We start from the raw sequence: 42,810 nt of genomic DNA, 5'->3' as shown, positions 1-42,810 counted from the left end.
TCACGGAGTCGAGTTGCACCTCGGGGCGAAGATCGAATCGCTCGCGGGCAGCGCGCGTGTCGAGGAAGTACGCCTCGCCGACAGCGGGGCAATTGCTGCAGACCTCGTTGTCGTGGGCGTCGGAGTCACCCCGAGGGTCGAACTCGCCGTGGCCGCCGGGCTCGATGTCGACAACGGCATCGTCACGGATCCAAGCCTGCATACGAGCGCTGAGGGGGTGTTCGCCGCCGGGGACGTCGCCAACGTGTGGCACCCCGTCTTCGATCGGCGCATCCGTCTGGAGCACTGGTCGTCCGCCCTCAACCAGGGGCCTGCCGTAGCCCGCAACATGCTCGGCAAGACCGTTTCCTACGAGAAGATCCCCTACTTCTTCTCCGACCAGTACGACGTCGGAATGGAGTACACGGGTTACGCGACCGAGTGGGATGATGTCGTCTTCCGAGGCGATCCCGGAACCCGCGAGTTCATCGCCTTCTGGGTCAGCGACGGTCGCGTCGTCGCGGGCATGAACGTCAACGTCTGGGACGTCTCGGACCAAATTGGCAGGCTTGTCGCGTCGCGAGCGCCCGTGGACACCGCCCGCCTCGCAGACTCCGATGTCGAGCTCAGCTCGCTGATTGCGGCCGAGACTACTTAGAGCTCACGGACTTACCCCAGCTCCGCGAGCAGATCCTGGCTGTAGGCGACCCGGCCCGTGAGGGTGCGCGGCTGGCGGCTGCACAGAGCGAGCGCCGCCTCGGCCATGACCTCCGGTTGCTCGACGATCTGGGTCGGGTCGTCCGGCCTCACGAGGTGGTGAAAGACGGTCCCGGGAGTGGGGACCACCCTGCTCGGCGAAAGCGAGTTCACCGCGATGTTGGCTTCGTAAGCCTCAGCGGCGAGCCCGGTCGTCAAACGCTCGAGCGCCGCCTTGCACATGCCGTAGACGGCGCCTCCGGCGCGCCAACCCTCCGGTGGCGGAATCGACGGGTGGCGCGATGCACCTGAGGAGATGTTGAGGATCCAGCCCTCGCCCGCCGCCGTCATGCCTGGGAGCACCAGCTGGGCGAGATCCATTGGAGCGCACACCTGAACCTCGAGCATGAGCTGCCGGCGCTTCGGTGTGAATTCCGCGACGGGCATGAACCAGGTGACGGCCGCGTTGTTGACAAGAATGTCGATGCGGCCGAGCGCCGCCTGTGTCTCCAGGATCAGGCGTTCGCGTTCTTCGGGGCGAGCGAGGTCGGCGGCGATGGCCGTGACTCTGCCGCCGGCGGAAGCGATCTTCTCGACGGTCTCCTGGAGGCTGCCCTCCATCGGATTGCCCCCCGGCTCGACGGTCCGAGCCGTCACGGCGACCGAAGCGCCTTCCGCGGCGAAACGCTCCGCGATGGCGACCCCGATGCCGCGGCTCGCCCCGGTGATGAGCGCGACCTTGCCATCCAATGCGTTCATGACGGGTCCTCCTTTTCAGGTCCAGATAGCCAGGGCGTCGAGGACTTCGATCTCGTCGCCGTCGACGCGTAGCGGATTGATCTCCAGGGTGTCCAACGACGGCCCGAGCCCTTCGGCGACGCGCGCGACCTCGGCGATGACAGAGGAGAGTCTGGGGATGTCGGCCGGTTTCGTGCCCCTGGCGCCGTGAAGGAGGCGGCTGCCCTTGAGCTCGTCGAGCATCTCGGCGACGTCGGCCTCGCCGACCGGGAGCAGCCGCATCGTCACATCGCCGAGGACCTCGACCCATATGCCTCCTAGCCCTACCGACACCAACTTGCCCCATCCGGGGTCCGTCACCACGCCGACGAGCAGCTCGACCCCACCATTTCTCATCGGTCCGACGAGCACCCCTTCCAGATCGTCGACCGCCGCTGCGAGCTCGAGGTAGGTGGCTGCCGCATCGGCCGGGTCGACGCCGAGCCGGACGCCGCCCACGTCGGATTTGTGGGTCACCCGGCCGGAGGCGATCTTCATCGCGACGGGCTGGCCGTACGAGCTCGCGATCTCGGCCGCTTCGTCGGGAGAGGTGACGAGGCGGGCCGGCGCCACGGGAATGTCGTTGGCCTCAAGCAGGGCGCGGACTCGGTGCTCGGGCCACACCCCGGAGGCACCTGCGGGAGGCGCGACCCGGCGCGCCGTGGGGCGCGGGCCGGCGCCGGGCCCGGCCCGGCGGGCGCGCCGCTCCTGCCAGCGCGCTCCATGGCCGATCGCCCTGGTCCCGAGCTCGATGCCGTTGAGGAGGTACATGCCGCGCTTGGCGAACATGTCCTGCGCATACGCGGGGAGGTCAGAGACGACCGACGTCTGAAGGAGCACCGGCACGGGTATCTGCTTGCGGGCCTGCTCGAGGGCGTCCAGCCTGTCCTCGATCGGCTTCAGGTCCTTGGGTGCCACCCTCGGGAAGCTCGTGGAGTAGAGGATCATGTCGTAGTTGCCCTCGACCTCGCGGGCGACGATACGCAGTGCTTCGAGCGACAACCTGGGGTCCACCACGACGTATCCCGTCACGTCCAGAGGGTTGCGTGGATTGGAGAACGGAGGAAGGAACTCCGTGAGCGCCTCCAGGGTCGGCGGCGGGAATTCCGGCAGCTCGAGCTCTTCGCTCGCGGCGCGGTCGGCAAGCAGGTCGCACGCGCCGCCCGACGGTGTGACCGCCGCGATCCGGCGGCCTTTCAGGTCTGGGTGGTAACCGAGATAGCCCGCGGTGGCGAGCATCTCCTCGAGCGAGTCCACCCGGATCACGCCCAGTTGGCGAAACGCAGCATCGATGATCCGATCGTCGCCGGCGAGCGCCCCGGTGTGCGCGAGGGCCGTGCGCGCTCCCTGCTCCGAACGACCGACCTTCAAGGCCACGATCGGCTTTCCCGCCTCCAACGCGCGGTCCGCGACGTGACGGAACTCGTCGGGGTGCCTTACCGACTCGAGAAAGGCTGCGATCACCCTCGTGCTCCCGTCGTCGACGAGGTAGCCCATGATGTCGGTGGCCGACACGAGCGCTTCGTTGCCGGTGGAGACCATGAGGCTCAGGCCTACCCCCCGGGCCTGTGCCCCGCCGAGCACCGCCGCTGCGAGGCCACCCGACTGCAGGACGATCCCGACCGGTCCCTTGGTGAGCGGAGGTGCGATCGGAAGGCCGTAAGGAGCCACACCGCCGGCCACGTTGATGAACCCGTTGCCGTTGGGCCCGAGCACAGTCAACCCGCGATCACGAGCGAGTTGCTCCAGCTGCTGGGTGAGCGCTGCACCCTCGGGTCCGGCTTCCGCGAAGCCGGCGGTCAGGATGACCAGGTTGGTCGTCCCGGCGTCGGCGGCCTCCTCCACCACATCCATGACGGACGAGGTCGGCACCATCACGTAGGCGAGGTCGACCCGTTCCCCGATGGCCGAGAGCGACTTGCACGCCGGCTGCCCGTGGACGGTCTTGTGGCGGGGATGCACCACAAAGACCGTCACACCCGGCGAATAACGACGCAGGTTGGCGTGGGTGTACACCGACCACTGCGAGTTGTCGGTTGCGCCGACAAGGGCGACGGATCTCGGGTTGAACAGAGCGCTGAGATCTTGCGGGGAGCTCACCGGGATTGGCGGACGTACTCCGCGGCACCGGCTATGAACCCGGCGAGATCGCTGTTCTTGGTGGCGACGATGTCGGAGAAGTACTCCGGCGTGTACACCTGGCGCTCATCGCGTTCGATAGCCCCGACGATCGCTGCCACCGCCTCGGAGACGGGGATCGGGTCGATACCGGGAATGAGGGGGTCGTTGTCGGGCAGGCTGAACAACTCGGTGTCGACCACGCCGGGGTAGACGATGAGAACTTTCACGCCCGTGTCCCACAGGTCGATCGCCATCGCCTCGGAGAACACCGACAGCGCCGCCTTCGACGCGTCGTACGCGGTTTCGCCCGGGGAACTGAGGGTGGCGGCAACCGACGACACGTTGACGACGAGACCGTGCTTCTGTTCGATCATCGATGGCAGCAGGCCGAGAGTGAGCCGGACGGGTGAGAAGTAGTTGATGTTCATCACCTGCTCGACCGTCGCCGGATCGAGCCTGGTGACATGCCGGCGCTTGGGGATGCCTGCGTTGTTGACGAGGATGTCGACCCCGCCGAGGTCACCGGCGACGGTACCCACGAGATTTTCGACGGCCGCAGGGTCAGCGAGATCGCACACCCACATGCGGGAGTGCGGTGAGTGCGCCAGACAGCGCTCGAGGGTCGTTTTGAGCCGGTCCTCCCTGCGGGCGCACAGGCCGACGACCGCGCCCCGCCGGGCGAGCTCCTCTGCCAGCGCCGCCCCGATACCCGAGGAGGCGCCCGTGATCAGGACCCGTTGGCCGTCGAAGTCGAAACCCGCTGATAGCACGGACCGAGCCTAGGAGAGTTGCTGGATGTAGATCCCACACTTGCCCGAGAGCCTGCCCGGACGAGACGCTTCGTCAGGAAGCCAACCGGGTGACCTCGATGCGCCCTTCGCGGTGCTGAGCAGCGCTCGATGGTGAGAGGTGGGAGCTGGTCGCGATGAACAGGTCGCGGCCGTCGTTGCCGCCGAGGGCACAGGCGATCGACATACGGTCACCCGTCGCGACCCGGTCGGTGACCTCGCCGCCTTCGAGCACCCGGAGGCACTCACGAGTCGTGGGCGAGGCGACCCACACGGCGCCGTCGGGCTCGAGGCAGATGCCATCCGGAGACACGCCCTCCGGCAGGGCTGCCCACACCCGCCGTTCCGAGAGCGATCCGTCCTCGCGGAGGGTGAACGCGCTCAGGCGCCCGCCGAACGATTCGGCTACGACAAGCGTGTCGCCGCTGATGACCATGCCGTTGGGGAAAAGAAGGTCGGCGGCGGCGATCCGGTGGCTGCCGTCTGGTTCGACGGAGATCACAATGCTCGGCTGCAGCTCCCCGCGCCCATGAAGGTCGAACCCGAAGCAGCCGATGTAGGCGCGGCCGTGACCGTCGACGGTCATGTCGTTGATCGGATAGGGCGTGTAGGCGGAGAGATCCGCGAGCGCACTGGCGTTGCCGGAGGGATCGATGCGGAGGAGGCGGCGATCATTCATAGAGACGACGAGGAGATCCCCGTCCGGTGTCCAACCGAGCCCCGACGGCGACCCCTCGACGCGGGCGACGACACGGTCATTCCCGCCTCCGGCCGGTGACCAGGCGTGAACCTCGCCGGCGTGCATGTCGGAGAACCAGAGCTGACCGTCCCGCCAGCGGAGACCCTCGGCAAAGGCCAAGCCGTCTATGACGGTTTGCAGGCCCACCTGCTACAGGATTCTGAGGGGTAGAGCGCGGGGTCCGCGCACCTGCCCGGCCGACCACTTCACGCCGGCGGGATCCGACAGCTCGAAGTCGGGATAGCGCGCCAACCATTCCTCGAGCGCTACGCGCAGTTCCATGCGCGCGAGGTTCGAGCCCAGGCAGCGGTGGATCCCCAATCCGAACGCGGCGTGACGGTTGTGTTCACGATCGAGACGGACGACGTCGGGATCCTCGAAGGCGGCGGGGTCTCTGTTGGCTGAAGGGAACGGGAGCAACAACCAGTCTCCCTCTTTCAACTGCTGCCCGTGGAAGTCGCAATCCTGCGCAACCAGTCTTGCCATCGTGACCGGCGCGTAGACGCGCAGGAACTCCTCTATAGCGGTGCCCATCAGGTCCGGCTCCGACACCAGCCGCTTGCGGTCCGGGGGGTTCTGGGCGAGATGCCACAGCGAGGCGCCGATCGCGGACCACGTCGTGTCGATGCCCGCGACCATGAGGAGAACCATCGTGCCGCGCACGTGCTCGCGCGCCAGCTTGTTGCCGTCGATCTCAGCTTGCAGCAGGAAAGACGTGAGGTCGTCGCGCGGGTGCGCCAGGTGATCGTCGATCTGTGCGTCCATGTACGCGTCGATCTCACCCCGCTCGAGGGTGGTCTGGCGATCCTCAGGCGACTGGTCGACGTCCTCGAGGACCTGCTGTATGAACTTGCGGAAGATGTCGGCGTCCTCCTGGGGGAAACCCAGCATGCCGACGATGACGCGGACGGGGATGTGGCGGGTGTACTCGAGCGCGGCGTCGAACTCCTTCAAGCCGGCGGTCCTGTCGAGGAGGTCCCGGCAGAGGTCGCGGGTGAACGGTTCCAGCGCTGCTACCGGCTTGGGCCCGAACGCCGGAAGAAGCATGCGCCGGGCGATGCTGTGAAATGGCGGGTCCGACGTGATCGGCGGGGCGATCCCGATCGGGGCGGGAAGGTCCTCGGGACCGGGACGGATCTCGCTGACCACCACTGAGCGCGAGGTGAAGTGCTCGGTGTCGTAGGCGACCTCGGAGACGTACTCGTGGGTGGTCGGAAGCCACACCCCGCCGTAGCGGTCGCTGTGCGCGACCGGGCAGCTACCTCGGAGCTCCTGCCATATGGGGTACGGGTCGGCGACCCAGGTGGAGTCGGTGTGGTCGAAGTCCCGGGTCCAATCGGTCACGGGCGCGTGGCGGCTGGTCACGGCTGCACCTCCTCCAGGTTCACGGCGTATTCGGGGCAGTTGGCCACCGCCTTGTGCGCTTTGTCCAGCAGCTCGGGTGGGACGACTCCGTCGCCTCGAGCCGATGCCATACCGAGGTCGTCCACGTCGAACAACTCGGGTGCCAGGCTGTAGCACCGGTTGTGGCCCTGGCACTTCTCGGGGTCCACTGACACCCTGTACTTGGGTTCTGCAGTCACTTCGTTTGCTCCCCCTGGCTGCGCCGAATCTGTGTTTACGTCACTAGCTTACTGAGGGGGCGATGCAATTCTCTTTACGCGCGGAATGTGTTCGGGAACGATGGTGCCGTGGCATCGACCGTCCGCCGGATACTCCCAGTTGAAGCCGAGACGTACAGAAAGGTCCGTTTGTCCGCGCTTGCCGACTCCCCCGCCGCGTTCGGTTCCACCCACGCCAATGAGTCGCTGCTCACGGACCTCGAATGGGAAGAGCGCGCCCGGCGCAGTTCGGCTGGAACCGAACGCGCCATGTTCTTTGCCCTCGACGGCGACTCCGTCGTGGGACTCGCCGGCGGCTACAGACCCGAGCCCGACACGCAGACCGTCGAGCTGGTCTCGATGTGGACGGACCCGGCTGTGCGCCGGAAGGGCGTCGGCCGCCAGATGGTGAACGCTGTGATCGATTGGGCCAGAGAAGGGGGCGCGGCGAGAGTCGATCTGTGGGTGACACGAGCCAACGCTCCGGCGGAGAACCTGTACCGTGCGATGGGCTTCGCGGAGACGGGCGACTTCCAGCCGCTTCCTTCTGATCCGTGCAAGGACGAGGTGAAGATGCGGCTGGAGCTCCAACCCGCGGAGGTGGGGCGGCGCCAAAGAGGTTAGGCCGCCTCCACGCCTTTCAGTTCCAGTAGCGCGTCGCCGTCGGGAAGGTTGACCCAGGCGGCCAGCTGCACCTACGAGCTCGCGCTGGCCAGGTAGTCGAGGTCTCCCGGGCCGCGCACGACCCGCACGTCGCGGGCAGACATGCGCTCCCCGCACGACGAGCAGGTCATCACCGCCTGGGAGACCTTGCCGCACCCCTTGTGGACGACCCGCACCGGAGGACCGTCCGGGGCGGCGTGCTTGTCCCCCCACTGGCGCATGGCCGTCAGAACCGGCCATAGGTCACGGCCCTTGGTCGTCAACTTGTAGTCGTAGCGAGGCGGGCGCCGGCTGTAGGCGACCTTGTCGAGGATCCCTTCCTCGACCAGGCGGGTCAGCCGCTGGTTGAGCACGTTGCGCGAGATCCCGAGCCGCTCCTGGAAGGCGTCGAAGCGAGTCACACCTAGGAACGCGTCGCGCACGATCAGCATCGACCACCACTCCCCGACGACCTCCAGGCACTGGGCGACAGAGCAGTGCATGCCGGCGAAGCTCTTCCGTTCCATAGGGCTCAGGATACTCAGTTGCGTGATAGAACGCACGGTCCTATGGTGGATCGCGTGACAGGACTTACTTTGGCCCTCCCCCGTGTGGAGGTGGCGCCCACCCGCCGCAATCTCGTGTTCGCGGTGACGGCCCTGGGGGCGTTCATGGCCTCACTGGACCTGTCCATCGTCAACGTCGCCTTCCCCGCTCTCGCCCGCAGCTTCCCGAGCGCCTCGCGCGCCGACCTGGCGTGGGTGATCACCGCCTACGCCATCGTCTACGCGGCGCTGCTCGTCACCGCCGGCCGCACCGCCGACCGCCTGGGGCGCCGGCGCGTCTTCTTCATCGGCCTCGGGGTGTTCACGGTCGGCTCCGCCCTGTGTGGCCTCGCACCGTCGTTGCCGCTTCTCATCGCAGGCCGCATCGGCCAGGGTGTCGGCGCCGCCCTGTTGCTGCCGGCTTCACTGGGGTTGCTGCTCGAGGTCTTCAGCGCCGAGGCCCGATCCCAGGCGGTGGCCCTGTGGGCCGGTGTTGGGGCTCTGGCGGTCGCGACAGGTCCCTCGCTCGGGGCGGCCCTGATTAGCGCCGGCGGATGGCGCTGGGCGTTCTTCGTGAACATCCCCGTCGGGGTGATCGCCTCGGCACTCGGCCGGCGCGTGCTGCCCGACGACCACGCCGCCGACCACCGGCCCTCCCCCGACTACCCCGGCGTGGTGATGGTCACTGCTTCGCTCGCGGGGATCGTGTTCGCCATATCCGAGGGATCTGGCTGGGGCTGGGCCGACCCACGGGTTCTGGGCGCCGGCATCGGGGGGGTCGCCATCGGCGGCCTCTTCCTGGCCCGGTGCGCCAGGCATCCCGAGCCGGTGCTCGACCTGGAGTTGTTCCGGCACCGGTCGTTCAGCGTCGCCAACGCCGCCACGGCGGTCTACGCCATGGGGTTCTTCGCCATGCTGCTCGGGAACATCCTGTTTCTCACCGGCGTGTGGCACTACTCGATCCTGCGCGCCGGTCTGGCGGTCACCCCCGGCCCCCTGGTGGTGGCCGCGGTGTCGGGACCCGCCGGCAAGCTCGCTACCAGGTACGGGTTCCGGCGGGTACTGATACCGGGCTTCGCGGTGTTCGCGGCCGGTCTTGCCTGGTACGCGACGCAGGTCGGGGTTCACCCGTCCTACTTGGCCCGCTGGCTGCCGGCGACGCTCGTGACCGGGCTCGGCATCGGGCTCACCTTCCCTGTTCTCGGAGCCGCGGCAGTAGCCAGCCTGCACGCCACCCGCTTCGCCGTCGGAAGCGCGGTGAACCAGACGTCGCGCCAGGTAGGCGGGGCGCTCGGAGTGGCGATCCTGGTCGCCGTCCTGGGTTCCGCCGCTACCCCGGTGGGGGAGCTCCACCACTTTCGCCACCTGTGGACGTTCTCGGCGGTGATGGCGTTGCTCGCGGGGACGTTATCCGGCCTTCTCCGCTCACCCGCTGAGACGGACTCGTGAACGAACACACCACAGGCAGGGGCGGCGCACTGCTCCTGCCGCTGTAGGCCAGCTGTAGCGGCCCTTGTCGCTCTCTGCTGCGGTGCGATCCTTCACGCCCCCCAATTACCCGCCTCACCGCTGGGCTAGCGCAGCTCGACCCCCGGACCACGAAGACCGGCCGCATCGCCGGGCACAGCGTCGCCGACCTCCCACCATCCCGCCGCGACCAGCCGCGCGGCCACAGGCTCGGGCACGGCAGCGAGCAGCCCGCCCGAAGTCTGCGGGTCGATCGCGAGCGCCTCGAGTTCGGGTGCGGCGCTGCTCGTGAAGTGGCCCGCCAGGTAGGTGCGATTTCGGGCATCACCTCCCGTGCGGGTGCCGCGCCGAGCAGCCTCGATGGCGCCGGGGTAGAGCGGCATGCTGGTGGAATGCAGCCGGATAATCATCCCGCTGCGCTCGGCCATCTCCCAGGAGTGGCCGGCGAGGCCGAACCCGGTCACGTCGGTGACCGCGTGCACCTCGCCGACCTCATGGAGTGTGTCCGCAGCTGCCGAGTTGAGAGTGCACATCGTCTCGATCGCGGCCGACCTGTCATCGGGGCTGCCACCGGCGAGGACGATCCCCGATCCGACAGGTTTCGACAGCACGAGACGATCACCCGGCTCGACACCGGACTTGGTCCACACACGCGACGGATCAACAAGACCCTGCACCGCGAGACCGAAGATCGGCTCGGCGGCGCTGATGGTGTGGCCGCCGGCGACGGTGCCGCCCGCTTCGGCCACCTTCGCCGCGGCCGCCTCGAGGATCGCCGCTATCGCCTCATCGGGGAAGCCCTCGGGGAACGCCGCGACGTTGAGGGCCAGCACGACGCGGCCTCCCATTGCGAAGATGTCGCTGCACGCGTTGGCGGCCGCGATGGCTCCGAAGTCGGATGGGTCGTCGACGAGCGGCGGGAAGAAGTCAGTCGTAGACACGAGCGCGAGATCAGGCGAGAGGCGGTAGACAGCCGCGTCGTCGAAAGGCGCCAGCCCGACGAGAAGGTCCTCGCCCGCGACGGGGTCGAGCCCCCGCAGCAGATCCGATAGAGGCGCGCCGCCCCACTTGGCCGCGCACCCGCCGCACTTGGTCCACTCGGTGAGCTTCACCGTGCTCGATGTCACAGACCCATCCTCGGTCCCGCGACACGGGTGTCCCCCTTACGACGCGTGATGCCGTTGGCATCCAGGTGCGCGAGCAACGGCAGCGCGTACTTGCGCGACGTACCGAGCACCTGGCGGGCGTCCGAGACCGTAAAGCCGTCGGGCTTCGCACGCAGCAGCGCGCGCAGCAGGTCGACAGCGGCCTCCACTGCGGAGGACGCGAACCAGATCTCACCCGCTTGAGTCGCCAGCCCGGTCGCCTCTAGCTCGCGCAGGGAGCGCCTGTCCTCGACGGGGAGGTCCGGCGGAGACATGCTGTCTTTCTCCAAGAGATTGAGGACCGCTGACGCGCGCTCGCTGATTCCACGAGGCACCAGCGAATCGAGGTATGCCTTGGGCCCCGAAACCGTGACGCCGTCGATGCCGCTGTGCAGCAGTGCCAGCTCGGTCTCCCCGAGTTGTGCCAGGTCGACCCCGCCGGCGCCGGCGTGTTCGCAAAGCTCGCTGATACGTGCAGCCGCCCTGGCCTCGGCCGCCGGCGCCACGACCCAGGCCCCGACGGTTGGTGTGGCGGGGCGGCCGGTCAGGCGCTCCAGGTGATCAGCACGCACCCACCCACGCTCCTCCACGACGCGCTCCACCGAAAGGGAGGGATCCGCCTTCGACGCCGGAAGAACGGGGTCGACGTCGAGTACCACGCCGCCGCCGATCGTTTGGCCGCGGCCGAGCTCGCGCAAGACGAAGCGGTCGCCGGGGACAGCGGTGACCCGGTGACCTGCCAGGAGCCACATCCTCGCGGGTGCGTCTTCCCCTGGAGCGATCTGGTCACGCGAGCCGATCAGCCTCAGGCGAACCGGCAACGCCGCGGTGCCGAGGTGGACAGCGAACGCGCCGCGGTTGGTGACCGGCTGCGGCGACGCGTCGAGAACGCTGAGCGAGACGTCGACGGCCGCGGTGACGTGCCACTGGTCCGGGCGCACGAGAGCTTGCCCTCGACGGATCTCCTTGGCCTCCACGCCGGTGAGGTTGACCGCGACACGCCGGCCCGGACCTGCGTGATCGCAGGGTTGGTTGTGACTCTGCAGCCCTCTCGCGCGAACCCTGCGCGCACCCGGCTCGATCACGAGTTCGTCACCGGCGGACAGCGAGCCTCCCAGCAGCGTGCCGGTCACCACCGTCCCTGCGCCGCGGATCGAGAACGAACGATCGACCCACAGACGTGGCCTCGATCCGTCGACCGCCGGCGGAAGCGACGAGACGAGGCGGTCGAGTGCCTGGCGGAGGTCGTCAATCCCGCGGCCCGCGGGCGCGTCGACAGCGACGACGGGCGCGTCCTGCAGGAACGTGCCTTGCACGTGCTCGGTGATCTCCTCAGCGGCGAGCGTGGTCAGGTCCTCGTCGAGGGATGCGACCTTGGTCATCGCTATCACCCCGGCGCGCATCCCGAGCAGTTCCAGTATCCGCAGGTGCTCTTCCGACTGGGCGCGCCATCCCTCGTTGGCGTCGACGACGAACATGCACGCGTCGACCGAGCCGACACCGGACAGCATGTTGGCTACGAAGCGGCCGTGGCCAGGAACGTCGACGAAGCTGATCTGCTCCCCCGACGGCAGGGTGGTGTTGGCGAAGCCGAGGTCGATGGTGAGGCCGCGCCGTTTCTCCTCGGCCCAGCGATCGGGGTCGGTGCCGGTGAGCGCGCGTACGAGAGTCGACTTGCCATGGTCGACATGACCGGCGGTCGCGATGACCGTCATCCGGCAACCGCCTTGGCAAGTGCCTTGGCGAGGGCCGGATCTTGTTCCGGCAGCACGGTGCGAAGGTCACAGAAGGTGCGGCCCGCTTCGACCCTGGCGATCACCGGTGGGTCCGTCAAACGGAGGCGTCCGGTGATGTCGCCGTCGACGGCAATGCCGGCGGAGGGGATGGTGCGGCCGGGGAGTGTGCCGCCGCCCATAACCGACGCGCAGTCGACGACCTCGCCGTGAGATAACGCTTCGGCCCGCCGGCGGAGATCCTCGACGGGGGCCGTCGCCATGCGCCACAGCGGAAGCGTTGCGCCGGCGTCGCGCCGGAGGTAGCTGAGCGCGACGTCCTGTAGCGACCGAAGAACCAGATGGCCCGGCCGCAGGGCACGTGCGAGAGGGTGCGTCTTGCACGCTTGTACGAGCGGCGCCTTGCCGGCGATGATCCCCGCCTGCGGACCGCCGAACAGCTTGTCCCCGCTGAAGGTGACCAGATCCGCGCCGGCGGCGATCGACTGGCGGACAGCGGGTTCGCCCCGGAGCCACGGCGGCGGGCCGGCGGGCAGCCACTGGCAGCCCTCGTCGATGAGGCCGGAGCCGGCGTCGAAGATGAGAGGTAGGCCGTGCTCGTGCGCGAGGCCGGCGAGCCCGGGGAGGCCGGCGGACTCGGTGAAGCCGACTATGCGGTAGTTGGAGGTGTGAACCTTGAGGATGGCCGCGGTGTCGGACCCGATCGCCTCGCGGTAGTCGTTGAGTCTCGTGCGGTTGGTGGTGCCGACCTCCCTGAGGCGTGCGCCGGACGTCGCGAGGACTTCGGGGATGCGGAACCCGCCGCCGATCTCTATCAGCTCGCCCCGGCTGACTATTACCTCGTGCCCGGGGGGAACGGTGGCGAGGGCGAGGAGGAGGGCGGCGGCGCCGTTGTTGACCACGGTCGCGGCCTCGGCGCCCGAAAGCCTGGCGAGCAGCGACGAAGCATGCGACGAGCGGTCGCCGCGGCGTCCCGTGCCCAGGTCGAGCTCGAGGTTGGCGTAGTGGACGTCGTGGCCGACGGAGAGCGGCGCGCGGCCGAGGTTGGTATGGACGATGACGCCGGTGGCGTTGATGACGGGCTGGAGGAGCCGCTGCCTCGAGGATCGGGCAATGGCGGCTGCCTCTTCCCAGGGGTCGTCCGGAGAGAGAGCGACGGCGTCGCGGGCGGCCGCGACCAGCAGCGGATCGGGCAGGTCACCGAAGCCTGATTCGGCGAGATGGCGGGCGAGCCGGTCGACCGACGGAGGCCGGTTCATGGGGAGTGGCGGAGGTGGACGGGAATCGAACCCGCCGCTGTGGGTTCTCCACAGCCAACCGCTTTGAAGGCGGCGGAGCCCACCAGGCGCTCGAACACCTCCCCGTACACGGGGTGAATACTTGCCCTTTTCTACGCGGAATCAAAATGAGGCAGGCCGGCGACCATGCGCCGAGCGCTGTGACCCGGGCGCCGGCGACGAGCGCCGGCGCCGGCGACGGCGCGCTCGCCGACCCACGACCGCGACGGCAGGGGCCCCGTTTTCCCGCCGGCGGCAGGCCGGCGACGGGCCCCAAACCCCTACTGGGTAGCCTAAGTGGTCTGAGGGGATACTTAGGCTACCCAGTCCCTGGCGGCCGCGGCCGGTAATCAGGTCTCGCGCCCTGTCCACCGCGGCGATCGCCGGGCCGCCAGACTCGAGACTCACGAGATCTCAGAAGACACACGAGACTCGAGCCGCCGGCGCTGCGGGACGACGGTGTAGCGGGGGTCCTCGGCCGACTCGAGACCGGCCTCGAAGATGGCGAAGCGGCTCAGCGCGGACCCGACGAGCAGGCCGGCGCCGGCGACAGCCGAGGCGATCCGGCTGCGCTTGCCCAACACGGCGCCGGCGGCGATCCCGATGCCAGTGGCGATCTGCGCCGCCCGCTCGTAGCGGTGCGCCTTCTCGCTCGCCGTGAACGCTTCCTTGGCCAAGCCCATGCTGCGCTTCATCACGTCGAGCAGACCGAGTTCCGCCGCGCCGGCGACGACTCCGAGCATCCGGGCCGGCCCGGCTTCGGGCATCGGCGCCGCCAGCATCCCCATGCCCGCCGCCGCGCTCAGCGCGGAGGCGGCGAACACGAAGGGCATCTCGCGATGCCCGTCGTGCCATGCCGGCACGGCGGTGTCGGAGACGAGCGCTGCGGTGTAGGTCGCGACGACCGGGCCGATGAGCGCTGCGCCGGCGGTGCCAACCGCCCCGATCGCCGGCAGGAGACCGGTCACCGCGCTGAAGCTGGCGCCCGCGGAGAACGGCGCGTAACCCGCCAGCAACCACGACCCGACGCTCATCGGCGACGTCGGTTTGAACACCCGCAGCATGTTGAAGAACCGGGCCGGGCGCCCCAGGTCGTGCACCAGGGCGACGCCGGAGAGCGCGACCGCGGCGGTGCTCGTCACCTTCAACCCCCGGGCGAGCGCCGGCCGGCCCGTCGCCGCCGCGCCCGCCGCCATCACCGAACTGGCGCCCGCGAGGCCGCCGAGGAAGAGATAGCCGGCGATGTCCGGCGCTTCCCACACCGGCTTGTTGATGATCGGCTTGCCGTAATACGAGCGGAACGTCGCGTCCCCGACAACCGGCTGCTCGCCGTCGCCGCGGCCAAGACCGCGCGACCGCGGCCTCTTCCCCCCGGATCCCTGGACCTCGCTGACCGCTTCGCGGCCCGGGCGGACGTCCTGCATCCCCTCCTTGGTGACGGCCCCGCTCATCGCCTGGCTCCTGCGAACGCCAGGGCTACCGCGGAGACCAAGGCGCCGGCGGCGACAGCCACCCGCCTGTACATCGCCGGCAGGTCGCGTGTGGTGACGACCGGGTCGGGTGGCAGCCCGTACACCTCGGGATCGTCCAGCAACAAGAAGAAGGCACCGTCGCCGCCGACCCCGTCGTCGGGGTCCTCGCCGTAGAGCCGGGCATCGGTCACGCCGGCGTTGTGCAGCTGGGTCACCCGCTGCTGCGCACGCTCGCGCAACTCGTCGAGAGGGCCGAACTGGATCGAGTCGGTCGGGCAGGCCTTGGCGCACGCGGGTTCGGCGCCCACGCTGAGACGGTCGTAGCAGAGCGTGCATTTCCATGCCCGCCCGTCGCCGTGGCGCTGGTCGATCACGCCGTAGGGGCACGCCGGGATGCAGTAGCCGCAGCCGTTGCAGATGTCTTCCTGCACCACGACGGTCCCGAACTCGGTCCGGAACAACGAGCCCGTCGGGCACACGTCGAGGCAGGCTGCGTGGGTGCAGTGCTTGCACACATCGGAGGACATGAGCCACCGCACCCCGGCACCGTCCGCACCACCGGCGCCCGGCCCGTCACCGGCGAGCAGCCTCTGCTCTATGAACGCCACGTGCCGCCAGGTGTCGGCACCGAGACCCTCGCTGTTGTCATATGACATGCCCGTAAAGTTGAGGCCGTCCTCGGGGACGTGGTTCCACTCCTTGCACGCGACCTCGCACGCCTTGCACCCGATGCACACCGAGGTGTCGGTGAAGAAGCCCATGCGCGGCGGCGCGTCCGCGTAGCCGCTGCACTGAGCCGGGTCGCCCCTCTCGAGAAGCCCGATGTCAATGGCCACCAGTGACCTCCGTCCCTGTGTTCTCGTCGATACCGGCCCTGCGGATGTACTCGTCCACGAGCGCTACCCGGCCGGGACCGCGCGGCCGGCGACCGGGGCGGATGTCCCCGCTGAACGCCTTCACCTCCTGGATGTGCACGTTGGGGTCGAGCGAGATGGAGGCCAGCTCGTTGGCGGCGTCGCCGGTGGAGTAGCCGTTGGGCCCCCAGTGGTACGGCAGGCCGATCTGGTGGATGACCTTCCCGTTGACCCGCAGCGGCGGGATCCGATCGGTGACCATCACCCGGGCCTCGATCACGTTGCGGGCTGTGACGATGGTCGCCCACCCGTTGTGCTCCAGGCCGCGCTCGGCCGCCAGCGCGGGTGAGACCTCACAGAACATCTCGGGCTGGAGCTCCGACAGGTACGGCACCCAACGGCTCATCCCGCCGGCGGTGTGGTGCTCGGTCAGGCGGTACGTGGTGATCGCGTAAGGGAACAACTGCCACCCCGGCGCCGAAGGGTTCGGGTGGTAACGGTTGTGCTTGTGGTTGAAGACCTGGCGCACCGGGTTGCGCTGCTGCGAGTACAGCAGGTTCGGCACCGGCGAGTCCTGCGGCTCGTAGTGGGTCGGCAACGGACCGTCGGTCAGGCCGGCCGGGACGTACAACCACGCTTTGCCGTCTGCCTGCATCACGAACGCATCGGTACCGGACAGGGCTTCCGCTGCGCGCGCGTCGGGCGGTGGGCGGTGCCACGGCGACTTCGACTTCGAGAAGTCGGGGATGTCGTGGCCGGACCACTGGGCCTTCTCCTCGTCCCACCACACCAGGGCCTTGCGTTCGCTCCACGGCTTGCCGTCGGGGTCGGCCGAGGCACGGTTGTAGAGGATGCGGCGGTTGGCGGGCCACGCCCAACCCCACTCGTTGGCGATCCAGTTCTGCTCCTTGCCGGGCTTGCGCCGCGCGGCCTGGTTGATCCCGTCGGCGTAGACGCCGCAGTAGATCCAGCAACCGCAGGCGGTGGAGCCATCCTCGTTGAGATGCTCGTAGGAGGCGAGGGGCTGGCCGTCGGCGTCCCAGCCGTTGATCTCGGCAAGCACCGCCTCGGCGGACGGCTCGGCGATGGACCCTTCGATCGGGTAGTCCCAGGTGAGGTCGAGTATGGGACGGTTCAGGTCGTCCGCATCCTCACCGCTCGCAGCGATCTTCTCACGGATGATCCGCCCGAGGTGGTACGCGAACCACAGGTCGCTGCGCGCCGAGCCGTACGGCTCGATGGCCGCGTGGTGCCACTGCAGCATCCGCTGAGTGTTGGTGAAGCTGCCGTTCTTCTCGGTGTGAGCCGCGGCCGGGAAGAAGAAGACCTCGGTCATGATCTCCTCGGTCTTCAGTTCGCCGGACTCGATCTCGGGTCCGTCCTTCCACCACGTCGCCGACTCGATCAGGGAGAAGTCGCGCACGACCAGCCAGTCGAGGTTGGCCATGCCGAGCCGCTGCATCTTCGCGTTGGCGGACCCGACGGCCGGGTTCTCACCCCAGATGAAGTAGCCCTTGCACGTCCCGTCGATCTGGGCCATGACCGTCTCGTACGTGCTGTGGCTGCCGGTGAGACGGGGAAGGTATGCGAAACAGAAATCGTTGCCGGGTGTGGCCGCGCTGCCCCAGTACGCCTTGAGCAGGCTGACCATGTACGACTTCATGTCGCCCCAGTAGCCCTTGTCCGTCGACGCACCCTCCAGGAATGTCTCGAGGTCCTCGTCGTGGTGGGCGTGTGGCATCGGGATGTAACCCGGCAGCAGGTTGTACAGCGTCGGGATGTCGGTCGACCCCTGGATGCTGGCGTGGCCGCGCAGCGCCATGATCCCCCCGCCGGGACGCCCGATGTTGCCGAGCAGCAACTGGAGGATCGCCGCCGTGCGGATGTACTGGACGCCGACGGTGTGCTGGGTCCAGCCGACGGCGTAGCAGAACGCCCCCGTGCGGTCGGGGCCGGCGTCGTCGGCCAGTGTGCGGCACACCTCGAGGAAGGTGGCCTGCGGCACGCCGCAGATCTGCTCCACCATCTCCGGCGTGTAGCGCGAGTAGTGGCGCTTCAGGATCTGGAACACGCAGCGGGGATGCTGCAATGTCTCGTCGCGCTCTCCCCCCTCGGCGACGCGCACACCGCCCGAGCCGTGCGACTCGCCCCTGCCGGCCTGGTAAGAGGTGGCCTGACGGGATTTGCCGCCGCCGTCCTGGCCTTGGCCGCCGTCCTGGCCGCCGCCCTCAGCTCGGTCCTGGTACTCCTGCTCGCGCTGACCCGAGGCCGCCTGCACCTCGGTGCCCTCGTACATCCAGGTGTGGAAGTCGTAGCTTCGCTCTTCCTCGTTGAGACCCGAGAAGATGCCATCCAGGTCCTCTGTGTCGCGGAAGTCCTCGTTGATGATCGTCGGCGCGTTGGTGTACGCGACCACGTAGTCGCGGAAGTACTTGTCGTGTTGCAGTACGTAGTTGATGATCCCGCCGAGGAAAGCGATGTCGGTCCCTGCGCGCAGCGGCACGTGGAGGTCAACGACGGCGCTGGTACGCGTGAAACGCGGGTCGACGTGAATGACCTTCGCTCCGCGCGCCTTTGCCTCCATCACCCACTGGAAGCCGACCGGGTGGCACTCGGCCATGTTGGACCCCTCGATGACGATCCAGTCGGCGTTCTGGAGGTCCTGCTGGAAGGTTGTGGCTCCTCCCCTACCAAACGATGTCCCCAAACTGGGGACGGTGGAGGAGTGTCAAACTCTGGCTTGGTTCTCTACCTGTATGACGCCTAACGCTGTGTAGAGCTTCTTCATCAGGTAGTTCTCTTCGTTGTCGAGGGTGGCGCCGCCGAGGCTGGCGATGCCCAGCGTCCGGCGCACGTCGCGGCCCTCCTCGTCGCGCCACTGCCAGGTGCGCTTGCGGGTCTCGATCACCCGATCGGCGACCATGTCCATCGCCTTGTCGAGGTCGAGGACTTCCCAGTCGTGCGCACCGGGCCGGCGGTGGAGTACCTCGAAGCGGCGCGAGGACCCGGTGGTCAGCTGGAGGCTGGCCGAGCCCTTCGGGCAGAGCCGGCCGCGGCTCACCGGCGAGTCGGGGTCGCCCTCGATCTGCACCACCTTGTTGTCCTTGACGAACACGTTCTGCCCGCAGCCGACTGCACAGTAGGGGCAGACGGACTTGGCGATCTTGTCGGCCTCGGCGATGCGGGGGCTGAGGTGCAAGGAGGTCGACGACTTGACGGCGTGACCGCGGCCGAGCCGGTCGCCGCCGAGTGCCTGGCGGAGCACGGGCCAGTTGTTGAACTTCACTTGTCCTCCTCGGTTTCGCTACTTGCGCGCCCTACCCGCTCTGCGGGCCGACTGCCGAATGCGCCACGCGCGCGATCGCGCGGTACGACCGAAGCCGCTGCCGCCTTGACAGCCCCACCGGGCTTCTTCGGCGCGTGCGGGTGCGGCCGGGTTGGGGCGTGCTTCTCGGCTCGCAGGATCTTGTTGCCGAGCTCCCGCCGGTCGTCGTCGGACATGACCTCGGGCAAAGACAGCAGCACTCTGTCTTCGAACGCAACATGCTTTCGCAGCCGCGTCTCGAGCTCCTCGGCCAGCTTGTCGAACTGCTCGCCGGAAGAGTCGGCCCGCCCGAGTGCGACCAGGCTCTCCTTCCCTTCCTGCTCCTGCTCCATCGCGTGCTCGACGAGCTCGTCGCCGCCCTTGCTCGCGCCGGGTATGGCCTTGAGTTGCTCCATCAGCGCGGTGACCTTGTCGTGCTGGCGGGTGAGGACGAAGCGGACATCCGTGTCCTGGGGATCCACGGGTTCGCCGGGCTCGGCGTCCCTGGTGCGGGCCGCTTCGGTTATCTGGGGGTCGGCGGCCACCCGCCGACGGATCCAGTCATGCACCTCCGGTTTCCGCGTGGGGTCGGCCGCCTCCGGCCGCTTGTGGACGAGGTGCTGGGTGCTGCCCTTGAGAGCGCCGGGGCGCTGCAGATGCTCGTCGGGGGGGAAGGTGTCGCCGCCGTCCGCTGGGAGGCCGGTCGCTATGAGGCCGGTCGCTTTGAGGTAGGCCTGGCCGGCGGGAATGTGGAGGCGGGACGCCGCTGATTCGTAGTCGCAGTCGTCACCGATCGACTGGAGCACCTCGGTCCTGGTTGGCATCCCGCCGGTTAGCTACCCAGAATCTCGCTCACCTATCAGCTGGATGACCTGACTCGCGATCGCAGCGGGGTCCCGGCCGCCGGTCTCCACCACGGCGTCAGCGACGCTTCTGTATAGCGAGGCACGCTCGGCGTCCATCTCCGCCAGGACGTCGCGAGGGCGGTCTTTCAAGAGTGGGCGGTGATCACCCGGGTGGACCCTGCCCGCGAGCACTGCAGGATCCGCGTGCAGCCAGACAACCAACACGTCCGGCTTGCCGAGCGCGTCCCGCACGGCCGGGTCGAGGATCACGCCGGCGGCGGCGCCGACCACAATCCGGTGATCGCCGCCGCCCAGGCTGTCGAGCACCACCTGCGACTCGAGCTTGCGGTACGCCGCCTCGCCCCCTGCCTCCCAGAGTTCCCTCACTGTCCTGCCCGTGCGCGCGCAGATCGCCTCGTCCGTGTCCACGAAAGGCCGGCCCGCACGCTCGGCGACCAGCCGTCCAACAGTGGTCTTTCCCACCCCCATGAGCCCGACCAGGACTAGCGGTCGCTGATCCACGATTCGCTTGACCGGCGCGATACCTGCATCTGGATCCGCTCCGCGGCGGCGGCCAGCGTCGCGAACGCCGCAACGACGGCCCCGTACACCACAGCCGTGCTCCGCAACCCGAAGTGGTCGGTGGCCACGCCGGCGGCGATCACCGGGAGGCTGAAGGCCAGGTACGACACGATGTAGATCGTCGCCACGAGCGCGCCCCTCTGGTCGTCGGTCGCCAGCGACACCAGGTGGCGGAACGCGCCGAGGAAGGCCATCCCGAAGCCGACGCCGGCGACGGCTGTGGACGCGAGCAGCCCCGAGTTGCTCCGCTCGAGCACGGCGGCGACGGTGGCCGCCGAACCGACGGCGAGCACCGCGCTGCCGGCGACCATGGCCCGGCTCGGGTGCAGCTCGCGAATCAGGAAGCTCGCGAGCGCGGAGGGGGCGCAGAGGAGGAAGATGACGAGGCCTCCCCAGACGGCGTCGTTGGAGCGGGCCAGTTGTTCGGTGAGCGAGGGTGCGAGGGAGAAATAGAGGCCACCAAGGGCCCAGGTTGCGATGAGTGCAGGCAGGGCGGCGAGAAAGGCGCCCCGCGCCGCGGGCGGGATCCCGGCGCGGGGGCGCAGAACGCCGAGACCGATCGGACGTTTAGCGCCCGGCTCGTCCATGAACGCGACGACCGCGAGGCCGGCGAGCGACGCGGCGAGGAGCAGCCAGAAGACGAGGCGAGTAGGCGCCGGCGCGTACTGCACGAGAAGTCCCGCGCCCAGAGCGCCGGCAGCGAGAGACACTGATGACGCGATCGCGTTGACCGTGCTCGCGGCGGTGGGTTTGTGCGCCGGCTGCAGGTCGAGTAGCGCGGCGCCCGCCGCGCTCGCCGCCGCACCTGTTGCGACACCCTGCAGGATGCGCCCCGCGTAGAGCGCGCCCACGCCCTGCGCAGACAGGAAGAGCCACGCGGATACGACCTCGCTGGCGAGGGCAAGGGCCATCATCGGCCGGCGTCCGACGTGGTCCGACAGTGACCCGGCGATCAGCAGCACGGCGAGCACCGCAATCGCGTACACGGCGAACACTGCGGTGAGGCTTATCGGCGAGAAGTGCCACCGTTCCTGGTAGACGCGGTACAGCGGCGACACCACTGCGGAGCCGGCGAACACTACGCCGATCACGGCGGCTGAGAACCAGAAAGCCAGCCTCGGAGTCAGACGGAAGCGGCGTGTTGCGTGTGGTACGGGGCGCGCGGGAGCGGTGGTCGTCGAGGTCATCGCAGCCATACGCGCAACTGCTCGCTACAGCGGACTATTCCCGTCTGTGGATAGTCTCCCGGGGCATGACCACCAACCCCGCACGGGCGCTGGCGACGGCGATCGAGCCGTTCTCGGCGCAGGTGTACTTCTCGCCCGAGTGCCATGCCTCGTACGAGGCACTGGGCTTCGGCCCCAGCCCGGGCAAGGCCGGCGAGGTCAGCCTCCCGGACGGCCCCGCCTACTTCTGCAGCCGCGGTTCCATCCTCGGCCAGGTGCCGGGGGAGGTGGTCGCAGCCGCGTTCGGGGTGTTCAATCCCGATGTGGTCGTGCCGGCGGTGCGCCACGGTTGGACCCTCACCGACGCGACTACCATCGAAGCCGCCCGGACCGAGGGAGCGCTCGCGCAGCTACGGCGGATTCTCGGCGACGAACCGGAAGGCCTCAGGCGGGCGGTCGAGCTGCTGCAACGCGCGGTCGGCGGGTTGCGTCCCGAGGGCCGCCCGCTATACGCAGGCCTGCTGGCTCTAGGCGTTCCGGACGATCCGCTCGGCCTCGCCTGGCGGCTGGCTGACCGGCTGCGCGAGTACCGAGGCGACTCGCACATCGCCGCTTGGACGTCAGCCGGCTTCGACGCCACCGAGATCGGCCTGATCACCGAGCTGTACTGGGGCCTCCCGCTACGCACGTATATAAGGACACGGGCGTGGACCAGCGAGCAGCTCGACGTCGCCGAGGAGCGGCTGGTATCCCGGGGTCTGGTAAAAGACGCAGCCCTGACGCCCGAAGGGCGCTCAGAACGCGAGGCCGTCGAGGCGGCTACCGACAGGGCGTGCCGGCGGATAGTCGACAACCTCGTAGCCGATGTCGACGAGCTGGTGTCGATCGTCGGCGGCTGGTCCAAGGCGATCCAGGCCGCCGACGGTTACCCGGCGAGCGGGCCGCACGAGCTGGCGCAACTGTCCCGGCGGAGCTAGCTGGGTTCCGCCTGCGTCAACCCATGGTCTTCGCGCCGTCTATCGCCTCGCGGATGATGTCGGCGTGACCTGAGTGCTGGGCCGTCTCACCGATGATGTGGAGGAACACCTGCCGAGCCGTCCATCTGGAACCGGGCTCGAACCACGGCGCATCGGGCAACGATTGCGAAACGTCGAGCGACTCCAGCTCGTAGACAAGCTTGTCCGTCTCCCTGGCCACTTCGTCGTACGCGTCGAGCAAGCCCGCGAGCGTCTCGCCGGGCTGGACCTGGAAGCTGGCGGCGTGCTCCTGCATCGACTCGGGGCTCATGACGTTCATCCCCGCGGAGCCGTTGACTATGAAGCCGGTCCAACGCTTCTCGACCCGCGCCACGTGCTTGATGATCCCGGCGAGGCATAGCTCGCTCGGCGTCGGGCGGGATGATGCCTGCTCGTCGGTGAGGCCCTGAACGGTGTAGCGGAGAAAGCCGCGCTGCTTCGCGAGCTGGCCGGCGATGTCAACTCGCTCCTGGCTGCCGTGAGTTGTGGTCATGGGAGAGGGTCTTACAGCATCGTCCGGGGTAGCTCAAGGGGCTCGACCCTCGGCCGGTGCTCGAGGCGCTGGAGGGGATCCGCTCGAAGGCCGAGGTGTTGTCGGCTGCCATCGACGTCTCGTCGTCACCGCCGCAGTAGTCGACCAATCGCATCTGGCGGAGGGGGAACCTCGCCTGGCGGAGCGCCCGGAACGCCGAGACGACGGCAGCCACGCTGTCGGCGCTGACCAGGAGCTGGCCGGTGTGCGCGGAAGGCACGGCGGATCGCAGCTGTGCACGAAGCCTCACGCGCCAGCTCGGCGCCAGTCTGGCGAGCCGGCTAGAGGCGGAGGACCCGGGCGGAGGCGCGCCGCGTCGAAGAGGCCCTCCGGCCCTAGCCGCAGGCCGCCAGGCCAGGGAGACTGGAACTCAGCAGGACACTGAACGCACCAGGAGGTGCCACCATGAGAGCCCGCTGCAGGATCCGTACCGCACTTCCCGTGGCGGTGGTGCTGTACGAGGCAGCCGTCCGACCCTGGCACGAGCACTGGGGGGCCACCGAGTCCGAGACGGTCGAGATACTGGAGGGAGATCACCTGCTGGCCGAACCGGCCCACCAGGTCACACGGGCCATCACGATCGACGCCTCGCCGCAACAGGTTTGGCCGTGGATCGTCCAGATGGGTGCCGACCGCGGTGGCTTCTACAGCTACGACTGGTTGGAGAACCGTTTCGGGCTGGAGATCCACAGCGCCAGGGAGATCCGGCCCGAATGGCAGGACTTGGCGGTCGGCGACGTGGTCTACGCCAACCGAGCCCGTACCGGCGGGTGGTATGTGGTCGAGCTGCAGCCGGGGGAAGTCCTGGCGCTAGCGGTGGCCGACCTTCTACGCGACCGGCCCGTCCGGCGCACGGAGGGGTTGCGGTGGGAGTTCCTCTGGACGTTCGCGGTACGCCCGGCGCCCGACGGCAAGACGCGGCTGGTGGTGCGCGAGCGAGTCGCCTTCGGCCGGCGGCTCAGCCAGTGGCTCATGTCCCCGATGGGATTCGTGAGCTTCGTCATGACCCGCAAGATGATGTACGGCATCAAAGAGCACGCCGAATCCCTCGCCACTAGCGAACGGATCAGCCAGGAAGCTGCTGCCGGAAACGTGGCCTGACCGCTCCGGCCGGCGCTGCTCGTCGTCTCAGTAGCTGCGCGGGAGCTTGAGCACCTACTGCGCGACGTAATCGAGGGTCATCTCCTGACTGACCAGGGCGATCCGCTGGAGCCGGGCCTCCCGGAAGTCCCGCTCGACGTGGTAAACGTCGACGATCTCGACGCCGTAACCGGCAAGGGTCAGGCGACCGGTTCGACGACCCGCCATCGGGGCGGGTTCTTCTGTACCTCTTGGATCAGGCCATCGTCCTCGAGGTCCGACAGCGCCGAGTCGATGTCCGCGAGATGATTCTCGATGCCCGCTGACAGCGCCGCGGTCAAGGCTTCAGTTGCGCTGAACAAGTGCCCCGGACTGAGGCCGGACAGCACCTCCATCAAGCGAGCTCGCTGTGGTTCGGTCAACTCGGAATGGCGCATAGCCGCCCCTCCTCTCCTGCAGCACCCACCATACCGAGAGGTCCGCGTCCCACCTGGAGTCTTTCGGCCCTATGCCCGTATATATCGCGTTCTCAGCGTCGCACGGTGTCCTAACAACGACTACATCTATGTTGAGTAGGTGAAGATTGGCATACACCTCCCCCAGTACGGGCGTGCCGCGGGTGCCGCCGCCATCCGCGATGCGGCCGTGGCGGCCGAGGAGCTCGGATTTGCCGATGTGTGGGTCAGCGACCACACCGTGCACCCCGCTGGCCAGGACTACCCCTCGCCGTACCTGTTCGATCCGCTGCTCACCCTCACCTGGGCGGCCGCGGCGACAACAAGCATCGGTGTGGCAACGAGTGTCCTGGTGCTGCCCCAGTACCACCCGCTGTGGCTGGCCAACGCCACCTCGTCACTCGACGCGCTGAGCGATGGCCGGTTGAAGCTCGCCGTGGGAGTCGGTTGGAGCAAAGCCGAGTTCGAGGCTCTCGGACAGAACTTCCACACCAGAGGCAAGCGCACCGATGAGATCCTGGAGATCCTCTCACTGTGCTGGAGGACCGACCCGGCGAGCTACCACGGCACCTTCTACGACTTCAGCGACATCAAGGTCCAACCCAAGCCCGCCCACGCGATCGAGATCTGGATAGGCGGATCGAGCCCCGCCGCCTTCGAGCGGGCACGTCGCTTCGGCAGCGGCTTTCAGTTGATCGGCCTCAAGCCGGACACGATCGTTGAGCCCATCCGGCGGCTGCGCGCCGACCATCCGGACCCCGACAGCTACACCATCGGGCTGCGCACCGGATGGGACCCCCAGGGCATGGACCCCGACCAGATCCTGGAGGAAAGAGCAGGTTTCGCGGCTGCCGGCGTGCAGCATGTCGTGTGCGCCCCGTGGCGTTCGGACCTCGACAGATGGCTGCGCTCCATGGAACAGCTGTCTCAACTGGTCATCGACTAGCGCTGCCGAAGTTGATGACACGATTCGATCTTGATACGGCCGTGGTTCGCCAATGCGAAGGTGACTTCACCGCCCGAATCGATCCCGGATGGTGGATCGAACGAGGACCGAACGGTGGCTACATCGCCGCAATCCTCATGCAAGCATTGGCAGCCCATGATGCCGATCCCGATCGGCACCCTCGCTCCTTGACCGTTCACTACCTCGCTCCGGGCCGCGAAGGCCCCGCGGAGATCTCGGTTCGTACCGAGCGAGCAGGCCGAACGGTCCACTTCGTTACAGCCCGGTTACACCAGGGTGAGCGACTCCTCGCCACCGCCCATGCGGCGTTCGCGCTCCTCAATACGGACACTCCCAGCTTCGCTGACCGCACCTTCCCGAACTATCCGCGCCCGGATGCAGTGGGAACGCCGGCGGACCTGCACGTGGGCATTCCGATGCGCGACCGCTACCACTACAGGGTCGTCACGGGGGCCCCGTGGGAAGGCCCCGGCAGCCGGGCCGAGACAGGAGGGTGGATCCGGCTGAGAGAGCCGAGGCCGTACGACCCGGCGCTGATCGTCGCCCTTGCCGACGCTTGGCATCCGGCGGTCTTCGCCCGGCTGGACGAAAGGATGGGCGTCCCGACCGTCGACCTCACGGTGCACCTGCGATCCATCCGTGCACTGCAAAGCCTCCAGCCCGACGATTGGGTCGCCGTGCGGTTCCGTACGACCGTCGCAACCGAAGGATTCCTTGAAGAGGACGGCGAGCTTTGGACGCCGGACGGGACGCTCGTCGCCCACTCCCGCCAGCTCGCGCTCATCGTCTCGCCCTGACAAAGAGGATCTCGATTGGCCCGGTGTTGACACGGCTCAGGTCTCGGCCAGAGGGTTGACTTGCTGCGACAAGGCGACGAGCGACTCGAGCTGGGCCTGTGTTCCGATGGCGATCAGCACATCACCATCCGATATCAGCGTGTCAGGACCGGGATTGGTCTGGAACTGACCGTCCGCACCTCGTATGGCCAGGACCAGCGCTCCTGTGTTCTCCCGCAGCTTCGCATCGCGAAGCGAGCGGCCTGCCAGCGAGGAACCTTGACCGACGGCCACCTCGACCAGGCGGAACTCGATCTCATCTCCGTGGGTGACCACGTCGAGGAACTCCGACACGTGCGGCTGCGTCAGCATGGCCGCGACCCGATTGCCACCGATCGCCTGCGGGTTGATCACCCGGTTGGCGCCAGCCCGGAGCAGCTTGGGTTCGGATTCGGCATCGCGGGCCCGGGCGACGATGAACAAGTCGGGCCGCAACGCCCGTCCGCTCAATGCCACGTACACATTGGTTGTATCGGTGCTGGTGGCCGCCACGAGAGCACGGGCACGCTCCATGCCCGCTTGCCGAAGAACCTCGTCGTCTGTGGCATCGCCGGCGATCGTCAGGTACTCCGTGCCATCGAGGCGCTGCGAGTCCTGGTCGATCACGACGAAGTCCTCGTCGCTGGCGGCGAGGTGGCGGGCAACGGAGCGACCGACCCTGCCGAATCCGCAGACAATGACGTGGTTGGTGAGTTGGCTGATTCTCTTCTCCATCTTGTGCCTCCCCCAGATGTCGAACACGTCGCCTTCGATCACAGCCTCGAGGAGCACCCCGAACGCGTAGAGGACGGTCCCCACCCCCATCAGGATCAAGATGATGGTGAACACCTCTGGACCAGCTGTCCGAGGAAAAAGCTCGCGGAATCCGACCGTGCTCACGGTCGTCACGGTCTGGTAGAGGGCATCGAGAGGACTCAGGCCGACCACCCAGTAACCGAACGTCCCTCCTCCCAGTACCAGCGCCAAGGCCAGGAGGGCTATCCACATCCGCCTCTTGAGCTGGGAGAACGTCACGTTCCATATGGTCTCACCCGAGACCAGTTCCAGGTCGCTCGGCGGGCGCAGGTCACCCAGACCGCTCCGACGTGAGGTCGAAGTCCTTCCTCGATGTTCGGGCCACCGCCGGCGCCTAGCCGACCGTGAGCTGGTGACCCATGGACTCGACCATGTCTGAGCCCATCAGCACGTGTCCTGCCAGGATCGGCAGCTCCGCATGGGCGAAACCGAAAGCTTCCTCGGTGGTCCCCATGAAGTTCAGATAGATGGCTACCCGGCTCATCGTTGCTCCCTTCCCGTCTGCTCTGCTGACGTTGCCGCCGGGCATCCTGTTCCGCTAGATCAGACGTTATGACGACCCGGAATACATCGATGAGACAACCTACCTAGGGTTGTCGAGGTCATGGCTGATCACACCTTCCCCATCCCGTACGCAGGTCACGCCTTGACGGGTCAAGTGGCACTCGTGACCGGGGCAAGCTCCGGTCTGGGCCGTCGTTTCGCTCTGACCCTCGCCGCCGCCGGAGCGTCGGTGGCTGCTTGCGCCCGGAGAACCGCCAGGCTCGAGGAGCTCGTCACGGAGATCGAGCAACGAGGAGGCAGGGCGGTGGCAGTCGAACTGGACGTCACCGACGCCGCCTCCATCACAGCGGCGGTCCAGCGGGCCGAGGACGAACTGGGCCTGGTCGACATCCTCGTCAACAACGCCGGGATACCCGACGCCCAATACGCCACCCGCATGCCGCTCGAGCTGGTCGACCGGGTGATCGACACCAACCTGCGCGGGCCATGGCTGCTCTCCTGCGAGGTGGCCCGCCGTCTCATGAAGGCCCAGGAACCCGGACGGATCGTGAACATTTCCTCCGTCGGGGCCTTGAGCTACGACGGTGGCGCGGCGGCGCTCTATTCGGTTACCAAAGCCGGTGTCATCAGGATGACCGAGGTGCTCTCTGCGGAGTGGGCCAAGTACTGGATCAACGTCAACTGCATCGCTCCTGGGTCTTTTTCCTCGGAGATGATGGACGGCATGATGGCTCGCCTCGGTTTCTCGCCGGACGTGGTCGGGCCGCGCCGGCGGATGGGCGACCCGGCCCAGCTCGACAGCACTCTTCTGTACCTCGTGGCCCGCGAGTCCGAGTTCGTGACCGGCGCCGTCATCCGGGTCGACGACGGCCAAGGTCCACGCTGACCATGCTTGGGGGCTACCGCCCGACCTCCGCTCGATACAGCGCAGTCACCACCACCGGGCTTTCCGTCACTCGGGGTTGTGGCACACAGCCTCGACGTTGTTGCCGTCAGGGTCCCGCACGAACGCCCCGAAGTAGTTGGGGTGGTACTCGGGCCAGAGCTTCGGTTCATGCAGAACTTCTGCTCCCAGGCCAACAGCCGCTTCGAAGAAGGCCATGACCTTGGCGCGACCTGGAGCGGTGAAGGCGATGTGCGACTCGCGGAAACCTTTCCCTGTCTGCTGGCGACCGATCCAGAACTCCGGCCGGGGAGGAAGCCCGTAGCCAATGGCTTCGTCGAAGACCATGACACGTTCACCGCCAAGCGGAGCCAGTACCGCGTCATAGAACGCAGCGCTGGCGCGAAGGTCGTGGCACTGGATTTCGATGTGATCGAGCATGCGGCCATCCTCGCGCCGGGCACATGGCATCCGTCCCAAACGAATCGAGACTCCCGTACACAAGGCCTGCCCGAAGCCAGCAGGGTCGAGATTGCCGGCATCACCTTGAGGTCCCATGGTCGACGCGGTGCCGTACGCTCCACGCCATGACTGACGTGAGCACCCGAGAGATCCGGTGCCTGGCGGACATCCTGAGAGTTCACGGCGCAGAGCTCGCGGAACAGACGGCTGTGCAGTGCGCCGGGAAGTCCTTGACCTTCGCCGAGTTCTACGAACGGGCCAAGGCGGTCGCCGGCGCCCTCGCCAGCAAAGGCGTGAGGGCCCACGATCGTGTCGCGGTGATCGACCGCAACTCCATCGAGAACCTGGAGGTGGTGTTCGGGGCCGCCCTGGTGAATGCCGTCGTCGTCAACGTCAACTGGCGCCTCGCGCCGCCAGAGATTCTGCAGATACTCGACGACGCTCAGACCGAGCTGGTGATCGTTGGTAGCGACTTCTTCGCCGCCGTGGAGTCGATCGAATCGGAGATTGGCGAGAAGGCCGACATCGTCGCCATCGGCGAGCACGCGCGCTGGGAAGGCTACGAAACCTGGCTGGCGAGTTGCGAACCATCGGATCCCGGCGCTGTTGCGGCGCCGGAGGACGTGGCGTTCCAGCTCTACACGTCAGGCACGACCGGCTTGCCGAAAGGGGTGATGCTCACCACCTCCAACCTGATGACGGCGTGGTCCCGCATCAACGAGGCGTGGGAGTTCGAACCCGGGCGCTCCGTCAACCTCGCCCTGATGCCGATGTTCCACATCGCCGGGCTGGGGTGGTCGACCGCCGGCCTCTACTTCGGGTGCCGCACGGTGGTCCTGAAGGACGTGGAGCCGGCAGAGATTCTCCACGTCATCTCCAAGGAGCACATCACCCACGCCTTCATGGTGCCGTCGGTGATCCAGTTCCTGCTGCTGACCCCCGGAGTGGAGGAGGCGGACTTCAGCTCGCTCCGCAAGCTCGTCTACGGCGCCTCCCCGATTTCGGCGCCGGTGCTGGAGAAGGCGCTCGAGGTGATGGGCTGCGACTTCGTGCAGGTGTACGGCCTAACCGAGACCACGGGAGCCATCACCCAGCTCGAGCCACAGGATCATGAGCCCGTGGGCCGACCCGGCCTGCTGAGGTCGTGCGGCCGGCCCTACCCCTGGGTCGAGATGCGCGTCGTTGACAACCAGGGTCACGACCTGCCGGCCGGGCAAGTGGGCGAGCTGTGGACTCGCAGCGGGCAGAACATGGCGGGCTACTGGAACAACCCCGACGCCACGCGGGCCGTGCTCGACGAAGAGGGATGGTTGCGGACCGGCGACGCCGGCTACCTGGACGAGGACGGCTTCGTCTACCTCCACGACCGCGTGAAGGACATGATCGTCACCGGCGGGGAGAACGTCTACCCGGCAGAGGTAGAGAACGTACTGATGCGCCACCCGGGCGTCGCGGACGTGGCCATCTTCGGAGTGCCGGACACCAAATGGGGTGAGGCGGTCAAGGCCGCGGTCGTACCCACCAAGCCTGCAAACCCGCCAAGCGCGGAGGACCTCATCTCTTTCGCCCACGAGTACCTGGCCGGGTACAAGTGCCCGAAGTCGATCGATTACGCCACGGCCCTCCCGCGCAATCCGTCCGGCAAGCTCCTCAAGCGCGAGCTACGTGCGCCGTACTGGGAGGGCGTCAGCCGCCAGATCGGCTGAGGCAGGATGAGCCCTGAGGCGATCCTCATATTCCTGTAGAGGTTGACTAAACCTTATTTCTTAGGTATACCTAATAACTGATGGCAGCGACGTTCGTGATCTTCCTCCGAGAGGGGATCGAGGCCTCCATGGTCGTGGCCATCCTTCTGGCCTCCCTGGACCGCCTCGGCCAGCGCGGCCACTTCCGCGACGTGTTCGCCGGGGTCGCCGCCGCCCTGGTCCTGGTCTCAGTGGGCGGGGTCGCCGCCTACCTGACGATCAAGGCCTACGCGGGGTCGCGAACCCAAACCATCTTCGAGACCGTCACCTACCTCGTCGCCGCCGCGGTGTTGACGTACATGACTTTCTGGATGCGCAACCACGCTCCCCGCCTCTCCACTGAGCTCAAAGAGCGCACCCGTGCCGCCCTCGACGGTCGCGCCCGCTGGGGGCTGCGCGTCCTGGCCTTCCAGGCCGTGGGACGCGAAGGCCTGGAAACCATGGTGTTCACGCTGGCGATCGTGTTCGCCACCGGTACCCACGGCGCTCTTGCGGGCGGTGCCGGCGGTCTGGTCGTGTCGCTGGCCGTCGCGTTCGCCATCTACCGGCTGGGCAAGAAGATCAACGTGGCGGCGTTCTTCACGGTGGTCGGCGCTCTGCTGATGGTGTTCGCCGCGGGCATCCTGGTCGATGCGGTCGAGAACCTGCAGCAGTTGGGCTGGCTCCCGATCTTGACCCACCCGATGTGGAACACCAGCCATGTCCTCAGCGAGAGCAGCGCTCTGGGCGACATCTTCCACAGCTTCTTCGGCTACGCAGACCGCCCCACCATCGGCCAGGCCGTCGTGTACGTCACCTACCTGGCAGCGGCGATCGGGGCCTTCGTCGCCTGGAGGTCCCGCCGGCCAGTTGGCGAGAACGGGCACCAGCCTGCCGTGCAGTCCAGACGGGCTGCCCGCCGCCTGACCACACCCGCCGCCTGACCACACCCGCCGCCTGACCACGCCCGCCGCCTGACCACGCCCGCCGAACGGCGTCTGGACAGTCTTCCGGCAACCCGGGACGAATAAGACGCTATGTCCGATTCGTCCTGACTCTCGTTCGGCATGGGTCACCACCAGCTCGAAGTGGCCACCGGCCACCGAGACCGATCAGCTCTACCTCGGAAGTGGCGAAGCTTTGACAGCTGCCGCACCGCAGGGCTCCGAACCGTCCGACAGCTACGCCTTCCCGACCGTGTCGACGGGCACCGAGGACGGCGTCGTCGCGGGCCAGCACAACGAGTTGTGGAAGCTGCCCGGGACTCCCGACGGGGCGCTCGTCTACACGACACCCAAGCTCGCCCGTGACGTCGAGCTGCTCGGCCCCGCCAGCGTCGACCTGTGGCTCGGATCCACAACCACCGACACCAACCTGCAGGCCACGATCACCGAGGTCCGCCCCGACGGCCAGGAGGTCTACGTCGCCCGCGGATGGCTGCGCGCCTCCCAGCGAAAGCTCGACGTTCGAGCGAGCACACCGACGATGCCGGTGCAGACCGACCTCCAGTCCGACGTCCAGCCTCTCGTGCCGGGGCAGCCGACGTTCATGCGCTTCGCAGTGTTCCCCTTCGACTACGTGTTCCGCGCCGGATCACGTATCCGGCTGATCATCGACACCCCCAGCCAGACAGGCGGTTGGAACTTCGAACCGCTCGCCGACGCGGGCGTCAACAGCATCCTGCACGACGCGCAGCACCCCTCGGAGATCGTGGTCGGAACCGTTTACGCCGCCGGGCCCCCCGCCGGCCGCCCCGCGTGCGACACGCTTCTCAACCAACCCTGCCGCCCGGACGCCTTCACCGCATCCGACCCGCCCGGCGAGCTCGACTGGCCGTGACGCGCAGGTGGTGACGCGTGTCTCGCTGCTGTCGCTGGTCTCGTTGCTGACGGCGATACCCGCGATCACGGGAAGTCAAGGCAGACGAACACGATCCCTAGGTGGTTCCCCGATACGCCGCGTCGCTCACGTGGTCGCCCCATGTGGCCGGCCCCTCGGTAATCGACAGGTGGGTCATGAAACGGTCAGGTGCCGCTCCGTGCCAGTGCCATTCACCTGACGGGGTGTGGACGACGTCTCCTGGCCGGATTGCCACTATGGGTTCTCCTCGTGACTGCGCCCGGCCCTCGCCTTCGGTGACATAGAGGGTCTGCCCGCCGTCGTGGCTGTGCCACGCGGTCCGGGCGCCCGGTGTGAAGTGCACGGCGGCAACGTTGGCTCGCGACGGCTCCTGTGCTTGGACGAGCGAGTCGAGGTAGACGTCGCCGGTGAACCAGTCGGCCGGACCCTTGACGGTGGCAGCCTTGGGCTTGATCTCCATTCTGTCCTCCCGGTCGTTTTCCGAACCCATGCTTGCAGAGGTTCGCGAGGCACCCGCTTTGCGTGCCACGGCTCGTGCCTGGAAGCCTCTTCGACTCGTGAGCACCCATCAGGACAGCGCTACCGACGACTCGATCATCTTGCAGTCGGTCGGCGCCGTGTTCGACCACGCTGCCCACGCCGTCCCGTCGATCCGACCGGCCCTGCCGCTGTACCGGGACCTGCTCGGAGGGACCGTCGTTGCTGGAGGTATCAACCCGTGGGCCGGGCACCTGGCCGTACAGCTGGAGTATCCGCATGGTGGGCGGATCGAGCTGCTCGAACCGGTTCAACGTGACTCGTCATCGGTCGGGGCTTTCCTGGAACGCTCACCGCGGGGGGGTCTTCATCACCTGACGTTCAAGGTGCCCGATCTGGCGGCGGCTCTGGAGGTGGTGACGGCTGCTGGTTTCACACCGTTCGCGACGATGCTGGACCAGCCCAACTGGAAAGAGTCCTTCCTCCATCCCCGGCAGACCGGAGGAGTGCTGATCCAGCTGGCTCAGGCCGGGCCGGGGTTCCCCGGTCTGGAGCAGCCGCTCGAGGATCTGCTCGCCCGGGGCGAGGCGATGCGCCAAGCGGCAGGAATCTAGGCGCCGCCGTCCTCCCAAGGACGAAGCTTGACGGCCGCCCAGATCGTGTGCGGCGCTCGCTTCGTCGTGGCCGTGCTTAGTGACGCTTGCCGGAGCGCGACAGGACCGGCTGCAGCCCTTGGTCGATGAGGTCCAGCGCCTGATCGGTCAAGGTGTGGAGGTCATCCCGGCAGGATGAACGAACCCATTGGGTGAGGGCCGCCCTGAACGCGCCGACGATGACCGCCGCCGCGGTCCGGGGAGTGAGTTCGCCCGCATCCATCCCGAGTTGATTGGCGACCGCATGGGCGACGCCACGCTCCCATTGGGTGAGGAACTCCAGGTTGCGCGCCGCGACGTTCATCGACGTCTCTCGGATCACCTTCGAACGGGCGAGCACGGCCTCGGACCGCTCGATGTACCAGTCCGCCATCCGGTGCAGACCGGCCCTGATCCCGGCCACGGCGTCGTCCTGGTCGCTGAACTCGAGCGCCTCGGTGAGCCGGGCGCTGAGTTCGGGGTAATCGGCGAGGAGGGCGTCCTCCTTGGTCTCGAAGTACCGGAAGAAGGTGCGCCGGGACACCCCCGCGGCACTCACTATCTCCTCGACGGTGACGCCCTCGAACCCGCGGTCCAGGAAGAGCCGCAGGGCAGCGTCGGCGATCTCGGCTCGTGCTCGGGCCTTGTTGCGCTCCCGCAGTGTCGGGCTCGCAGTTGTCGGGCTCGGCAGTGCCGCGCTCGAGAGATCCCCCATGGTCCAATCCTACTCAGATCTCGTGTACCGAATGTCACATCGGCACAGATTGCATTTCAGATACTAGCTGCTAATATGGCACTCAGTGACACTAACTGGAGACGCTGAAATGAAGATCTACTCGGCAGTGGTTTCGCAGGTCGTACCCGTCGGTTTCGCCGACCTCGCCCAGGCGGCTGACAAGCTGCCCGGCATGGAGATGACCGGCGGCCGTGCCCGGCTCAGGGTCCACGACCGCGTCGGCACCGGTCTTGCCGGGGCGGTCCGCTTCGGCGGGACCCTCCGGACGGCCTCTCCCCTACTGCCCTCGGTGAAGGTCGAGCTGGTCGTTTCTCCCTGGTCTGCAGGCCGGAGCGAAGTCGCCATTCACCCGATAACCAACCTCGGTCCACTCGACTCGATGCGGTCCAACCGGTTCTTCGAGTCGGCTCCTTCCGTCCTCGCAGCGGCGATCGGCCGTCTCTACGAGCAGCTGCCGGTAGAGGTGCCCGCCGCCGTCGAACTGGCAGCCTGAGCCGCTTCAACCGCCGGCGAGCTGAGCGGCGCGCAGCTTGGCCAGTGAAGTGAGAGCGGGCTGCTCCTCGGGGATCGTCGGGATCACCTGATTGCGGCGCGCTGTCTCCTCCCGGAGGCGCCGCATGAGCTGATCCTTGGTCGCAGGGCCGGGACCCGTGATCTCGCGCGGGTCGACCATCATGGGGTGTTGGGGTAGGGCGCGTTCCACGGCGAAGTGCACGTTCTTCCCGTCGATGCTGGCCCGGCCGAGGAAGGTCTCCAAACCCCGGAAGGTCAACGAGCTCTTTCCCCCGCCCGCCCACGGCAACCCGGATGGGAAGGTCAGCTCGAAGCCGTCGTCGCGCATCTCGACCGTCGAGGCCCGGAAGGGCATCGGATACCCGTCTCCGTCGCAAAGCGTCACGTGGGCGGGATCACGGCGCACCATCGCGGCGGAGGCGAGCTCTCTCCACGGATGAAGCGGCCAGCTGGCCGGGGAGCTCACACGCCCGGAGGGCGCCGGATCGGAGTCCGGGTAGACAGCATCCGGACCGGCTTCCCACCGTTGGGGTGGACCATCCATCTCGGACACGCTGTCCCACCAGAGGATCTTCGCCGGCGTGACGCTCACGATGATGCGGGTCCAGTACCAGACAGCGTGTCGGGCCACGTCCCACGGGTCGCCGTTGGGAGGCATTAAGCCGGTCTCGGCCAGATAGCGGACGGCGTTCGATTGAAGATCCGCGTCTCGCACCGCTGCACGGCCGGCGATGGCCACGACTGGGCCGCCGTCAGGTCCCTCCATGAGAAGACCGACACGCGGATCGCGTCGTGCCCTTTCGGCCTTGGCGGGATAGGCAAGCCCGGTGGCCAGATCGATGGTTGCGAGATCATCGCTGGGAAAGCAGTAGATGGGCGTGTCGATCGGGACGCCGGAACAGGTCAGAGTGGCAAATTCGGCGAAGAGGCTTGTCGTGACGACCCGTTGGACCGGTTCGGGAAGCTTGCGTAGTGGTGTCAATGGGCCCCCTCCCGCTGTGAACCGGTTCCAACTCTCTCGGCGAAAGATAGCTCCTGCAGATAACGTCCGGTCCATGTCATTCGCCAACACCGAACAGGCCGAGTACTGGGCCTCCCGTGCCTCGTCGTGGATGTCGCTCGAGTCCCACCACGAGCAGGTGATCGGGCCGGCCGGACGCATGGCCATGGATCGCCTCGACCCGCGGCCGGGTCAGCTCCTTATCGACCTCGGTTGCGGGACGGGCCAGACCACGGTCGAGCTGGCGCGCCGGGTGGCCCCCGGCGGGCGTGCCGTCGGCGTCGACATCACCGCCGCCTTCCTCGAGCGGGCCCGCGAGCACTCCGGCGATGCGGGTGTCGACAACGTCGAGTTCCGGCATGGCGACGTCCAGAGCAGCGACGTCGGGCGAGCCCGATTCGACGGCGCGTTCTCCCGCTTCGGGGTGATGTTCTACGCCGATCCGGTTGCCGCGTTCACCAACGTCCACGATGCGCTGAAGCCCGGAGCCGTGATGTCCTTCGCGTGCTGGCAGGCAGTGACGTCCAACGAGTGGATGCTCGTGCCCGCCATGGCCGCAGTCTCGGTGCTCGGGACCATGCCCGAAATGCCCGGGCCAGACGCTCCCGGGCCGTTCTCGCTATCCGACGCGGATCGCACACGAAAGATCCTCGAGTCGGCCGGCTTCCACGACATCGACATCAGCGACCACTCCGACCAGATGAGCGTGCCCGAAGATCGAATCCCGCCGTGGAGCGACTCGGCGTTGCGGGTCGGCGCGGTTCAGAGGATGCTCGACGGTGCCGGCAGCGAGACGGTCGAGCAGGTCCGTGCAGCGATCGACGAGGCGATGAGATCCCGCCTGCAAGATGGTGAGGTCGCTTTCAGCCGGTCGATCTTCCTCGTCAGAGCCGAAGCTTGATCTAAGAAGACAGCGCGGCGTTGCGCGCGCCAACGACCGTCTTTTCCCGCAGAAGCTCGGTGATCTCATCGCTCGATCTGGGCTCGCTGTAGAGGAACCCCTGCAGGAGATCGCAGCCGTGAGCGATCAGGAACTCAGCCTGGGCGCTGGTCTCCACACCCTCGGCCGTCACGCCCAACCCCATAAGGTGCGCCATCTCGATCGTGGCGGAGGCGATTGCCACGTCGTAGCGGTCCTCCGGCAACCCCGAGACGAACGACCGGTCGATCTTGAGCTGGCCCACCGGGAAGTGCTTCAGGTGCGTCCAACTCGAGTACCCGGTGCCAAAGTCGTCCAAGGCCAGACCCACGCCGAGTTGGCGCAGCTGGGCCAGGAGGTCTGCGACGCGGTCCGGCTCCTGCATGGCTGCGGTCTCGGTGAGTTCCAGCTCGACCAGCTCGGGACGCACCCCAGTATCGTGCAGCACCCTGGTCACCAGGTCAACCAGATCGGTGCCCCGGAACTGGTGTGCCGAAAGGTTGACCCCGACCCGAACGGGTGGGAGCCCGGCGTCCGTCCAGCGCTTGCACTGCGCAGCCGCCTCGAAGAGCACGCAGGCGTCCACGGCTCCGATCAAGCCCCGCTCCTCCGCTAAGGCAATGAACTCACCTGGCGCAACCAGCCCCCGCCGCGGATGATTCCAGCGCACAAGGGCCTCCACGGCCACGACCTCGCCGGTGGCCGCGGCCACCTGCGGCTGGTAGTGGACAACGAGCTGGCCGCTCCGCACCGCCTCGTGAAGGTCGGCCTCGAGCTCGAGAAGCTGCCGAGCCCGGGCGTTCATGGCCGGGGCGTAGCGGAGCTGGTTGTTCCGCCCTGCCAGCTTGGCCCCGTACATGGCGGTGTCTGCGTTCTTCAACAGCGTCCGAGCATCCTGTCCGTCGTCGGGATAGAGCGCCACGCCGACACTGGCCGACAGGAACAGCTCCTGCCCGTCAAGATTGATCGGATCCCGGAACGCCCTAACAACGCGCTCCGCAATGGCCGCGGCATCCTCCGGCCCGGTGACGCCGTTGAGAAGCAAGGTGAACTCGTCACCTCCGAGGCGCGCCAGGGTGTCGGTGTCGCGGATGCACGCCCGCAGCCGTGCCGCCGCCACCTTCAGAAGCTCGTCGCCTTTGTCGTGGCCCATGCTGTCGTTGACGTTCTTGAAGCGGTCGAGGTCGCAGAAGAGCAGCGCCAGCTGGCGTCCCTCAGTCTCTGCCTGGGCCAGGCAGGTCTCGAGCGCTTCAGAGAAGTGCCGTCCGTTGGGTAGTTCGGTGAGGGCGTCGTGATAGGCGAGCTGCTTGATGCGTTGCTCGTCGCGCTGAAGCCGGCGCACCGCCTCGCGCTCCTGCTCGAGCAGCCGAACTTTCTCGAAAGCAAGCGCGGCTTGGTCGGCCAGGCCTGTCAGACGGTCGGCCAGGGCCTGCTCGTCGACCAACGGTGGCGAGTCGGCACCCCGCATGGCCGCGATGGCGCCCAACATCTCACTCCCGCTCTGGATGGGAACGGCGAGGATCTCCTCGAGGTCGATTGCCGCCATGCGCTGCTGCAGGTACGGGTCGGTGGTGTTGCGATGGATGTGCTGGGGCTGTCGGGTCCGGAACATCTCGCCCAGCACCGGTGTGTCGGTCGCCGAGATGGTGTCCTTTGGCAGAACGGGAGGGTTGAGATCGTCGAGTGAGGCGCGGGCACGGACGCGAAGCACCTCGTTCTCGGCATCCCATAGGAGGACGGTGGCCCGGTGGGCGCCGATGACCGTTGGCACCGCGTCGGCGAGTCGTTGGGCGACCTCGTCGGTCGAGGTCGCCTGGGCCAGCTGGCCAGACAGCTCGAGCAGCTTGCTCGCAGTCTCACCCCGGCGGCGGGCCTCCTCCAGCGCCGTGGCCGCGTCAAGGGCCACCGCGGCCTGGCGGGCGTACGAGGCGAAGAGCCGCCGCTCCTCGGGAAAGAAGGTGTGCTCCAAGTCGTAGACCGCGACCAACCGCCCGTAGAAGTGTCGGGACGACGCCACATCGACGATCAGCCTCGAGCCGCCGCAGTCGTCGGGCGTGTCGACCAGCACCTCGGAGGCCAACCGAAGAGCGTCTTCGGTCGACATCCCCTCGTGGTGGACAGAGACACCCTCAGCGTCGTCACTGAGGGCGAGGAGAAAGCGCTGGGCTCGCACCGCGTCGGCGGCGCGCCGGGTGATGCGGCGAAGAACGGTGTCGACATCGGCAGGCGACACCAGATCTACGATCGTCGACTGCAGCTCCTCGTGACGCCCGCTCAGCAGGCGCAGCTCCTCCTCCAGATAGGCGAGCTTGGCCCGGCGCCGAGCCCAGGGCAGGCGGAATCGAGCGCGCCACTTGAGCCTGTAGATGCAAGCCGGGGCACCTCGTACCTGGCATTCCTCGTGTACGACCAGGGCGGGACCGAGCCCGAACAAGGCCGGGATCTGCGAGAGAAGGCCGATGGTGTACTTGCAGTCGACGATGTTCGGCTCGTACCCATCGTGCAGGCGGTTGGATATCACCGCGCCCTCGCGGCCGACCGACAGTGCCTGGCACGTGTAGTTGGTGGAGAACTTGGCTGACGCCTTGGCCACGCTCCGGCACACCGACGCCGGCGAGCCCAACGCCCGGAGCATGAGACGGATGGCCGTACCGGTCTGCCGCTCGAGGACCGCCGCGCCGATCAGCCGGGGTGTCTCCGGGTCGCCGAGGACGGCGATCGCCGCCTCGAACAGACGGATCTTCTGGCCATAGGAGCTCCAGCGGCCCTCGTCGAGGAGCTCCGCCATCGGGCGGGTCTCGCCGGCAATGGCGAGCATCCGCTCGACCGCGGCGTCACCGCCACGGTCCCGTACGTACCCGGTGATCAAGGCGACCGTCAGGTTCGAAGAGTCGCGCTCCTCATCTGGATCGCCTGTTGCCCCCATGCACCAATTGTCGGCACATTGCCCAGGCGAGTTGAGCCGGGGTGCAAGCGCTCGACCCCAGAGGTCGTTCTCAGGGATCAGACCTGGACGGGCTGGCCGAAAAGGAACCCTTGCAGTCACGGACTACCCGGTGCCGAAGTCGTCCAGCCCAACCGGACAACCGAGGTCGCGTATCGAACGCGGGACGGCGGCGGCGAAGCCAAACTCCGTCGATGCGCAGGAATTGACCCCCTACGGGTCGAACCTGCCTGAAACGGACAGACCAGCAGCCAGGCCAGCAGCCCGACCACTTCGGCACCGGCTCGGGACACGTCTGGCGAACCCCTAGCCTTGCCAAGCTGTGCTGTCAGCTCGACAGGTGACCGTGACCCGGGCGAACCGGACCGTCCTCGACTCCGTGACGTTGTCGGTCGACAGAGGGTCGCGCCTGGGGATCGTCGGGCCAAACGGCATCGGCAAGAGCACCCTTCTCCGCGTGCTCGCCGGCATGCAGGTCCCCGACGAGGGCAGAGTAGAAAGAGCGCCGGCGTCGCTTCGGATCGCGCTCCTTCCCCAGGAGACCGACGCGCTACCGGACGAGAAGCTCATGGACTACCTTGCGCGCCGCACCGGTGTGGCCGATGCCGAGGCCGAGCTCGACCGGTTGACGGAACTGCTTGCCGCGGACCCGGCGATGATCGACGACTACACCGCGGCTCTCGAGGTCTTTCTGTCGGTAGGTGGGGACGGTTTCGCGGTTCGGGCGGCCGAGGTGGCCAAAGACGTCGGCTTGCCCCCGGACAAGGCGGACGTCCCGGTCGCCGAGCTCTCTGGTGGCCAGGCGGCCCGGGCCCGGCTGGCGGCCGTGCTGCTCACCAGAGCGGACGTCCTGCTTTTGGACGAGCCGACCAACGACCTCGACTTCGCCGGCCTCGCTCTCCTCGAAGGTGCGGTCGATCGCTTCGATGGGGCGGTGGTCGCGGTGTCGCACGACCGGGCCTTCCTGGATCGGGTGGCGACGCGGGTAATGGAGTTGGAGGAGCACACACACCGCGCCAGCGAGTACGCCGGCGGGTGGAGCGAGTTCGTCGAACGACGGGCCCTCGCCCACTCCCAGGCCACCGCCGCTTACGGCGAGTGGAAGGCGGAACGCGACCGCCTCCGGGCTCGGGTCAGGGCCCAGCGGTCGTGGTCGGAGGAAGGTGTGCGCCGCGCCGCCAAGAAACCGAAGGACCGCGACAAGGCGCAGCGCGGGTTCTTCGTCAACCGCACCGAGAAGCAGGCGTCCAAGGTGCGAATCTCCGAACGCGCGCTCGAGCGACTGGGCGAGCTGGAGAAACCGTGGGAGGGCTGGCAGCTCCAGCTCGACCTATCCCACTCACAGCGGAGCGGCGACCGCGTAGCCACCCTCTCTGGCGCGGTCGTACGGCGCGGGGACTGGCAGCTCGGCCCGGTCGACCTCGAGATTGGATGGGCCGAGCGGCTGGTCATCACCGGGCCGAACGGCGGCGGCAAGTCCACCCTTCTGGCGGCGATACTCGGGCAGGTACCGCTGGCGGCGGGCGATCGTTGGGTTGGGCCGTCGGTTCGCTTCGGTGAGCTGGATCAGCGCCGGCGGCGTGCCGATCCGTCGTTGGGCCTCGTGGACGCGTTCGTGGCTGCCACGCGGGTAGATGTTGAAGAGGCGCGGTCGACGCTCGCCAAGTTCGGTCTGGGCGCGGGACACGTTGGCCGGCCGGTCGGGGGTCTCTCCCCGGGTGAGCGCACCCGGGCAAAGCTCGCAGAGCTGATGGTGCTGGGCACCAACTGCCTGGTGCTCGACGAGCCGACCAACCACCTGGACCTGCCGGCGATCGAGCAGATCGAGGAAGCTCTCGACTCCTACACCGGGACGCTCCTGCTGGTCACCCACGACCGCTGGTTGCTCGAAACGGTCGACTTCGACCGGCTCGTCGAGGTCCACGACGGGATGATCACCGCGGACGAGAGGCAGAGCGCCTGAGCGAACCCGCTCCCTGGCGCGCTCGGGGTCATCCAGGGGGAAAGACGACCCGCCTACGCGTGACCGGCCCCGACGAGCTTCTCGCCCGCCTCGTCGTCCTCGTCCTCCCTGCGCCGGCGCCACAGGAGGAACAACAGCAGCGCCACCGCGACCAGAACGATCACGGCGATCACCGTTACGAGCAGGAAGCTGCCACTCCGACGATGGACGGCGACGGCCGTCACCGCCGCGGAGGTCTCCCCGGCAGCGGTCGGAAAGGAGATCGTGGCGGTTGCCTGGCGGGTGACCTGGTCCGAAGTGAGAGTTATCACCGCGGCCCACGGGCCGCTCGGAATGTTGCGATCGAGGAGGACCGTCACCGGCTCGGTCTGGCCGATGCCGAGCGTCGTCCCCAGCTTCGCGGGGAACGGTCCCGCTCGCGTGCCTCCCGGGCCGTTGTTCAAGACGAGCGAGCCGGTGAGGTCAAGCGCGCGGCCACCCGTGTTGTGGACCGACGCGGTCACGTACGGGATCCCTGAGGCATTCCGGGCCGCAGTCAGGGAGTTGATGGTGAAGTCGATGGGTGGCGCGGGCCCGCTCCCAACGGAGAGGTAGACGCGGATGCCGACGCGGTTGACCACCGATATCCCGCCGCTGCCTGTGCTGGCGGGTGGCTGAGCCCAGACGACGCCGTACCTCTCACCGGAGGAGGCGTTCGCTGGGACGGCGATGGTGACAGTGGCCGTCACCTGACCATGCGGCGGGATGACGACGGTGTTGGGCTGCACCGTGATCCAGCT

The 42,810-nt window shown here is 67.8% G+C and carries 42 protein-coding genes, 1 tRNA gene and 1 pseudogene; 15 read left to right on the top strand and 29 right to left on the bottom strand.

Going from position 1 to position 42,810, the window contains the following annotated elements:
- Positions 1 to 637: FAD-dependent oxidoreductase (locus tag VNF71_02255; GenBank protein ID HVA73373.1), on the top strand; the 637-nt coding region annotated here is incomplete at its 5' end.
- 11 nt (positions 638 to 648) lie between these two features.
- Here VNF71_02255 and VNF71_02250 read toward each other — a convergent pair.
- The 6 genes from VNF71_02250 to VNF71_02225 all read right to left on the bottom strand — a co-directional run bounded on the left by VNF71_02250 (position 649) and on the right by VNF71_02225 (position 6,683).
- The gene (locus VNF71_02250) at positions 649 to 1,434 is read right to left on the bottom strand and encodes an SDR family NAD(P)-dependent oxidoreductase (protein HVA73372.1); all 786 of its coding nucleotides are present in this window, start codon (positions 1,432 to 1,434) and stop codon (positions 649 to 651) included.
- Positions 1,435 to 1,449: 15 nt separating this feature from the next.
- Complete coding sequence (locus VNF71_02245) at positions 1,450 to 3,552, bottom strand: acetate--CoA ligase family protein (GenBank protein ID HVA73371.1); 2,103 nt, start codon at positions 3,550 to 3,552, stop codon at positions 1,450 to 1,452.
- Positions 3,549 to 4,343: an SDR family NAD(P)-dependent oxidoreductase gene (locus tag VNF71_02240; protein ID HVA73370.1), complete on the bottom strand. Its 795-nt coding sequence runs from the start codon at positions 4,341 to 4,343 to the stop codon at positions 3,549 to 3,551. Before VNF71_02240 ends, VNF71_02245 begins: the two co-directional genes overlap by 4 nt.
- A 73-nt stretch (positions 4,344 to 4,416) precedes the next feature.
- A complete protein-coding gene (locus VNF71_02235; protein HVA73369.1) occupies positions 4,417 to 5,247 on the bottom strand; it encodes an SMP-30/gluconolactonase/LRE family protein in 831 nt (276 codons plus the stop codon).
- A gap of 3 nt (positions 5,248 to 5,250) precedes the next feature.
- Entirely contained in the window at positions 5,251 to 6,465 is a 1,215-nt protein-coding gene (locus tag VNF71_02230) for a cytochrome P450 (GenBank protein HVA73368.1), read from the bottom strand.
- A complete protein-coding gene (locus VNF71_02225; GenBank protein HVA73367.1) occupies positions 6,462 to 6,683 on the bottom strand; it encodes a ferredoxin in 222 nt (73 codons plus the stop codon). Before VNF71_02225 ends, VNF71_02230 begins: the two co-directional genes overlap by 4 nt.
- Positions 6,684 to 6,791: 108 nt before the next feature.
- On the opposite strand from VNF71_02225, the gene VNF71_02220 reads away from it, so the two are divergent.
- On the top strand, positions 6,792 to 7,325 hold the full coding sequence (locus tag VNF71_02220) for a GNAT family N-acetyltransferase (GenBank protein HVA73366.1): 534 nt from the start codon (positions 6,792 to 6,794) through the stop codon (positions 7,323 to 7,325).
- A 71-nt stretch (positions 7,326 to 7,396) separates the two neighbouring features.
- On the opposite strand, the gene VNF71_02215 is transcribed toward VNF71_02220, so the two are convergent.
- Entirely contained in the window at positions 7,397 to 7,870 is a 474-nt protein-coding gene (locus tag VNF71_02215) for a helix-turn-helix domain-containing protein (protein ID HVA73365.1), read from the bottom strand.
- 54 nt (positions 7,871 to 7,924) lie between these two features.
- On the opposite strand from VNF71_02215, the gene VNF71_02210 reads away from it, so the two are divergent.
- On the top strand, positions 7,925 to 9,337 hold the full coding sequence (locus tag VNF71_02210) for a DHA2 family efflux MFS transporter permease subunit (GenBank protein ID HVA73364.1): 1,413 nt from the start codon (positions 7,925 to 7,927) through the stop codon (positions 9,335 to 9,337).
- A gap of 125 nt (positions 9,338 to 9,462) precedes the next feature.
- Here the strand turns inward: VNF71_02210 and selD are convergent, their stop codons facing one another.
- The 10 genes from selD to VNF71_02160 all read right to left on the bottom strand — a co-directional run bounded on the left by selD (position 9,463) and on the right by VNF71_02160 (position 21,754).
- On the bottom strand, positions 9,463 to 10,482 hold the full coding sequence (gene selD, locus VNF71_02205) for a selenide, water dikinase SelD (GenBank protein HVA73363.1): 1,020 nt from the start codon (positions 10,480 to 10,482) through the stop codon (positions 9,463 to 9,465).
- Entirely contained in the window at positions 10,479 to 12,215 is a 1,737-nt protein-coding gene (gene selB, locus VNF71_02200) for a selenocysteine-specific translation elongation factor (GenBank protein ID HVA73362.1), read from the bottom strand. The genes selD and selB overlap by 4 nt, the downstream gene beginning before the upstream one ends.
- Positions 12,212 to 13,492, bottom strand: coding sequence for an L-seryl-tRNA(Sec) selenium transferase (gene selA / locus VNF71_02195; GenBank protein HVA73361.1), 1,281 nt, complete (start codon positions 13,490 to 13,492; stop codon positions 12,212 to 12,214). Before selA ends, selB begins: the two co-directional genes overlap by 4 nt.
- Positions 13,493 to 13,498: 6 nt before the next feature.
- Positions 13,499 to 13,594, bottom strand: a tRNA-Sec gene (locus VNF71_02190).
- Between the two features lie 320 nt (positions 13,595 to 13,914).
- On the bottom strand, positions 13,915 to 14,961 hold the full coding sequence (gene nrfD, locus VNF71_02185; protein ID HVA73360.1) for an NrfD/PsrC family molybdoenzyme membrane anchor subunit: 1,047 nt from the start codon (positions 14,959 to 14,961) through the stop codon (positions 13,915 to 13,917).
- Positions 14,958 to 15,818, bottom strand: a complete 861-nt coding sequence (locus tag VNF71_02180) for a 4Fe-4S dicluster domain-containing protein (protein ID HVA73359.1) — start codon at positions 15,816 to 15,818, stop codon at positions 14,958 to 14,960. Before VNF71_02180 ends, nrfD begins: the two co-directional genes overlap by 4 nt.
- On the bottom strand, positions 15,808 to 19,122 hold the full coding sequence (gene fdh, locus VNF71_02175; GenBank protein HVA73358.1) for a formate dehydrogenase: 3,315 nt from the start codon (positions 19,120 to 19,122) through the stop codon (positions 15,808 to 15,810). The genes VNF71_02180 and fdh overlap by 11 nt, the downstream gene beginning before the upstream one ends.
- On the bottom strand, positions 19,119 to 19,964 hold the full coding sequence (locus VNF71_02170) for a hypothetical protein (protein ID HVA73357.1): 846 nt from the start codon (positions 19,962 to 19,964) through the stop codon (positions 19,119 to 19,121). The genes fdh and VNF71_02170 overlap by 4 nt, the downstream gene beginning before the upstream one ends.
- A gap of 12 nt (positions 19,965 to 19,976) precedes the next feature.
- A complete protein-coding gene (locus VNF71_02165) occupies positions 19,977 to 20,507 on the bottom strand; it encodes a shikimate kinase (protein HVA73356.1) in 531 nt (176 codons plus the stop codon).
- On the bottom strand, positions 20,489 to 21,754 hold the full coding sequence (locus VNF71_02160; GenBank protein ID HVA73355.1) for an MFS transporter: 1,266 nt from the start codon (positions 21,752 to 21,754) through the stop codon (positions 20,489 to 20,491). The genes VNF71_02165 and VNF71_02160 overlap by 19 nt, the downstream gene beginning before the upstream one ends.
- A 65-nt stretch (positions 21,755 to 21,819) precedes the next feature.
- Between VNF71_02160 and VNF71_02155 the strand changes: the two genes are divergently transcribed.
- Positions 21,820 to 22,710 carry a hypothetical protein gene (locus VNF71_02155; protein ID HVA73354.1) on the top strand — a complete coding sequence of 297 codons (891 nt, stop codon included), beginning with the start codon at positions 21,820 to 21,822 and terminating at the stop codon, positions 22,708 to 22,710.
- 16 nt (positions 22,711 to 22,726) lie between these two features.
- On the opposite strand, the gene VNF71_02150 is transcribed toward VNF71_02155, so the two are convergent.
- Together VNF71_02150 and VNF71_02145 are read right to left on the bottom strand one after the other, a co-directional pair.
- Positions 22,727 to 23,242, bottom strand: coding sequence for a DinB family protein (locus tag VNF71_02150; protein HVA73353.1), 516 nt, complete (start codon positions 23,240 to 23,242; stop codon positions 22,727 to 22,729).
- A complete protein-coding gene (locus tag VNF71_02145) occupies positions 23,208 to 23,531 on the bottom strand; it encodes a hypothetical protein (GenBank protein ID HVA73352.1) in 324 nt (107 codons plus the stop codon). Before VNF71_02145 ends, VNF71_02150 begins: the two co-directional genes overlap by 35 nt.
- A gap of 155 nt (positions 23,532 to 23,686) precedes the next feature.
- On the opposite strand from VNF71_02145, the gene VNF71_02140 reads away from it, so the two are divergent.
- Positions 23,687 to 24,382 (top strand): hypothetical protein, encoded by a 696-nt coding sequence (locus VNF71_02140; protein HVA73351.1) that lies wholly within the window; start codon positions 23,687 to 23,689, stop codon positions 24,380 to 24,382.
- Positions 24,383 to 24,436: 54 nt separating this feature from the next.
- Here VNF71_02140 and VNF71_02135 read toward each other — a convergent pair whose 3' ends face one another.
- Complete coding sequence (locus VNF71_02135) at positions 24,437 to 24,589, bottom strand: hypothetical protein (GenBank protein ID HVA73350.1); 153 nt, start codon at positions 24,587 to 24,589, stop codon at positions 24,437 to 24,439.
- On the bottom strand, positions 24,562 to 24,798 hold the full coding sequence (locus tag VNF71_02130) for a hypothetical protein (protein HVA73349.1): 237 nt from the start codon (positions 24,796 to 24,798) through the stop codon (positions 24,562 to 24,564). The genes VNF71_02135 and VNF71_02130 overlap by 28 nt, the downstream gene beginning before the upstream one ends.
- A 139-nt stretch (positions 24,799 to 24,937) precedes the next feature.
- On the opposite strand from VNF71_02130, the gene VNF71_02125 reads away from it, so the two are divergent.
- Both VNF71_02125 and VNF71_02120 read left to right on the top strand, forming a co-directional pair.
- On the top strand, positions 24,938 to 25,762 hold the full coding sequence (locus VNF71_02125) for a TIGR03619 family F420-dependent LLM class oxidoreductase (protein ID HVA73348.1): 825 nt from the start codon (positions 24,938 to 24,940) through the stop codon (positions 25,760 to 25,762).
- The gene (locus VNF71_02120; GenBank protein ID HVA73347.1) at positions 25,717 to 26,580 is read left to right on the top strand and encodes a thioesterase family protein; all 864 of its coding nucleotides are present in this window, start codon (positions 25,717 to 25,719) and stop codon (positions 26,578 to 26,580) included. The genes VNF71_02125 and VNF71_02120 overlap by 46 nt, the downstream gene beginning before the upstream one ends.
- A 36-nt stretch (positions 26,581 to 26,616) precedes the next feature.
- Here the strand turns inward: VNF71_02120 and VNF71_02115 are convergent, their stop codons facing one another.
- A complete protein-coding gene (locus VNF71_02115; GenBank protein ID HVA73346.1) occupies positions 26,617 to 27,633 on the bottom strand; it encodes a potassium channel protein in 1,017 nt (338 codons plus the stop codon).
- 115 nt (positions 27,634 to 27,748) lie between these two features.
- Positions 27,749 to 27,898: a hypothetical protein gene (locus tag VNF71_02110; protein HVA73345.1), complete on the bottom strand. Its 150-nt coding sequence runs from the start codon at positions 27,896 to 27,898 to the stop codon at positions 27,749 to 27,751.
- 120 nt (positions 27,899 to 28,018) lie between these two features.
- Here VNF71_02110 and VNF71_02105 point away from each other — a divergent pair, with 120 nt between their 5' ends.
- A complete protein-coding gene (locus VNF71_02105) occupies positions 28,019 to 28,804 on the top strand; it encodes an SDR family NAD(P)-dependent oxidoreductase (protein HVA73344.1) in 786 nt (261 codons plus the stop codon).
- A 66-nt stretch (positions 28,805 to 28,870) separates the two neighbouring features.
- Here VNF71_02105 and VNF71_02100 read toward each other — a convergent pair whose 3' ends face one another.
- On the bottom strand, positions 28,871 to 29,242 hold the full coding sequence (locus tag VNF71_02100; protein ID HVA73343.1) for a VOC family protein: 372 nt from the start codon (positions 29,240 to 29,242) through the stop codon (positions 28,871 to 28,873).
- 146 nt (positions 29,243 to 29,388) lie between these two features.
- Here VNF71_02100 and VNF71_02095 point away from each other — a divergent pair, with 146 nt between their 5' ends.
- From VNF71_02095 to VNF71_02085, 3 genes and pseudogenes are all read left to right on the top strand, one after another.
- Positions 29,389 to 30,969: a long-chain-fatty-acid--CoA ligase gene (locus tag VNF71_02095; GenBank protein ID HVA73342.1), complete on the top strand. Its 1,581-nt coding sequence runs from the start codon at positions 29,389 to 29,391 to the stop codon at positions 30,967 to 30,969.
- An 80-nt stretch (positions 30,970 to 31,049) separates the two neighbouring features.
- Complete coding sequence (locus VNF71_02090) at positions 31,050 to 31,931, top strand: FTR1 family protein (GenBank protein ID HVA73341.1); 882 nt, start codon at positions 31,050 to 31,052, stop codon at positions 31,929 to 31,931.
- A gap of 97 nt (positions 31,932 to 32,028) precedes the next feature.
- Positions 32,029 to 32,826, top strand: a pseudogene (locus tag VNF71_02085) (CocE/NonD family hydrolase).
- A 97-nt stretch (positions 32,827 to 32,923) separates the two neighbouring features.
- On the opposite strand, the gene VNF71_02080 reads toward VNF71_02085, so the two are convergent.
- The gene (locus VNF71_02080) at positions 32,924 to 33,337 is read right to left on the bottom strand and encodes a cupin domain-containing protein (GenBank protein HVA73340.1); all 414 of its coding nucleotides are present in this window, start codon (positions 33,335 to 33,337) and stop codon (positions 32,924 to 32,926) included.
- Between the two features lie 67 nt (positions 33,338 to 33,404).
- Here VNF71_02080 and VNF71_02075 point away from each other — a divergent pair, with 67 nt between their 5' ends.
- Positions 33,405 to 33,938 (top strand): VOC family protein, encoded by a 534-nt coding sequence (locus tag VNF71_02075; protein HVA73339.1) that lies wholly within the window; start codon positions 33,405 to 33,407, stop codon positions 33,936 to 33,938.
- Positions 33,939 to 34,014: 76 nt separating this feature from the next.
- Here the strand turns inward: VNF71_02075 and VNF71_02070 are convergent, their stop codons facing one another.
- On the bottom strand, positions 34,015 to 34,671 hold the full coding sequence (locus tag VNF71_02070; protein ID HVA73338.1) for a TetR family transcriptional regulator: 657 nt from the start codon (positions 34,669 to 34,671) through the stop codon (positions 34,015 to 34,017).
- 85 nt (positions 34,672 to 34,756) lie between these two features.
- Between VNF71_02070 and VNF71_02065 the strand changes: the two genes are divergently transcribed.
- Entirely contained in the window at positions 34,757 to 35,185 is a 429-nt protein-coding gene (locus VNF71_02065; protein ID HVA73337.1) for a hypothetical protein, read from the top strand.
- A gap of 6 nt (positions 35,186 to 35,191) precedes the next feature.
- Here the strand turns inward: VNF71_02065 and VNF71_02060 are convergent, their stop codons facing one another.
- Complete coding sequence (locus VNF71_02060) at positions 35,192 to 36,187, bottom strand: pyridoxamine 5'-phosphate oxidase family protein (protein ID HVA73336.1); 996 nt, start codon at positions 36,185 to 36,187, stop codon at positions 35,192 to 35,194.
- A 73-nt stretch (positions 36,188 to 36,260) separates the two neighbouring features.
- Between VNF71_02060 and VNF71_02055 the strand changes: the two genes are divergently transcribed.
- A complete protein-coding gene (locus VNF71_02055) occupies positions 36,261 to 37,106 on the top strand; it encodes a methyltransferase domain-containing protein (GenBank protein HVA73335.1) in 846 nt (281 codons plus the stop codon).
- 1 nt (position 37,107) lies between these two features.
- Here the strand turns inward: VNF71_02055 and VNF71_02050 are convergent, their stop codons facing one another.
- The gene (locus tag VNF71_02050; protein ID HVA73334.1) at positions 37,108 to 40,050 is read right to left on the bottom strand and encodes an EAL domain-containing protein; all 2,943 of its coding nucleotides are present in this window, start codon (positions 40,048 to 40,050) and stop codon (positions 37,108 to 37,110) included.
- A gap of 340 nt (positions 40,051 to 40,390) precedes the next feature.
- Between VNF71_02050 and VNF71_02045 the strand changes: the two genes are divergently transcribed.
- On the top strand, positions 40,391 to 42,031 hold the full coding sequence (locus VNF71_02045) for an ABC-F family ATP-binding cassette domain-containing protein (protein ID HVA73333.1): 1,641 nt from the start codon (positions 40,391 to 40,393) through the stop codon (positions 42,029 to 42,031).
- 53 nt (positions 42,032 to 42,084) lie between these two features.
- On the opposite strand, the gene VNF71_02040 is transcribed toward VNF71_02045, so the two are convergent.
- Positions 42,085 to 42,810: hypothetical protein (locus VNF71_02040; protein ID HVA73332.1), on the bottom strand; the 726-nt coding region annotated here is incomplete at its 5' end.

The sequence above is a fragment of the Acidimicrobiales bacterium genome (assembly GCA_035533095.1).
Lineage (GTDB): Bacteria > Actinomycetota > Acidimicrobiia > Acidimicrobiales > Palsa-688 > DATLUM01.
This window is presented reverse-complemented; position numbering and strand designations above follow the sequence as displayed.

Excerpts from the sequence above, each read along its gene's own strand:
- VNF71_02250 (HVA73372.1), bottom strand. The coding sequence starts at position 1,434 with ATGAACGCATTGGATGGCAAGGTCGCGCTCATCACCGGGGCGAGCCGC.
- VNF71_02215 (HVA73365.1), bottom strand. The coding sequence starts at position 7,870 with ATGGAACGGAAGAGCTTCGCCGGCATGCACTGCTCTGTCGCCCAGTGC.
- selB (HVA73362.1), bottom strand. The coding sequence starts at position 12,215 with ATGACGGTCATCGCGACCGCCGGTCATGTCGACCATGGCAAGTCGACT.
- selA (HVA73361.1), bottom strand. The coding sequence starts at position 13,492 with ATGAACCGGCCTCCGTCGGTCGACCGGCTCGCCCGCCATCTCGCCGAA.
- nrfD (HVA73360.1), bottom strand. The coding sequence starts at position 14,961 with ATGAGCGGGGCCGTCACCAAGGAGGGGATGCAGGACGTCCGCCCGGGC.
- VNF71_02170 (HVA73357.1), bottom strand. The coding sequence starts at position 19,964 with ATGCCAACCAGGACCGAGGTGCTCCAGTCGATCGGTGACGACTGCGAC.
- VNF71_02160 (HVA73355.1), bottom strand. The coding sequence starts at position 21,754 with ATGACCTCGACGACCACCGCTCCCGCGCGCCCCGTACCACACGCAACA.
- VNF71_02155 (HVA73354.1), top strand. The coding sequence starts at position 21,820 with ATGACCACCAACCCCGCACGGGCGCTGGCGACGGCGATCGAGCCGTTC.
- VNF71_02150 (HVA73353.1), bottom strand. The coding sequence starts at position 23,242 with ATGACCACAACTCACGGCAGCCAGGAGCGAGTTGACATCGCCGGCCAG.
- VNF71_02140 (HVA73351.1), top strand. The coding sequence starts at position 23,687 with ATGAGAGCCCGCTGCAGGATCCGTACCGCACTTCCCGTGGCGGTGGTG.
- VNF71_02135 (HVA73350.1), bottom strand. The coding sequence starts at position 24,589 with ATGGCGGGTCGTCGAACCGGTCGCCTGACCCTTGCCGGTTACGGCGTC.
- VNF71_02130 (HVA73349.1), bottom strand. The coding sequence starts at position 24,798 with ATGCGCCATTCCGAGTTGACCGAACCACAGCGAGCTCGCTTGATGGAG.
- VNF71_02120 (HVA73347.1), top strand. The coding sequence starts at position 25,717 with ATGGCTGCGCTCCATGGAACAGCTGTCTCAACTGGTCATCGACTAGCG.
- VNF71_02110 (HVA73345.1), bottom strand. The coding sequence starts at position 27,898 with ATGAGCCGGGTAGCCATCTATCTGAACTTCATGGGGACCACCGAGGAA.
- VNF71_02105 (HVA73344.1), top strand. The coding sequence starts at position 28,019 with ATGGCTGATCACACCTTCCCCATCCCGTACGCAGGTCACGCCTTGACG.
- VNF71_02100 (HVA73343.1), bottom strand. The coding sequence starts at position 29,242 with ATGCTCGATCACATCGAAATCCAGTGCCACGACCTTCGCGCCAGCGCT.
- VNF71_02095 (HVA73342.1), top strand. The coding sequence starts at position 29,389 with ATGACTGACGTGAGCACCCGAGAGATCCGGTGCCTGGCGGACATCCTG.
- VNF71_02090 (HVA73341.1), top strand. The coding sequence starts at position 31,050 with ATGGCAGCGACGTTCGTGATCTTCCTCCGAGAGGGGATCGAGGCCTCC.
- VNF71_02080 (HVA73340.1), bottom strand. The coding sequence starts at position 33,337 with ATGGGTTCGGAAAACGACCGGGAGGACAGAATGGAGATCAAGCCCAAG.
- VNF71_02070 (HVA73338.1), bottom strand. The coding sequence starts at position 34,671 with ATGGGGGATCTCTCGAGCGCGGCACTGCCGAGCCCGACAACTGCGAGC.
- VNF71_02055 (HVA73335.1), top strand. The coding sequence starts at position 36,261 with ATGTCATTCGCCAACACCGAACAGGCCGAGTACTGGGCCTCCCGTGCC.
- VNF71_02050 (HVA73334.1), bottom strand. The coding sequence starts at position 40,050 with ATGGGGGCAACAGGCGATCCAGATGAGGAGCGCGACTCTTCGAACCTG.